The 57,671-nt window shown below is 72.3% G+C and carries 44 protein-coding genes, 2 tRNA genes and 1 pseudogene (1 of these 47 running past the window's edge); 41 read left to right on the top strand and 6 right to left on the bottom strand.

Going from position 1 to position 57,671, the window contains the following annotated elements; all coding sequences use genetic code 11:
* The 15 genes from IO30_RS0122445 to galE all read left to right on the top strand — a co-directional run.
* Window positions 1-314, top strand: the final stretch of a protein-coding gene (locus tag IO30_RS0122445) for a rod shape-determining protein (protein WP_008738981.1). Its footprint begins 706 nt before the window's first position; 314 of the gene's 1,020 nt are visible here — the last part of the coding sequence; its start codon lies off the left edge, out of view; its stop codon occupies window positions 312-314.
* A gap of 180 nt (window positions 315-494) precedes the next feature.
* On the top strand, window positions 495-1,442 hold the full coding sequence (mreC, locus tag IO30_RS0122440; RefSeq protein ID WP_031145466.1) for a rod shape-determining protein MreC: 948 nt from the start codon (window positions 495-497) through the stop codon (window positions 1,440-1,442).
* 13 nt (window positions 1,443-1,455) lie between these two features.
* On the top strand, window positions 1,456-2,160 hold the full coding sequence (gene mreD, locus IO30_RS0122435; protein ID WP_031145464.1) for a rod shape-determining protein MreD: 705 nt from the start codon (window positions 1,456-1,458) through the stop codon (window positions 2,158-2,160).
* Between the two features lie 13 nt (window positions 2,161-2,173).
* Window positions 2,174-4,345 (top strand): penicillin-binding protein 2, encoded by a 2,172-nt coding sequence (mrdA, locus tag IO30_RS0122430; protein WP_031145463.1) that lies wholly within the window; start codon window positions 2,174-2,176, stop codon window positions 4,343-4,345.
* A 5-nt stretch (window positions 4,346-4,350) separates the two neighbouring features.
* Window positions 4,351-5,550 carry a rod shape-determining protein RodA gene (gene rodA, locus IO30_RS0122425; protein ID WP_031145461.1) on the top strand — a complete coding sequence of 400 codons (1,200 nt, stop codon included), beginning with the start codon at window positions 4,351-4,353 and terminating at the stop codon, window positions 5,548-5,550.
* A gap of 48 nt (window positions 5,551-5,598) precedes the next feature.
* The gene (locus tag IO30_RS0122420) at window positions 5,599-7,146 is read left to right on the top strand and encodes a CYTH and CHAD domain-containing protein (RefSeq protein WP_031145459.1); all 1,548 of its coding nucleotides are present in this window, start codon (window positions 5,599-5,601) and stop codon (window positions 7,144-7,146) included.
* A gap of 73 nt (window positions 7,147-7,219) precedes the next feature.
* Entirely contained in the window at window positions 7,220-9,145 is a 1,926-nt protein-coding gene (locus tag IO30_RS0122415) for a TIGR03960 family B12-binding radical SAM protein (protein ID WP_202205127.1), read from the top strand.
* 121 nt (window positions 9,146-9,266) lie between these two features.
* A complete protein-coding gene (locus IO30_RS0122410) occupies window positions 9,267-10,634 on the top strand; it encodes a hypothetical protein (RefSeq protein WP_107066919.1) in 1,368 nt (455 codons plus the stop codon).
* A gap of 126 nt (window positions 10,635-10,760) precedes the next feature.
* The gene (locus tag IO30_RS0122405; protein ID WP_031145454.1) at window positions 10,761-11,540 is read left to right on the top strand and encodes a TIGR03936 family radical SAM-associated protein; all 780 of its coding nucleotides are present in this window, start codon (window positions 10,761-10,763) and stop codon (window positions 11,538-11,540) included.
* Window positions 11,541-11,776: 236 nt separating this feature from the next.
* Entirely contained in the window at window positions 11,777-15,844 is a 4,068-nt protein-coding gene (locus IO30_RS0122400; protein ID WP_031145452.1) for an Rne/Rng family ribonuclease, read from the top strand.
* A gap of 302 nt (window positions 15,845-16,146) precedes the next feature.
* Window positions 16,147-16,467 (top strand): 50S ribosomal protein L21, encoded by a 321-nt coding sequence (gene rplU, locus IO30_RS0122395; RefSeq protein WP_030384677.1) that lies wholly within the window; start codon window positions 16,147-16,149, stop codon window positions 16,465-16,467.
* A 13-nt stretch (window positions 16,468-16,480) separates the two neighbouring features.
* Window positions 16,481-16,735, top strand: coding sequence for a 50S ribosomal protein L27 (gene rpmA, locus IO30_RS0122390; protein WP_008738950.1), 255 nt, complete (start codon window positions 16,481-16,483; stop codon window positions 16,733-16,735).
* Window positions 16,736-16,912: 177 nt separating this feature from the next.
* Window positions 16,913-18,358, top strand: a complete 1,446-nt coding sequence (gene obgE, locus IO30_RS0122385) for a GTPase ObgE (protein ID WP_031145446.1) — start codon at window positions 16,913-16,915, stop codon at window positions 18,356-18,358.
* Window positions 18,359-18,409: 51 nt separating this feature from the next.
* Complete coding sequence (locus IO30_RS0122380) at window positions 18,410-20,023, top strand: glycosyltransferase family 2 protein (RefSeq protein WP_051859429.1); 1,614 nt, start codon at window positions 18,410-18,412, stop codon at window positions 20,021-20,023.
* Window positions 20,024-20,099: 76 nt separating this feature from the next.
* Window positions 20,100-21,113, top strand: coding sequence for a UDP-glucose 4-epimerase GalE (galE, locus tag IO30_RS0122375; RefSeq protein WP_031145442.1), 1,014 nt, complete (start codon window positions 20,100-20,102; stop codon window positions 21,111-21,113).
* An 87-nt stretch (window positions 21,114-21,200) separates the two neighbouring features.
* Here the strand turns inward: galE and IO30_RS0122370 are convergent, their stop codons facing one another.
* Window positions 21,201-22,373 carry a glycosyltransferase gene (locus IO30_RS0122370; RefSeq protein ID WP_031145440.1) on the bottom strand — a complete coding sequence of 391 codons (1,173 nt, stop codon included), beginning with the start codon at window positions 22,371-22,373 and terminating at the stop codon, window positions 21,201-21,203.
* Window positions 22,370-25,255, bottom strand: a complete 2,886-nt coding sequence (locus IO30_RS0122365; protein ID WP_031145438.1) for a bifunctional glycosyltransferase/CDP-glycerol:glycerophosphate glycerophosphotransferase — start codon at window positions 25,253-25,255, stop codon at window positions 22,370-22,372. The genes IO30_RS0122370 and IO30_RS0122365 overlap by 4 nt, the downstream gene beginning before the upstream one ends.
* A 188-nt stretch (window positions 25,256-25,443) precedes the next feature.
* Between IO30_RS0122365 and IO30_RS0122360 the strand changes: the two genes are divergently transcribed.
* The 7 genes from IO30_RS0122360 to IO30_RS0122330 all read left to right on the top strand — a co-directional run bounded on the left by IO30_RS0122360 (window position 25,444) and on the right by IO30_RS0122330 (window position 32,243).
* Window positions 25,444-26,430 (top strand): glycosyltransferase family 2 protein, encoded by a 987-nt coding sequence (locus IO30_RS0122360; protein ID WP_031145436.1) that lies wholly within the window; start codon window positions 25,444-25,446, stop codon window positions 26,428-26,430.
* A complete protein-coding gene (locus tag IO30_RS0122355) occupies window positions 26,430-26,861 on the top strand; it encodes a GtrA family protein (RefSeq protein ID WP_031145435.1) in 432 nt (143 codons plus the stop codon). The genes IO30_RS0122360 and IO30_RS0122355 overlap by 1 nt, the downstream gene beginning before the upstream one ends.
* 76 nt (window positions 26,862-26,937) lie before the next feature.
* Window positions 26,938-28,065: a glutamate 5-kinase gene (proB, locus tag IO30_RS0122350; protein ID WP_031145434.1), complete on the top strand. Its 1,128-nt coding sequence runs from the start codon at window positions 26,938-26,940 to the stop codon at window positions 28,063-28,065.
* An 84-nt stretch (window positions 28,066-28,149) separates the two neighbouring features.
* Window positions 28,150-28,623: a hypothetical protein gene (locus IO30_RS0122345; protein WP_234321754.1), complete on the top strand. Its 474-nt coding sequence runs from the start codon at window positions 28,150-28,152 to the stop codon at window positions 28,621-28,623.
* Window positions 28,624-29,071: 448 nt separating this feature from the next.
* Window positions 29,072-30,355 (top strand): glutamate-5-semialdehyde dehydrogenase, encoded by a 1,284-nt coding sequence (locus IO30_RS0122340; protein WP_031145429.1) that lies wholly within the window; start codon window positions 29,072-29,074, stop codon window positions 30,353-30,355.
* Between the two features lie 77 nt (window positions 30,356-30,432).
* On the top strand, window positions 30,433-31,005 hold the full coding sequence (locus tag IO30_RS0122335; protein WP_037894852.1) for an SCO2584 family spore wall biosynthesis protein: 573 nt from the start codon (window positions 30,433-30,435) through the stop codon (window positions 31,003-31,005).
* 68 nt (window positions 31,006-31,073) lie between these two features.
* Complete coding sequence (locus IO30_RS0122330; protein ID WP_031145426.1) at window positions 31,074-32,243, top strand: SCO2583 family membrane protein; 1,170 nt, start codon at window positions 31,074-31,076, stop codon at window positions 32,241-32,243.
* Here IO30_RS0122330 and IO30_RS0122325 read toward each other — a convergent pair.
* A complete protein-coding gene (locus tag IO30_RS0122325) occupies window positions 32,227-33,315 on the bottom strand; it encodes a M48 family metallopeptidase (protein WP_031145424.1) in 1,089 nt (362 codons plus the stop codon). The genes IO30_RS0122330 and IO30_RS0122325 overlap by 17 nt on opposite strands.
* Before the next feature lie 140 nt (window positions 33,316-33,455).
* Between IO30_RS0122325 and IO30_RS46060 the strand changes: the two genes are divergently transcribed.
* The 14 genes and pseudogenes from IO30_RS46060 to IO30_RS0122255 all read left to right on the top strand — a co-directional run bounded on the left by IO30_RS46060 (window position 33,456) and on the right by IO30_RS0122255 (window position 47,868).
* The gene (locus tag IO30_RS46060; protein ID WP_037894851.1) at window positions 33,456-33,623 is read left to right on the top strand and encodes a hypothetical protein; all 168 of its coding nucleotides are present in this window, start codon (window positions 33,456-33,458) and stop codon (window positions 33,621-33,623) included.
* Window positions 33,624-33,688: 65 nt separating this feature from the next.
* Window positions 33,689-34,306, top strand: coding sequence for a nicotinate-nucleotide adenylyltransferase (gene nadD / locus IO30_RS0122315; RefSeq protein ID WP_031145422.1), 618 nt, complete (start codon window positions 33,689-33,691; stop codon window positions 34,304-34,306).
* A gap of 24 nt (window positions 34,307-34,330) precedes the next feature.
* Complete coding sequence (locus IO30_RS0122310; RefSeq protein ID WP_031145420.1) at window positions 34,331-36,094, top strand: LCP family protein; 1,764 nt, start codon at window positions 34,331-34,333, stop codon at window positions 36,092-36,094.
* 151 nt (window positions 36,095-36,245) lie between these two features.
* The gene (gene rsfS / locus IO30_RS0122305) at window positions 36,246-36,692 is read left to right on the top strand and encodes a ribosome silencing factor (RefSeq protein WP_031145418.1); all 447 of its coding nucleotides are present in this window, start codon (window positions 36,246-36,248) and stop codon (window positions 36,690-36,692) included.
* On the top strand, window positions 36,689-37,345 hold the full coding sequence (locus IO30_RS0122300) for a histidine phosphatase family protein (RefSeq protein ID WP_031145416.1): 657 nt from the start codon (window positions 36,689-36,691) through the stop codon (window positions 37,343-37,345). Before rsfS ends, IO30_RS0122300 begins: the two co-directional genes overlap by 4 nt.
* A 124-nt stretch (window positions 37,346-37,469) precedes the next feature.
* A tRNA-Ala gene (locus tag IO30_RS0122295) sits at window positions 37,470-37,542 on the top strand.
* Between the two features lie 145 nt (window positions 37,543-37,687).
* On the top strand, window positions 37,688-37,921 hold the full coding sequence (locus tag IO30_RS0122290; RefSeq protein ID WP_031145414.1) for a hypothetical protein: 234 nt from the start codon (window positions 37,688-37,690) through the stop codon (window positions 37,919-37,921).
* A gap of 118 nt (window positions 37,922-38,039) precedes the next feature.
* Window positions 38,040-38,112, top strand: a tRNA-Ala gene (locus tag IO30_RS0122285).
* A 255-nt stretch (window positions 38,113-38,367) separates the two neighbouring features.
* Complete coding sequence (gene leuS, locus IO30_RS0122280; RefSeq protein ID WP_031145412.1) at window positions 38,368-41,235, top strand: leucine--tRNA ligase; 2,868 nt, start codon at window positions 38,368-38,370, stop codon at window positions 41,233-41,235.
* A 213-nt stretch (window positions 41,236-41,448) separates the two neighbouring features.
* Entirely contained in the window at window positions 41,449-42,225 is a 777-nt protein-coding gene (locus IO30_RS0122275; protein WP_031145410.1) for a hypothetical protein, read from the top strand.
* A gap of 186 nt (window positions 42,226-42,411) precedes the next feature.
* The gene (locus tag IO30_RS0122270; RefSeq protein ID WP_031145408.1) at window positions 42,412-43,257 is read left to right on the top strand and encodes a DegV family protein; all 846 of its coding nucleotides are present in this window, start codon (window positions 42,412-42,414) and stop codon (window positions 43,255-43,257) included.
* Between the two features lie 186 nt (window positions 43,258-43,443).
* On the top strand, window positions 43,444-44,412 hold the full coding sequence (locus IO30_RS0122265) for a ComEA family DNA-binding protein (protein WP_063768461.1): 969 nt from the start codon (window positions 43,444-43,446) through the stop codon (window positions 44,410-44,412).
* Window positions 44,409-46,853, top strand: a pseudogene (locus tag IO30_RS43710) (ComEC/Rec2 family competence protein); the annotation flags it as partial. The gene IO30_RS0122265 and the pseudogene IO30_RS43710, both read left to right, overlap by 4 nt.
* A 133-nt stretch (window positions 46,854-46,986) precedes the next feature.
* Entirely contained in the window at window positions 46,987-47,868 is an 882-nt protein-coding gene (locus IO30_RS0122255; RefSeq protein WP_031145402.1) for a YceI family protein, read from the top strand.
* A gap of 5 nt (window positions 47,869-47,873) precedes the next feature.
* On the opposite strand, the gene IO30_RS0122250 is transcribed toward IO30_RS0122255, so the two are convergent.
* A complete protein-coding gene (locus IO30_RS0122250) occupies window positions 47,874-48,134 on the bottom strand; it encodes a hypothetical protein (RefSeq protein ID WP_031145400.1) in 261 nt (86 codons plus the stop codon).
* A gap of 58 nt (window positions 48,135-48,192) precedes the next feature.
* Here IO30_RS0122250 and holA point away from each other — a divergent pair, with 58 nt between their 5' ends.
* Window positions 48,193-49,185 (top strand): DNA polymerase III subunit delta, encoded by a 993-nt coding sequence (holA, locus tag IO30_RS0122245; RefSeq protein WP_031145398.1) that lies wholly within the window; start codon window positions 48,193-48,195, stop codon window positions 49,183-49,185.
* A gap of 161 nt (window positions 49,186-49,346) precedes the next feature.
* On the opposite strand, the gene IO30_RS0122240 is transcribed toward holA, so the two are convergent.
* Window positions 49,347-50,774 carry an MFS transporter gene (locus tag IO30_RS0122240; RefSeq protein WP_078904794.1) on the bottom strand — a complete coding sequence of 476 codons (1,428 nt, stop codon included), beginning with the start codon at window positions 50,772-50,774 and terminating at the stop codon, window positions 49,347-49,349.
* A 92-nt stretch (window positions 50,775-50,866) separates the two neighbouring features.
* Here IO30_RS0122240 and IO30_RS0122235 point away from each other — a divergent pair, with 92 nt between their 5' ends.
* Window positions 50,867-51,502, top strand: coding sequence for a TetR/AcrR family transcriptional regulator (locus IO30_RS0122235; protein ID WP_031145394.1), 636 nt, complete (start codon window positions 50,867-50,869; stop codon window positions 51,500-51,502).
* Window positions 51,503-51,692: 190 nt separating this feature from the next.
* Here IO30_RS0122235 and rpsT read toward each other — a convergent pair whose 3' ends face one another.
* Window positions 51,693-51,959, bottom strand: coding sequence for a 30S ribosomal protein S20 (gene rpsT / locus IO30_RS0122230; protein WP_031145392.1), 267 nt, complete (start codon window positions 51,957-51,959; stop codon window positions 51,693-51,695).
* A 258-nt stretch (window positions 51,960-52,217) separates the two neighbouring features.
* On the opposite strand from rpsT, the gene lepA reads away from it, so the two are divergent.
* The 3 genes from lepA (at window position 52,218) to hemW (ending at window position 57,540) form a co-directional block, all read left to right on the top strand.
* Entirely contained in the window at window positions 52,218-54,083 is a 1,866-nt protein-coding gene (gene lepA / locus IO30_RS0122225) for a translation elongation factor 4 (RefSeq protein ID WP_031145390.1), read from the top strand.
* 221 nt (window positions 54,084-54,304) lie between these two features.
* Window positions 54,305-56,197: an AMP-dependent synthetase/ligase gene (locus tag IO30_RS0122220; protein ID WP_031145388.1), complete on the top strand. Its 1,893-nt coding sequence runs from the start codon at window positions 54,305-54,307 to the stop codon at window positions 56,195-56,197.
* A gap of 110 nt (window positions 56,198-56,307) precedes the next feature.
* Entirely contained in the window at window positions 56,308-57,540 is a 1,233-nt protein-coding gene (gene hemW, locus IO30_RS0122215; protein WP_031145386.1) for a radical SAM family heme chaperone HemW, read from the top strand.
* The last annotated feature ends 131 nt before the right edge of the window (window positions 57,541-57,671 follow it).

The raw sequence follows: 57,671 nt of genomic DNA, 5'->3' as shown, positions 1-57,671 counted from the left end.
CCAAGACGGTCGTCATCTCGGCCGCCGAGGTGCGCAAGGCCATCGAGGAGCCGGTCAACGCCATCGTCGACGCGGTCAAGACCACGCTCGACAAGTGCCCGCCGGAGCTGTCCGGCGACATCATGGACCGCGGCATCGTCCTGACCGGGGGCGGCGCCCTGCTGCGCGGCCTCGACGAGCGGCTGCGCCGGGAGACCGGCATGCCGATCCACATCGCCGAGGATCCCCTCGACTCCGTGGCGCTCGGCTCCGGCAAGTGCGTGGAGGAGTTCGAGGCACTCCAGCAGGTCCTGGACGCCCAGCCCCGTCGCTGACACACCCCCTCCTGCCAGGGGGCCATGCGGAACACACCAAGGATCCGCCGTACGGGTGCTACCGGGCCCGTGCGGCGGATCGTTGATATACAGGCAACAGATCGGTGGGACCACAGCTTCTCGTCCCACCGGAGCGGCTACGCCGCGCGAGTCACTACGAGGAAGGCACGGCCGCCGCACGTGAGGGACACACGAGAAAGCCGGCTGCTCCTGGTGCTTCTGATCGCCATCGCGTTCGCATTGATCACGGTGGACATCAGGGCGGGCGAGGAGTCGCCGGTCGACGGTGCCCGGCAGGCCGCCGCAGCGGTCTTCGGCCCCGTCGAGAAGGGCGTGTCGACCGCCGTCGACCCCGTCGCCAACGCCATAGGGGCGGTACGGGACTCCGGCGAGCGCCACAACCGGATCGCCACGCTGGAGCGGGAGAACGCGGCCCTGAAGGCCAAGCTGGGCAGCGACGACCAGACCCGCAGCCGGATCCGCGAGCTCGACGAGATGCTCAAGCGCGCCGGAGCCGGCCAGTACGGGATCAAGGGCGCCGAGGTCATCGCGATAGGAGCGGCCCAGGGCTTCTCCTGGACCGTCACCATCGACGCCGGCAGCAAGGACGGCATCGAGCGTGACATGACCGTCCTCAACGGGGACGGACTCGTCGGACGGGTCAGCACCGTCGGCCCCGACACGGCCACCGTCGTCCTCGCCAACGACCCCGACTTCACCGTCGGCACCCGCCTGGAGAAGACCGGCGAGCTCGGCTTCGCCACCGGACAGGGCGACCGCGCACTGTCCGTCCAGATGCTCAACGGCAAGGCCAAGGTCAGCCCCGGCGACCGGCTCGTCACCTTCGGGTCGCGCGGCAACAAGCCCTTCGTACCCGGCGTGCCGATCGGAGAGGTGGTCAAGGTCGACCCCTCGCGCGGCGACCTGACCCGCACCATCTGGGTGCGTCCGTTCGTCGGGTTCTCCCGCCTGGACATCGTGGGCGTCGTGGTGATGCCGCCGCGTGAGGACCCGCGCGACGCCGTCCTGCCCCCCAAGCCCGAGGCCCCCAAGCCCACCCCGACGGTCACCGTCACGGTCACCCCGTCCGGGTCCGCCAGCGTGCCCGCAAAGCCGGCCGACGACTAGGAGCAGACCGACCATGCGCTTCAACCGGATCCTGCTCTCGGCCACGCTCATCGTGGTCGCCCTCGTCGTCCAGGTCACCGTCCTGGGCCGGCTCCAGCTGCCCGGGGCGGTGCCCGACCTGGTGCTGCTCACCGTCGTCGCCCTCGCCCTCGTGTACGGGCACGTCAGCGGCGCCCTCATCGGCTTCTCCGCCGGGCTCCTCACCGACCTGGCCCCGCCCGCCGACCACGCCGCCGGACGCTACGCGCTGGTGCTCTGCCTCATCGGGTACCTCGTCGGCCTGGTCCGCCCCGACAACGGCCGCTTCCGGTCCGCCTGGGGCCCGATGCTGACCGTCGTCGGCGCCGCGATCGCCTCCACCCTGCTGTACGCGGGCGTCGGCGCCCTCGTCGGGGACACCGCCGCCCGGCACGTGGGCCTGACCGGGCTGCTGTTCACCGCCACCCTCTACGACCTGCTCCTCGCGCCCTTCACCGTGCCGTTCATCATGGCGCTGGCCCGGCGCGCCGAGAACGACCCGATGGCCGTCGAGGCCGGCGGCGGCCCCGCCCAGGGCACCGACGTCTCCTCCGGCTGGCTGGCCGGCGGCACCGGGCTGCGGATCGGCAGCCAGCGCGGCGGCCTGCGCATGAAGACCGCCCGCGGCCGGGCCAACCGGGCCGTCCGCATAAAGGGCGTCAAGGGTGTGAAGAGCGTCAAGAGCGTCAAGAAACTGTGACGAGGGAGCAGCGGTGAGCAATATTCCGGAATCCGGCCGCACCTCCCGGGTGCAGATCCGCCTCGTCATGATCCAGGTGCTCATCTTCTCGATGCTGCTCACCCTCGGCGGGCGCCTGTGGTACCTCCAGATCCGCAACGGCCAGGAGTACTACGACGAGGCGAAGAGCAACCACGTGCAGCAGGTCGTCCAGCCCGCGGTGCGCGGTTCGATCCTGGACGCCCGCGGGGTCGCGCTCGCCGACAACGAGACCCGCCTCGTCGTCTCCGCCAGCCGCACCGCGCTGATGAAGATGAAGGACAAGGGCAAGGGCGTCATGACCCGCCTCGCCGGCGTCCTGGACATGACCCCCAAGGAGGTCATGGACAAGGTCCGGCTCTGCGACTCCCAGACCCCCGCGCCCTGCTGGAACGGCTCCCCGTACCAGCCGATCCCGGTCACCCTCGAAGCCACCACGCAGCAGGCGCTGCAGCTGCGCGAACGTCCCGAGCAGTTCCCCGGCATCACCGCCGAGCCCACCGCCGTCCGCCGCTACCCGGCGGCCGGCGGGGCCCGCGCCGCGCAGGTCCTCGGCTACCTCTCGCCGGTCACCGACGAGGAGATCCAGAAGGCCAAGAACACCGACTCGCCGCACCTGCGTTCCGACCAGGTGGGCCGCTCCGGGATCGAACGCACCTATGACAGGGAGCTGCGCGGAAAGGCGGAGGTCACCTCGTACGAGGTCGACAACCTCGGACGGGTCATGGGCCAGACCAAGTCCGACCCGGGCGTGGCCGGGTCCACCCTCGTCACCAGCATCGACGCCCGGGTCCAGGCGGTCGCCGAGTACGAGCTCCAGCAGGCGATGAAGACGGTCCGCCACGAGACCGACAACATCACGGGCCGCAAGTACGAGGCCGACTCGGGTGCCGTCGTCGTCATGGAGGTCAAGACCGGCCGGGTCGTCGCCATGGCCTCCCAGCCCGACTACGACCCCAATGCCTGGGTCGGCGGCATCTCGGCCAAGGACTACGCCAGGCTCACCAGCAAGAAGTCCAACTACCCGCTGCTCAACCGGGCCATCCAGGGCCAGGCCCCGGCCGGCTCCATCTTCAAGGTGGTGTCGGCGAGCGCGGCCGTACGGGCCGGCTACGCCTTCGGCAACAAGTACAACTGCAGCAGCTCCTACAGCCTCGGCGGGCGGAGCTTCGCGAACTTCGAGTCCAAGGGGCACGGCCCCATCACCCTCGGCGACGCGCTGAAGTTCTCGTGCAACACCGTCTTCTACGCCCTCGGGCACAAGGAGTGGCAGCGCGACGGCGGCCTCGAACCCAAGAAGGACGCCCACGACTGGTTCTACCGGACCGCCCGCGAATTCGGACTGGGGTCCGAGACCGGGATCGACCTGCCGAACGAGGTGACCGGCCGCATCCCGGACCGCCGGTGGAAGAAGAACTTCTGGGCGGCCAACAAGGCCTCCTGGTGCAAGCAGGGCAAGAAGGGCGGCACCTACGTCGAGCAGATCGCCTACGAGAGCTGCCTGGAGGGCAACCAGCTCAAGGCGTTCGACAGCATCAACTTCGCCATCGGCCAGGGCGACGTGCTCGTCACCCCCATCCAGATGGCCACCGCCTACTCGGCCATCAGCAACGGGGGCACCCTCTACAACCCCACCGTCGGCAAGGCCGTGATCAGCCCCGACGGCAAGCACGTCGAGATGATCAAGCCCCAGGCGCACGGCAGGCTGCCGATCGACGCCCGGACCGTCAGCGACCTCGACAAGGGCCTGCGCTCCGTCGTCGAGCCCGGCGGCACCGCCGCCTGGCGGTTCGGCGGCTGGCCGCTCGACAAGATCCCGATGCGGGCCAAGACCGGTACCGCCCAGGTCTACGGCAAGCAGACCACCTCGTGGCTGGCCACCTACACCGACGACTTCGCGATCGTCATGACCATCTCCCAGGGGGGCACCGGCTCCGGAGCCTCCGGCCCCGCCGTCCGCAACCTCTACAACGCCATCTACGGTCTGGACATGGAAGGCAAGCAGGACGTGAAGAAGGCCCTGCTGCTCAAGCCGGAGACGAAACTGCCCCGGATCCTTCCCGACGGCTCCATCGAATCCCCCGACATCACGCCGTACGTGCCGCCGTCCCCGGAGGCACTCGTGCCGCCCGCACTCGCCGGACCGCCCCCCGCACGGCAGGACTGAAGGACATGCAGACCGCGAACAAGTTCTCCGTATCCCGCTACGCACCCGAGCGCGGCGCGATGGCCAAGCTCACCGCCCGCGACTCGGTGGTGCGCCGGCTCGACTGGCCGATCCTCCTCTCGGCCCTCGCCCTGTCCTTCATCGGCGCCCTGCTGGTCTGGTCGGCGACCCGCAACCGGACCACCCTGAACCAGGGCGACCCCTACTACTTCCTCTTCCGGCACGCGATGAACACCGGCATCGGCCTCGTGCTGATGATCGGCACCATCTGGCTCGGCCACCGCACCCTGCGCGGTGCGGTCCCGGTCCTGTACGGACTCTCGCTGGTGCTCATCCTCGCCGTGCTCACCCCGCTCGGCGCCACCATCAACGGCGCCCACGCGTGGATCGTGATCGGCGGCGGGTTCTCGCTCCAGCCCTCCGAGTTCGTGAAGATCACGATCATCCTGGTCATGGCGATGCTGCTGGCCACCCGGGTGGACGCGGGCGACCTCGCCCATCCCGACCACCGCACCGTGGTCAAGGCCCTGTGCCTGGCCGCCGCCCCCATGGGCATCGTCATGCTGATGCCCGACCTCGGCTCCGTCATGGTCATGGTCGTCATCGTGCTCGGCGTGCTGCTGGCCTCCGGCGCGTCCAACCGCTGGGTGCTGGGCCTGCTCGGCTCGGGCGCGGCCGGAGCCGTCCTGATATGGCAGCTCGGCGTACTCGACGAGTACCAGATCAACCGCTTCGCGGCCTTCGCCAACCCTTCCCTCGACCCCGCGGGCGTCGGCTACAACACCAACCAGGCGCGCATCGCGATCGGCTCCGGCGGCCTCACCGGCTCCGGGCTCTTCAAGGGCTCGCAGACCACCGGCCAGTTCGTGCCGGAGCAGCAGACCGACTTCGTCTTCACGGTGGCGGGGGAGGAGCTCGGCTTCGTCGGAGCCGGGCTGATCCTGCTGCTGCTGGGCGTCGTGCTGTGGCGGGCCTGCATGATCGCCCGCGAGACCACCGAGCTCTACGGGACGATCGTCTGCGCCGGGATCATCGCCTGGTTCGCGTTCCAGTCCTTCGAGAACATCGGCATGACCCTCGGCATCATGCCGGTGGCCGGTCTCCCGCTGCCCTTCGTGTCGTACGGAGGGTCCTCGATGTTCGCGGTGTGGGTGGCCATCGGACTACTCCAGTCGATCAAGGTGCAACGGCCGTTGTCGGCCTGATTCCCGTTCGTCCTGCCGTCGCGTTCCGTTCCGGACTAAATTCGGTTCATGGCGGACACGAAACGCGAGACAGAGCGGAAATTCGAGTTCACACGAGCTGACGAGAAGCGGGCCGGCCGAGCCGCCCGCCACGAGGTGCCGGACCTGACGGGCACGGCCGCGATCGCGGCCGTGTCCGACCAGGGCGCCGTCGGCCTCGACGCCGTCTACTACGACACCCCCGGCCTGCGGCTCGCCGCCGACGGGCTCACCCTGCGGCGCAGAACCGGCGGCAAGGACGAGGGCTGGCACCTGAAACTGCCCGTCTCCCCGGGGGTCCGCGACGAGGTCACGGCGCCCCTCGGTGACACCCTCCCGCGGGCACTCGCCGCCCTGATCCGCTCCCGGGTCCGCAACACCGCTCTGGAACCCCAGGTCAGGCTGGTCTCCGCGCGCCGCGTCAGCAACCTGCTCGACGCCGAGGGAGCCCTGCTCGCCGAGCTCAGCATCGACGCCGTACGGGCCGAGCGGGGCGAGCGCGCCGTCTCCTGGACCGAGGTGGAGGTCGAACTCGCCGACGGAGCGGACGCCGCCCTCCTCGACGCCGTCGAGAAGACCTTCCGCAAGGGCGGGCTGCGCGTCAGCGACGCCCCCTCGAAGCTCGCCCGGGCCCTCGCCGAGACCGGCGCCGTGCCGCAGGCCGGGACGCCGCAGGCGAGCCCCGGTCCGGCCGAGGGCACGGCGGGCGCGTACGTCCTGTCGTACCTGCGCGAACAGCGCGACGCCCTGATCGCACAGGACCCGGCCGTACGGCGGGACCTGCCGGACTCCGTCCACCAGATGCGGGTCGCCACCCGCAGGCTGCGCAGCGCCTTCAAGACGTACCGCAAGGTGCTGGACCGCGCGGTCACCGACCCGATCGGTGAGGAACTGCGCTGGCTGGCCGCCGAACTCGGCGTCGACCGCGACCAGGAGGTACTGCTGGAACGCATCCGGACCCGGCTCGGCGAACTGCCCCGCAACCAGGTCATCGGCCCGGTCCGCGGCCGCCTGCGGGTGTGGAACAACAGCCGCCGCTCCGATTCGAGGCGCCGGGCACTGGGCGCCCTGGACAGCGGGCGCTACCTGGCCCTCCTGGACACCCTCGACGCCGTCCTGGACACCCCGCCGCTGCTGGAGAAGGCCGCGGAACCCGCCGGGAAGGTCCTGCCCAAGGCCGTGCTGTACGACTACGAACGCCTCGCGGGCCGCGTCGAGAACGCGCTCGCCCTGCCCGCGGGCGGAGAACGGGACGTGGCCCTGCACGAGGCCCGCAAGGCCGCCAAACGCGCCCGCTACGCGGCGGAGGCGGCCGTGCCCGCTTTCGGGAAACCGGCGAAACGCCTGGCCAAGGCCATGAAGTCGGTGCAGAGCCTGCTCGGCGAGCACCAGGACAGCGTGGTGGCCCGCGGGGCCCTGCGCGGCCTCGGCGTCCAGGCGGCGGGGGCGGGGGAGTCCGCCTTCACCTGGGGCGTCCTGCACGCCCACGAGGAGGTCCGGGCCGAGCAGAGCGAGAGGGAACTGCCGGACGTCTGGGCCGAGGCCTCGGATCCCGCCCTGCGGGCCGCCCTCAAGTGATCATGCGGGTAGGGGGCGCCCGGGCCTAGAGGTACGCTTGAGAGCTGCCCCCTGCCCGCTTCACGAAAGTCGCGTGATGACCGAGTCGGTCTTCCCTCAGCTTGAGGCCCTGCTTCCGCATGTGCAGAAGCCCATCCAGTACGTCGGTGGTGAACTCAACTCCACGGTCAAGAAGTGGGACGAGTGCGACGTCCGCTGGGCGCTGATGTACCCGGACGCGTACGAAGTCGGGCTGCCCAACCAGGGCGTCATGATCCTGTACGAGGTGCTGAACGAGCGCGAGGGCGTTCTCGCGGAGCGCACGTACAGCGTGTGGCCGGACCTCGAAGAACTGATGCGCGAGCACAAGGTGCCGCAGTTCACCGTGGACAGCCACCGCCCCGTGTCCGCCTTCGACGTGTTCGGGCTGTCCTTCTCCACGGAGCTGGGCTACACCAACATGCTGACGGCGCTGGACCTCGCAGGCATCCCGCTGGAGGCCAGGAACCGTACGGTCGACCACCCCATCGTCCTCGCGGGCGGCCACGCGGCCTTCAACCCCGAGCCGATCGCGGAGTTCATCGACTGCGCGGTCATCGGCGACGGCGAGCAGGCCGTCCTCGACATGACCGAGATCATCCGCGCCTGGAAGGCCGAGGGCAGGCCGGGCGGACGCGAGGAAGTCCTGCTGCGCCTGGCGAAGACCGGCGGGGTCTACGTACCGGGCTTCTACGACGTCGAGTACCTGGAGGACGGCCGCATCGGCCGCGTCGTCCCCAACCGCTCCGGCGTGCCGTGGCGCGTGTCCAAGCACACCGTCATGGACCTCGACGAGTGGCCGTACCCCAAGCAGCCCCTGGTCCCGCTCGCCGAGACGGTCCACGAGCGGATGTCCGTGGAGATCTTCCGCGGCTGCACCCGCGGCTGCCGTTTCTGCCAGGCCGGCATGATCACGCGCCCCGTGCGGGAGCGAAGCATCACCGGCATCGGCGAAATGGTGGAGAAGGGCCTCAAGGCGACCGGCTTCGAAGAGGTCGGACTCCTGTCGCTGTCCTCGGCGGACCACACCGAGATCGCCGACATCGCCAAGGGCCTCGCGGACCGCTACTCGGACGACAAGGTGGGCCTGTCCCTGCCGTCGACCCGCGTGGACGCCTTCAACGTGGACCTGGCCAACGAGCTGACCCGCAACGGCCGCCGCTCGGGCCTGACCTTCGCCCCCGAGGGCGGCTCCGAGCGCATGCGCAAGGTCATCAACAAGATGGTCTCGGAAGAGGACCTGATCCGCACCGTCGCCACCGCCTACGGCAACGGCTGGCGCCAGGTGAAGCTGTACTTCATGTGCGGCCTGCCGACCGAGACCGACGAGGACGTCCTCCAGATCGGCGACATGGCGGTCAACGTCATCGCCAAGGGCCGCGAGGTCTCCGGCCAGAACGACATCCGCTGCACGGTCTCGATCGGCGGGTTCGTCCCCAAGCCGCACACCCCCTTCCAGTGGGCGCCGCAGCTGTCGGCCGAGGAGACGGACGCGCGGCTGACCAAGCTCCGCGACAAGATCCGCGGCGACAAGAAGTACGGCCGCTCCATCGGCTTCCGCTACCACGACGGCAAGCCGGGCATCGTCGAGGGCCTCCTCTCGCGCGGCGACCGCCGCATCGGCGACGTCATCCGCGCGGTGTACGAGTCCGGCGGCCGCTTCGACGGCTGGCGCGAGCACTTCAGCTACGACCGCTGGATGGAGGCGGCCGGGAAGACGCTGCCCGCCCACGGCGTGGACGTGGCCTGGTACACCACCCGCGAGCGCACCTACGAGGAGGTCCTGCCCTGGGACCACCTCGACTCCGGTCTCGACAAGGACTGGCTCTGGGAGGACTGGCAGGACGCCCTCGACGAGACCGAGGTCGAGGACTGCCGCTGGACCCCGTGCTTCGACTGCGGCGTCTGCCCCCAGCTCGACCTCGACATCCAGATCGGCCCGACGGGCAAGAAGCTCCTCCCGCTGACCGTCGTGAAGTGACCCCGGGCCGCCGGACCAGGCCCTGAAGGACGCCCCCCACCGGGAACGGTGGGGGGCGTCCTGCTTCCGCCCGGCCGCGCCGGCGTGCAACGTCCGGAGCCCGTCGTGCGTCGTCAAGGGCATGGATCTGGAAAAGCACGGCACGCCCGCACCCCCGCCCGGTGGAGAGGGCTGCGTGTTCGCGATGGTCCGGATCCCCGTGCGGATCCTGGCCGTGGTGATCGTGCTGCCCGTGCGGGTGGTGTGGGACCTGTTGGTCCTTGCCGCCCGCGCCGTGCACCGGCGTGCCCTGCGTCCGGCCGGGGACGCGGCGGCCTGGGTCTGGGACCGGCTGTACCGGTACCTCCTGACCCCGGTCGGACATGCCATCGCCTGGCTGGCCCGGGGGACCGGGCTGGTCCTGAAGTGGGCGGCGCTGGCCGTCTTCTACTGGCCCTGGGCCGCGCTGTGGCGGTACGTGCTCGCGCCCGCGGGCGCCGCCCTGTGGCGCTGGGTCCTCGTCCCCCTCGGGCAGGGACTCGCCCTGCTGGGCCGGGGAGCGGCCGTGGCGCTGGTCTGGCTGGCGAAGGCGCTGTTCGTGTGGCCGTGGGCCGCCCTGTGGCGGTACGTGATCGTCCCCGGCGCCGCCGCGCTGTACCGGTACCTGCTGCGGCCCGTGGGCAAGGGGCTCGAATGGGTGGTCCTGGCGGTGGCCCGGTACCTGCTGAGGCCCGCGGGCGCCGGCGTGGTCTGGACGGTCACCGCCGTCTTCCGCCACCTGCTGGTGCCGCCGGTCCGGGGCATCGCCTGGCTGGCCCGCGGGCTCTACGGCCAGGTCCTCACCCCCGTCGGACACGCCCTGCTCTGGTTCCTGCCGCGCGCCTTCGCCGCCGTGTTCGTCTGGCCGTGGGCCGCGCTGTACCGCTACGTCCTCACCCCCGCCGGACACGGCACCGCCTGGCTGGCCCGGTGGGCCGTGACCGTCCTCGGCTGGCTGGCGAAGGCCCTGTTCGTGTGGCCGTGGGCCGCCCTGTGGACGTACGTCGTGGTCCCGGCCGCGACCGGTGCCTACCGGTACCTGCTGACCCCGCTCGGGCAGGGCGCCGCCTGGCTGGCCCGCGGCCTGTACCGGTACGTCCTCACCCCCCTCGGGCACTTCGTCGCCGCCACCTGGCGGCTCGCCGGACGGGCCAGCCGGGCCCTCGGGCGCGGTCTCGTATGGCTCTGGCGCGGGTGCGTCTCCCGCCCCGCGGCCTGGGTCTACCGCCAGGTGGCCACGCCCGTCGGCCATCTGGTCCGCGAGGTGTGGCGCACCTCCCGCGCCGCCGCCCGCGAGGTGTGGCACACCGCCCGGGCGGCCGTACGGGACGCGCGGGCCGGGGTGCGGCATGCGCTCTTCGGTACTCCTCCCCGGGAACCGGCGAGGTCACAGGCGCGTACTCTGGGTAGTACGACAGCCGTACGCCATCCGCCCGCCCCCGAGGTCTCCCTGCGCAAAGAGCAGGTGTGAGCCGGAGGCAGGGCGTGGCAGGACGGCCCCCAGACGCTCAGGGCGACGCGCGAGCCGCGGAGCCCCGCACAAGGAGAAGAACCACTGGGCAAGCGACAGCCCGAAGGCCCGCCTCCCGCACCGGTGGTGCAGCGCATCCGACTGCGCTACACCAAGCGCGGCCGCCTCCGGTTCACCAGCCACCGAGACTTCCAGCGCGCCTTCGAGCGGGCCCTGCGCCGCGCCGAGGTGCCGATGGCGTACTCCGCCGGCTTCACCCCGCACCCCCGCGTCTCGTACGCCAACGCCGCTCCGACCGGAACGGGCAGCGAGGCCGAGTACCTGGAGATCGCCCTCGCCGACTCCCGTGACCCCGAGAAGCTCCGCGAGCTGCTCGACGAGTCCATGCCGACCGGACTCGACATCATCGACGCCGTCGAAGCCCGCACCTCGGGCCTCGCCGACCGGCTGACCGCCTCCGTGTGGGAGCTGCGCCTGGAGGGCGTCGAGCCCGCGGACGCCGAACGGGCCGTGACCGCGTTCCTCGCCGCCGAGACGGTGGAAGTGCAGCGCCGCACCAAGAACGGCATGCGGACCTTCGACACGCGTGGGGCTGTGGTGAGCCTCGAGGCGCTCCCTGCCCCGGCTGATAGGCCGCTGGACAATGCTTGTGCGATACTGCGGCTGGTTGTTCGGCATCTGACACCTGCCGTGCGACCCGACGACGTCCTGTCCGGTCTCCGAGCTGTGGCCGACCTGGCGCCGCCGGTCCCCGCAGCGGTGACCAGGCTGGCGCAGGGGCTCTTCGACGAGGAGTCCGGCACGGTGACCGACCCGCTCGCGCCCGACCGCGAGGCAGACACGGCCGCCCCACCCACGGCCGCCGTAGCTGCCGACGCGAAGGCGCCGGAAGGTCCCGCCGCGTAGGGATCGTCGTCGTCGCGCAGCCCTGGTACTCGGGAGCCACCTGGGTCGGGCAGCGCATTGACCTGAAGACTTCCGCCAGGCCGTACGGACAACACGTACGGAACCGGCGGCCATGGACTACAGCTCCCGTGTGGCGAACGCGCCCCGGAGGCCGGTTCCGCGCTCATTACGCGGCAGCCGTGCCGGACCGGACGTCAGCCGCGGCGCCCGGGAGCGTGACGGGAGAACCGCCCGCAATGCTCAACAACGAAAACGACACCACCACCCCCGCCGGTAACGCCGACAACGGCAGCCCGAGCGACAACCTGCCGCCGCGCCGGCGCCGCCGCGCCGCGTCCCGGCCCGCCGGTCCCCCCGGCGCCACCGCCGCCGAGACCGCCGCGGTGACCGAGGCCGCTCCGGCCGACACCCAGGCGACCGAGGCGGAGGCCGCCCCGGCCGCCGCCCCCGCCCGTACCCGCCGCCGCGCCACCCGCGCCGTCGCCGCCCCGGCTGCTCCGGCCGCCGAAGCCGTCGAGGCCGTGGCGACCGAGGCTCCGGCCGCTGCTCCCGCCGCCGTGGAGGAAGAGGCCCCGGCCGCTCCGGCCCCGCGTGCCCGTCGTCGTGCGACCCGCGCCGTGACCGCCTCCGAGGCCCCGGCCGCCGAAGCCGCACCGGCTCCCGCCGCCGTGGAGGAAGAGGCCCCGGCCGCTCCGGCCCCGCGTGCCCGTCGTCGTGCGACCCGCGCCGTGACCGCCCCCGAGGCTCCGGCCGCCGAGGCCGCGCCGGCTCCCGCCGTGGCCGAGGCCGCGCCCGTCGTGGAGGAGGAGGCCCCGGCCGCTCCTGCCCCGCGTGCCCGCCGCCGTGCCACCCGCGCCGTGACCGCTCCGGCTGCTCCGGCTGCCGAAGCCGTCGAGGCCGTGGTGACCGAGGCTCCGGCCGCTGCCCCGGCTGCTGCTCCGGCCGCCGTCGTGGCCGAGGAGAGCGCTGCTCCGGCCCCGCGTGCCCGTCGCCGTGCGACCCGCGCCGTGACCGCCCCCGAGGCTCCGGCCGCCGAGGCCGCACCGGCTCCCGCCGCCGTGGAGGAGGCCCCCCGGGCCGCCACCCGCTCCGTGACCGTCGCCGACGCCGTGGACTCCCCGAAGCGCGGCGGCCGCCGCCGCGCCACCCGTGCCGGTTCCCCGGCCTCTGCCGCGCAGCCCGCCGCCGAGGCCGAGGCGCCCGCCGCCCCGGGCCGCGCCCGCCGCGCCGCGCGTCCCGCCGTGGCCGTGTTCCAGGCCCCGGTCTTCGCCGAGCCGATGTTCCAGACCCCCGAGACCGCCGCCATGGCCGCCATGGCCGCCCGCGCCGCCACTCCGGCCGAGGAGCCGGAGGAGGAGGAGACGGAGATCGAGGCCGAGGTCGAGGTCGTCCAGACCCCCGCCCCGCAGCCGGCCGGCCGTCGCCGCCGCCGTGGCCGTGGCGCCGCCGAGCCCGCGCCGGCCGCCGAGACCGGTCCGGTCTCCCTGCCCGAGGTGCTCGCCGAGGAGGAGCCGGAGGCCGAGGCCGCCGAGCTCGAGGACGAGTCCGCCGAATTCGAAGAGGGCGACGAGTCGGGCGAGCGCCCGTCCCGCCGCCGCCGTCGCGGTGGCCGTCGTCGCCGCCGTGGCGAGTCCGCCGACCTCGACGAGTCCGCCGAGGACGAGGCCGAGGCCCCGGCCGGCGAGCAGGAGGCCGACGAGGCCGAGGACGAGGACGACGAGGACTCCGGTGCCCTCGGCTCCAGCTCCAGCCGTCGCCGCCGTCGTCGCCGCCGTCGCAGCGGTGACTCCGCTGCCGACGCCGCCGAGACCGGCGAGGAGGACGGCGTACGGACCGTCGTCAAGGTCCGCGAGCCGCGTCCGGCCCGCGAGCGCGCCGAGTCCACCTCCTCCGACGAGGTGCAGTCCATCAAGGGCTCGACCCGTCTGGAGGCGAAGAAGCAGCGCCGCCGCGAGGGCCGCGAGCAGGGCCGCCGCCGCGTCCCGATCATCACCGAGGCCGAGTTCCTGGCCCGCCGCGAGGCCGTCGAGCGCGTCATGGTCGTCCGCCAGGCCGGCGAGCGCACCCAGATCGGCGTCCTCGAGGACAACGTGCTCGTCGAGCACTACGTCAACAAGGAAGAAGCCACCTCGTACGTCGGCAACGTCTACCTGGGCAAGGTCCAGAACGTGCTGCCGTCCATGGAGGCCGCCTTCATCGACATCGGCAAGGGCCGCAACGCGGTCCTGTACGCCGGTGAGGTCAACTTCGAGGCGCTCGGCATGGCCAACGGGCCGCGCCGCATCGAGTCCGCCCTCAAGTCCGGCCAGTCGGTCCTCGTGCAGGTCACCAAGGACCCGATCGGCCACAAGGGCGCCCGCCTGACCAGCCAGGTCTCGCTGCCCGGCCGCTACCTGGTCTACGTGCCCGAGGGCTCGATGACAGGCATCAGCCGCAAGCTGCCCGACACCGAGCGCGCTCGTCTGAAGACCATCCTCAAGAAGATCGTCCCCGAGGACGCGGGCGTCATCGTGCGCACCGCCGCCGAGGGTGCGAGCGAGGACGAGCTGCGCCGCGACGTCGAGCGCCTGCAGGCCCAGTGGGAGGACATCCAGAAGAAGTCGAAGCAGATCTCGACCTCTTCGCCGAGCCTGCTGTACGGCGAGCCGGACATGACCGTCCGCGTCGTGCGCGACATCTTCAACGAGGACTTCTCGAAGGTCATCGTCAGCGGTGACAGCGCCTGGGAGACCATCCACGGCTACGTGAACCACGTGGCCCCGGACCTGGCCGACCGGCTGTCGCGCTGGACCTCCGAGGTCGACGTCTTCGCGACGTACCGGATCGACGAGCAGCTCGCCAAGGCGCTCGACCGCAAGGTGTGGCTGCCCTCGGGCGGCTCGCTTGTGATCGACAAGACCGAAGCGATGATCGTCATCGACGTCAACACCGGCAAGTTCACCGGTCAGGGCGGCAACCTCGAAGAGACCGTCACCAGGAACAACCTGGAGGCGGCCGAGGAGATCGTGCGCCAGCTGCGGCTGCGCGACCTCGGCGGCATCGTCGTGATCGACTTCATCGACATGGTCCTGGAGTCCAACCGCGACCTGGTCCTGCGGCGGATGCTGGAGTGCCTGGGCCGTGACCGGACCAAGCACCAGGTCGCCGAGGTGACCTCGCTGGGCCTGGTCCAGATGACCCGCAAGCGGGTGGGCCAGGGTCTGCTGGAGTCCTTCTCCGAGACCTGTGTCCACTGCAACGGCCGCGGTGTCATCGTGCACATGGAGACCCCGACCGTGGTCGGCGGCGGCGGCAACGGCAAGCGTTCCAAGCGCCGTGGCGGCAAGTCGGACTCCGACCAGCACGAGCACGACGTCGAGACCGTGGACGTGGAGTTCGAGGCCGAGACCGAGACCGAGGCCGAGGTGGCCGCCGAGGCCGCATCGCCGCGGGCCCTGCCCGAGCCGGAGTTCGTCGCGGACGAGGAGCTCTACAGCAGCCCGGCCGAGGCCGAGGCCGCGGCGGGTCTGAGCGGCCGCCGCAACCGCCGTCGCGCCACCCGCAAGGCGACCGCCCCGGCGGGTGCCCCGCGCGGTGCGGCCCAGGCCCCGGCGCAGGCTCCGGCCCCCGTGGTCGAGGCCGAGCCGGTGACCGAGCCCGCCGACACGGTCCTTGAGCCCGAGGCCGAGGTCGTCACCGAGCCCGTGGCGGCCGCGGAGACGGTCGAGGCGGCACCGGTCGACGAGGCCGCGCCGAAGGGCCGTACCCGTCGCCGGGCGACCCGCAAGGCCACCGCCCCGGCGGGTGCCCCGGCCCCCGCGGCCGAGGTTGCCCCGGAGCCGGTCGTCGTGCCGGAGCCGGAGCCGGTCGTGGAGCCCGAGCCGGCGGTCGCCGAGCCCGAGGCGCCCGCCCCGGCGGCCGTCGTCGAGGAGGCCCCCGTGGCGGAGGCCGCACCGGCCCGTCCGCGTCGGCGTGCCACCCGTAAGGCCACCGCCCCGGCCGGATCCCCGGCGGGTGCGGCAGAGGCCGCCGTGGTGGTCGTAGAGACCGCTCCGGCGGAGCCGCAGGCCTCCGTCGAGGAGGCCGCACCGGCCGAGGAGCCCGCCCCGGCGAAGAAGGCCGCCCGCAAGGCTCCGGCCAAGAAGGCGGCCACGGCGAAGAAGGCCACCACCGCCAAGAAGGCGACGGCGGCCAAGAAGGCCACCACCAGCACGGCCAAGAAGACGGCCACCACCAAGAAGACCGCGGCGAAGCGGACGACGAAGAAGACCGCGGCGGCGGAGCAGCAGACCCCGCCCTCGGTCTCGGCGCCGACCGAAGCCTGATCCGCGGCCTGAAGCGGCACAGCACCGCCGTGGGCCCCGCCGGAAGGCGGGGCCCACGGCCGTACGGGACCCGGTTTGACCCCCTGGAACCGGCCCCGTAACCTAGACCGTCGGCATGTGTGGGCAAATATGTTCAGCGCATGCCGCGCTCCTGAGCACCTTCCTCCCGCGTCCGTGCGCGCAAGCGCCGTGCAGGAGAGGCCGCTCGTCCAATCCGGATCAGTGCGGTCCTGTCGCAAGACGGGGTCCCGACTGAGCGGCTGGCTTCAGGAGCATCCGCCCCGAGTGAGAGAGAGATCCGCGTGTACGCCATCGTGCGCAGCGGTGGTCGCCAGCACAAGGTTGCTGTCGGCGACATCGTTGAGGTTGACAAGATTTCCACTGCCAAGGTTGGCGACACGGTCGAGCTCTCGACCCTGCTCGTCGTCGACGGCGAAGCCGTGACCAGCGACCCGTGGGTCCTGGCCGGCATCAAGGTCACGGCCGAGATTGTGGATCACCACAAGGGCGCCAAGATCGACATCCTGCGGTACAAGAACAAGACCGGCTACCGCCGTCGCCAGGGTCACCGTCAGCAGTACACGGCGATCAAGGTCACCGGTATCCCCGCGGCTGCGAAGTAAGAGGGACTGAGACATGGCACACAAGAAGGGCGCATCGTCCACTCGGAACGGGCGCGACTCCAATGCCCAGCGGCTCGGCGTGAAGCGCTTCGGCGGTCAGGTCGTTTCCGCTGGTGAGATCCTCGTCCGCCAGCGCGGCACCCACTTCCACCCGGGCGCGGGCGTCGGCCGTGGCGGCGACGACACGCTGTTCGCGCTGCAGGCCGGTGCCGTGCAGTTCGGCACGCACCGTGGCCGCAAGGTCGTCAACATCGTTCCGGCCGCCTGATCCAGCTTCTGCTGATCGAGCGTTCGTAACTTCCCGAGGGCGGATCTCAGCTCTTTCCGGCGCGAGCCGGGAAGAGAGGTCCGCCCTCGGCGCGTTGTCACATAGACACGTTTAATGGGCAGCAAGGCCTGCCACCGGATTTTCCGGACTATTCCCGCTGTATCTGGAGGAACACCCATGACCACCTTCGTGGACCGCGTCGAGCTGCACGTCGCCGCGGGTAACGGGGGCCACGGCTGCGCCTCCGTTCACCGGGAGAAGTTCAAGCCGCTCGGCGGCCCCGACGGCGGCAACGGCGGCCGTGGCGGTGACGTCATCCTCGTGGTGGAGCAGTCGATCACCACCCTGCTGGACTACCACCACAGCCCGCACCGCAAGGCCACCAACGGCAAGCCCGGCGAGGGCGGCAACCGCTCCGGCAAGGACGGCCAGGACATGATCCTGCCCGTGCCGGACGGCACCGTCGTCCTCGACAAGGAGGGCAACGTCCTCGCCGACCTCGTCGGCCAGGGCACCACCTACGTCGCCGCCGAGGGCGGCCGCGGCGGCCTCGGCAACGCCGCGCTCTCCTCCGCGCGCCGCAAGGCCCCCGGCTTCGCGCTCCTCGGTGTCCCCGGCACCGGTGGCGACGTCATCCTGGAGCTCAAGACCGTCGCCGACGTGGCCCTGGTCGGCTTCCCGAGCGCCGGCAAGTCCTCGCTGATCTCGGTGCTCTCCTCCGCCAAGCCGAAGATCGCGGACTACCCCTTCACCACCCTGGTCCCGAACCTGGGCGTCGTCACGGCCGGTTCGACCGTCTACACGATCGCCGACGTCCCGGGCCTCATCCCGGGCGCCAGCCAGGGCCGCGGCCTCGGCCTGGAGTTCCTGCGCCACGTCGAGCGCTGCTCGGTGCTGGTGCACGTCCTGGACACCGCCACGCTGGAGTCCGACCGCGACCCGATCGCCGACCTCGACGTCATCGAGGAAGAGCTCCGGCTCTACGGCGGCGGCCTGGAGAAGCGCCCGCGCCTCGTCGTCCTCAACAAGGTCGACATCCCGGACGGCCAGGAGCTCGCCGACATGGTCCGCCCTGACCTGGAGGCCCGCGGCTACAAGGTGTTCGAGGTCTCCGCGGTCGCCCGTACGGGTCTCAAGGAGCTCTCCTACTTCCTCGCCGAGGTCATCGCCAAGGCCCGCGCCCGCCAGCCCAAGCAGGAGGCGACCCGCATCGTCATCCGCCCGAAGGCCGTGGACGACTCCGGCTTCACCGTCACCTACGACGAGGCCGAAGAGCTCTACAGGGTGCGCGGCGAGAAGCCGGAGCGCTGGGTCCGCCAGACCGACTTCAACATCGACGAGGCCGTGGGCTACCTCGCCGACCGCCTGAACCGCCTCGGCGTGGAGGACGCGCTCAGGAAGGCCGGTGCCCGTGCGGGTGACGGCGTGGCCATCGGCTCCGACGAGAACGCGGTCGTCTTCGACTGGGAGCCGACCGTGATGGCCGGCGCCGAGATGCTGGGCCGCCGTGGCGAGGACCACCGCCTGGACGAGCCGCGCCCGGCCACCCAGCGCCGCAAGGAGAAGGAAGCCAAGCGCGGGGACTCCGCTCAGAAGGAGTACGACGAGTTCCGTCCCTTCTAGTACCGGACGACCTTGAAGTCGCCTTTACGCGGGTCGCTTAGGATCCTCCGGGTGAGCAGCAAATCCTCCACCGTGTCCGTCGTGGTGATCGCGTACAACGACGCCGGGCTCGTGGGCGGGGCCGTTTCCTCGGCCCTCGCCCAGGGCCCGGTGGTCGCCGAGGTCATCGCCGTGAACGACGCCTCGTCGGACGGCACCGCACGCGTGCTGGACGAGCTGGCCGCCGCGCACCCCCGTCTGAAGGTCGTGCACCGCACGGAGAACAGCGGGGGGTGCGGCACCCCGCGCAACGACGGGATCGCGGCCGCGACCGCCCCGTACGTCCTCTTCCTGGACAGCGACGACGTGCTCCCGCCGGGGGCCGCCGAGGCCCTGGTGCGGGCCGCCGGGGAGCACGGCGCGGCCGTCACCGTCGGCGCGTGCGTACGCCGCGAGCTGCCGCAGGGCCACGACGTGCCCTGGGTGCCCGGGCTGTACACCCCAGGCGACGTGATCGAGCGGCCCGCGGACCGGCCGGAGCTGGTCCGTGACACCCTCTGCGTCAACAAGCTGTACGAGCGCGCCTTCCTGGACGCGCATTCCATCCGCTTCCCCGACGGCCGGTTCGTCTACGAGGACTTCGCCTTCACCGCGCGCGTGCTGGCCGCCGCCCCGCGCGTCGCCGTCATCGGCGACCTCGTCTACGTGTGGCACGTGCGCCGCAGCGCCGCCCAGGTGTCGATCTCCCTGAACCGCAAGGACGTCGGGAACTGGGCCTCGCGGATCGAGGCCCACCGCACGGCCTCGCGCACCCTCGCCGCCGCCTCCCCGGAGCTCGGCCACGCCTGTCAGGTCAAGTTCCTGGACTACGACCTGCGCATGTACCTGCGCGAGATCGGCACGGACCCCGGCTACCAGGCCGCGTGGTGGACCCTCACCCGGGAGTACCTCGCCACCTTCGCCGAGGCCGACATCGAGGCCGCGCCCGCCCACGTCCGCTGGATCGTGCGGCTGCTGCGTGCCACCGAGGCCCCGCCCGCCGACCTCACCCGCCTCACCCGCCTCGCCGCCGAGCCGCCGCGGCTGCTGCCGCCGTACGCCGCCGACTCCGCCGGGGTGCCGGTGTGGAGCGAGGCCCTGCCCGTCGAACTGGACGGCCTGACCGGGCTGGAGACGGCCCGGCTCCCGATCACCGCCGACGCCGAACCGGCCGGCTCCGGCCTGGTGCGGATCCGCCTGCACGACCTCTACGGGCGCCTCGCGAAGGCCGGGCCGCGCACCGTCCAGCTGCGGTTCCTGCCCCGGGCGGGCGGCGAACCCGTGCTGGCCCAGCCGGTGGAGCTGCGCCCCGCCGCCGATGCCGACTGGAGCGCCGAACTGCCGTTCCGCCTCGCCGACCTGGCCGTGACCGGGCGGCGTCAGGGGCTGCGCCGGATGCAGGCCTGGGACGTCCGGGTGGAGGTCGCCTGCGCCGACGGGAGCAGCGTGGTCACCTCGCTGAGCCCCCGCGGCGGGCTGCTCCGCCGACGCGCCCTGCCGAGCAGCCGGTACGGTGTCCTGCTGTCGCAGCCCTACCGCACGGCGACCGGCTCGCTGGCCCTGCGCCTGGCGCCCGGCGCCGAGGGCGCGCTGTACCTCGTACGAAACCGCCTCCACCGGGCCCGGGCAGGCCGCAGGGCGGGCTGAGCACTCCATACGGAAGAACGCAGAAGAACTCGGACAGGCCCCCGGATTCCCTCCGGGGGGACCCAGGGAGATTCACATGACCTTTCTGATCACCGGTGGCGCCGGATACATCGGTGCGCACGTCGTCCGCGCGATGCAGCTCGCGGGGGAGAAGGTCGTCGTCCTCGACGACCTGTCCACGGGCAACGCCGACCGCATTCCGGAGGGCGTACCGCTGGTGGTCGGGTCCGTCCTGGACCGGCTGGTCCTGGACGAGGTCATCCTCCGCCACAAGATCACCGGTGTGGTGCACCTCGCGGGCAAGAAGCAGGTCGGCGAGTCCGTCGAGCGGCCGCTGTACTACTACCAGGAGAACGTGCAGGGCCTGACGGTCCTGCTCCAGGCCGTGGCCGCCGCGGGCGTGCGCAACGTGCTGTTCTCCTCCTCGGCCTCCGTCTACGGCATGCCGGACGTGGACCTGGTCACCGAGGACACCCCGTGCGCGCCGCTGAGCCCGTACGGTGAGACCAAGCTGGCCGGCGAGTGGCTGATCCGGTCTGCGGGCAAGGCGCACGGGATCGCCACGGCCTGCCTGCGGTACTTCAACGTGGCGGGCGCCGCGACCCCCGAACTCGCCGACACCGGGGTCTTCAACCTGGTGCCGATGGTCTTCGAGCGGTACGACGCGGGCCAGGGCGCCAAGATCTTCGGCGACGACTACCCGACCCCGGACGGCACCTGCATCCGCGACTACATCCACGTCGAGGACCTCGCAGAGGCCCACGTGGCGGCGGCGCGCAAGCTGGCGGAATGGGCGGCGGCCGGGGAGTACAAGGACCTCACCGTCAACATCGGCCGCGGCGAGGGGGTTTCCGTCCGCGAGATGGTCGACCTGCTCAACACGAACACCGGTCACTCCTACGCCCCCGTGATCACCCCGCGGCGTCCCGGCGACCCGGCGAAGGTCGTGGCCTCGGCGGACAGGATCGCGAGCGAGCTGGGCTGGAAGGCCCGCCACGACGTCCGCGAGATGGTCACCTCCGCATGGGCCGGCTGGGAGGCCAACCGCCGCACGGCCGACGTCGCCGCCCACGACGAGCTCCACCGCTAGGGGCCGCCTGCCGTCCCACGCAGACGAAGCCGCCCGCCCCGGACAGTTCCGGGGCGGGCGGCTTCGTCTGCGTGGGACGGGCGGTGCTCAGCGCTCCAGGAAGGCGAAGAGGGCTTCCCAGCGGTCGGTGATCTCGGTGCTGGAGAACCGCTTCACCGACTCGAAGGCCGCGTCCCCGAGCCGGTCGCGCAGCTCGGCGTCGGCCATCAGCACCCGCAGGTGGCCGGCCAGCTCCATCGTGTTGCCCAGGCGGGCCAGCAGTCCGTCCTCGCCGTGCCGGACGATCTCCCGTACGCCGGGCGCGCAGTCGAAGGCGGCTGCGGGCACGCCCGCGGCCATCGCCTCCAGCAGCGTGATGGGGAAGCCCTCGGCCCGGGAGGCCTGAGCGAAGACCGAGGCCCCGCGCAGGGCGCCCAGGACGTCGTCGGTGCTGCCCATCCACTCCACGGAGTCGTCCAGGCCCAGCGAGGTGCAGTGCGCCCGCAGAGCCGTTTCCTCCACCCCGGCTCCGTAGATCCGCAGGACCCAGTCCGGGTGCTGCGGGGCCGCGTCCGCCCACGCGTCGAGCAGCAGGTCCACGCCCTTCTCGAAGGCGAGGCGGCCCACGCTGGCCACGACCTTCGCGGTCCGCGGAGCAGGGGTCGGCGGCATGAAGGGCAGCGGGTTCGGCATGCTCCCGACGTTTTCCATGCCCGCCCGGATCCACAGGTCCGCGTCCTCGGCGGTCAGCACCAGCAGCCGGTCCACCTCCGGATAGAACCGGCGGACCCGCTCGCCGCGGGTGGACTTCTGGCTGGCCTCGAAGGACTCGTGGCTCATGCCGATGACGGTGAGCCCCTTGGTGTCGGCGAGCGCGACCCACTCCATCGCCCAGACCTGGGTGACGATCACGACACTGCCGGGGCGGGCCGCGCGGAAGAGCTCGCTCAGCTGTTCCGCCTTGGCCCGCATCTTCGCCCGGCGGGCCGCCTGCCGGCGCCGCTCCGGCGCGTTCAGCCGGCCCTTGATCCCGCGCAGGCGGCGCGCACCCGGGGGATGCGCGTCGTACAGCGTGGTCAGGGCGTACGGGAGGTCCGCCGGCAGCTTCTGGCGGATCTCCTCGGCCACCGGGGCGATGCCGACGATGTGCACCCGGTGCCCGCGGTCGGTGAACAGCCGGGCCATCTGGTGCGACCAGGTGGTCACGCCGCCGAGCTCGTCGACGCTGTTGCAGACGAGGAAGACGTCACGGCCGCCGGGGGCGGCGGTCTGCTGGCTCACTTGCCGCTCCTGGTGAAGAACTTCTCGACGATCTGACGGGCCGCGTCCCCGCGGTCGTACTCGCCGAACTCGGTGAGGAACCGCTGGCGCGCCTCGGCGTACTTGGCGTCCGCCTCCTCGAAGGCGGCCAGGGCCTGCAGGAGTTCGTCCGCGGTGGCCACGACCGGGCCGGGGGCCTTCTCCTTCAGGTCGAAGTACGTGCCGCGGATGTCGTTGGCGTACTTCTCGTAGTCGTACGCGAAGAACACCATCGGCCGGTCCAGGACCGCGTAGTCGAACATCACCGAGGAGTAGTCCGTGACGAGCCCGTCGGCGAGGGCCAGCAGCGGGGTGATGTCGTGGTGCCGGGACACGTCGATGACACGGCCGGCCACCGACGGCGGCAGCGAGATGCTGTTGAGGTAGTGGGTCCGCACCAGCAGCGTGAAGCGGTCACCGAGCCGGTCGGCGAACTCCTCCACGTCGAAGGGGAACTCGAAGCCCTCCACCGCGCCGTCCGCACCCGCCCGGAAGGTCGGCGCGTACAGCAGCACCTTCTTGTCCGGGTCGATGCCGAGCTCCGCCGCCAGGGGCCCGCGGACCCGCTCGCCGCTCTGCGCCTCGGCCCGCTGCGCCTCGACCAGGGCGTCGTTGCGCGGGTAGCCCGTGCGCAGCAGGACCTCGTCGCGGAGCCGGAAGCCCTTGGCGAGGGTGCGGGTGTCGTGCTCGGAGCGGATCAGGAAGTGGTCGAAGCGGTCGACGGCCGCCTGGAAGCGGTTCTGGCCCGCGCGGCCCTGCGCCTTGGTGCGGGGTTCGTGGAAGCCCATCCGCTTGAGCGCGGAGCCGTGCCAGGTCTGGATGTACGTGGTCCCCGGGCGCTTGGCGAGGGCCAGCGGGAAGCCCTGGTTGTCGACCCAGTACTCGGCCTGGGCCAGTGCCCGCAGGTAGGGCCAGCTCCAGCGCCGCACCAGGGTGGCGTCCTTGGGGAAGCCCGTGGGCTTGCCCGCGTACGACCAGATCGCCTCGAAGGGCACGCCCTGGCGCACCATCTCCTCGTAGATCGCCTTCGGGCTGTCGCTGTACTGCTTGCCCATGTGGCTCTCGAAGACGACCGTGCCCTTCTTGATGGGCAGCTTCGAGAAGACCTCGTGGTAGAGCTTCACCTTCTGCTCGCCGGAGCCCATGCTCCGGCGGACCCGCAGGGCCTTGCGCAGGCCGCGCTTGACCACGTTCGCCGTCTTGCCGTGTATGGCGTTGTTGATCAGGTTCTGGGTGCGGACGGCGGCGGCGCCCTCGGCGGTCAGGACGTAGGAGAGGTTGCCCTTCTTGGTGACCTCCGGCTCGAAGCGGTCGGAGACCAGCCGGGTCAGCCTCGGCCGTACGCGCAGACGGGCCGCCGACTCCAGGTCGACGCCGCCGACGGAGACGCGCGTGGTGATCTTCTCGTTCCCGGCGGTCAGCTTCAGCCGGACGTCCCAGACGGCGTCGATGATGCCGAGGGGGCGGACGGTGCTGCCGACGTCGGCCGTGCCGGTCCACTCGATCGTGTCACCGGCGTGGCGCACGGTTGACACCGGGAAGCTGAAGGAGCGCACGCCGATCTGGCGGCGGGCCCGGAATTCGAGCGAGGCCTTCAGCTCCGCGTCGGCCCCGATCCGGCCCAGCGGGTTCACCACGGCGCCGGAGAGCGTGACGGTGCCTCGCCCGTCGTCCTCGTAGGAGGTCAGGCGGTTGCCCAGCTGCAGGGAGGTGAGCGGGGCGGTGTGGAAGCCCTGCTCGGTGACGTCCAGTATCCGGCGGGCCTCGGTGCGGGCGGCTTCGTCCGCGTCGTCGATGTGCCGGCCGCACCAGTAGATCCGGCCGTCGCGCTCGGCGAGCGGGGAGGAGAGCCGGCCCTTGTTGGTCATGGCGTCGGCGGCGGGGAGCAGGTTGTCCCAGTCCTCCTTGCCGAGCAGGTAGGCGCAGATCGCCTGGAGGTGGGTGACGTTCCCGTAGGCCGCCGGGTCGATGCCCGCGAGGTAGCCGTTGGCGAGGCGGGCGAACTCCTGGCGGTACGCGTCACCGAGAAGCGGCAGGTCACGCAGGTGCAGCACCAGGTCGTGCTTGAGGAACTTGGCGTCCTTCGCGGACTTGATGTCCGTGTGGCCCTTGGCGGCCAGCAGCTCGTCGACGCGCCGGTGGATCTCCATCCGGTGGACGAAGTTCGCGATCTCGTGGCGCCGGTTGCTGATGGACTTCGCCGCGGCCTTCTCGGCCACCCTCCAGAAGTAGACGTGGTTCGGGATCAGCGTGATGCGGCGGGCGGCCACGTAGGCCTGCGCCGAGAACAGCAGGTCCTCGTAGTGGATGCCGACCGGGAACTCCAGGCCCTGCTCCAGCAAGAACGCGCGCCGGTAGCACTTGTTCGTGGAGAGGGTGTCGTAGACCAGCAGGTCGGGGAACTCGGTGATCGACTCCAGGGTGCGCGTGCGGGAGTAGATCCACGGGTACCACTCGGTGGTCTTGTCCCACCGGTTGCCGAGGTGCACGCGGACGCACATGCCCGAGACCAGGTCGGACCCGGTCCGCTCGGCTGCGGCCAGCATGTTCCGGCAGGCGTTGCGCTCGAGCACGTCGTCGCTGTCCAGGAACATCACGTACGTGCCGGTGGCCTGCTGGATGCCGTGGTTGCGCGGCGCACCGCAGCCGCCACTGTTCTCCGGCAGCTGGAACGCGCGCACTCTCCCGGGGTGCGCGGCTTCCAGTTCCTGGGCGACCGCGTACGAGCGGTCCTTGCTGCAGTCGTCGACGATCACGACCTCGACCCCGTGCAGGGTCTGGTCCAAAACCGACTGGACTGCTGTCGACAGACGCTCTGCGTCGTTGTAGACGATGACGACCACGGAGACGTCGGGCACGTGCACCTCGATCCCTTCGTTTCGTTGCGTTTCGTTCAGCTCGTTCCGCTTATCTCGTCCAAGCTACCGTGTGCCGCCCGCGGCTCAGGCAGGCCGACCGACGCCCGATCTTCTTCTTGCATACTTCTAAGGAAGAGGTGAGGGACGGGTCCGGTGGCTGACAATCACCCGATCGGACCCAGCAGGAAGTGTTCATGACGAAGCTGTCTGTAGTTGTCCCTTGCTACAACGAAGAGGCCGTCGTCGACAGCTTCGACGTGGCGATCCGCAAGGTCCTGGATGCCCTCCCCGTCGACTACGAGGTCTGTTACGTCGACGACGGAAGCTGTGATTCAACGCTCGGAAAGCTTCGCAAGATCGCTGCCGAGCACGGCGGGCGCACCCGGTACGTCTCGTTCAGCCGGAACTTCGGCAAGGAGGCCGGGATGCTCGCCGGCCTTCGCGAATCCACCGGCGACGCCGTGGTGATCATGGACGCGGACCTCCAGCACCCCCCGGAGCTCATCGCCACCATGCTCGACTACTACGAGCAGGGCCACGACCAGATCATCGCCCGCCGCACGCGCGAGGGGGACAAGAAGGTCCGCTCCGTCCTCAGCCGCCTCTACTACCGGGGGGTCAACCGCTGGGTCGACGTGGAACTCACCGACGGGGTCGGCGACTTCCGCATGCTCTCGCGGCCCGCCGTGGACGCCCTGCTCTCGCTGCCCGAGTACAACCGGTTCTCCAAGGGCCTGTTCTCCTGGATCGGCTTCGACACCGTCCACTTCGACTACCGCAACGCGCAGCGCGAGGCCGGCGAGACGAAGTGGAAGTTCGGGGCGCTGCTGAACTACGCCATGGACGGCCTGATCTCCTTCAACAACCGGCCGCTGCGCCTCGGGATCTGGCTCGGCACGTCGCTGGTCGCCCTGACCGGCCTGTACGCCCTGTGGATCACGGTCATGGCCATGACCTACGGGGTCGACTCACCCGGCTACGTCACCCTCGTCGCGATGATCGTCGGCATCGGCGGGGTCCAGATGGTCATGCTGGGCCTCATCGGCGAGTACATCGGCCGCATCTACTACGAGAGCAAGCGCCGCCCGCACTTCCTCGTGAAGGAGGCCCACGGAGCCGACCCGCTCCCGCGGGACCTCCCGGACCGCGCCCGGGAACGCAGCTCGGACCGGACCGCCTGATGAGCCGCAGGGAGCAGCTCGGCCAGGTCCTCCGCTTCGCCCTGGTGGGCGGGGTGAACACCGCCACGTTCTTCGGCATCTACCTGCTCCTGCACCCGTGGATGCCGTACTTCGCCGCGTACACCCTGGCCTTCGTGCTGTCGATGACCGGGTCGTTCTTCATGAACACCTACTTCACCTACCGGACCCGGCCGACCTGGAAGAAGTTCCTCCTCTTCCCCCTGACGAACGTCACGAACTACGTGATCCAGTCGGTGGGCCTGTACGCCCTGGTGACCTGGGCCGGGATGGACACCCGGATCGCCCCGCTGGTGGCGGCGGTCGTGGCCATCCCGTTCACCTTCCTGCTCTCGCGCAAGATCCTCGTCCCGGGCGCGGCCCGGGCCGAGGAGGCCCGGCAGGCGGAGACCGGGTCCTCGTCCAGGGTCTGAAACCCCCGAGCAGCCCCTCGCGCCCACCCCGTAGATTGAGACGGCAGGCATTTCGGCAAGGGGCAAGGGGACAGACGTGTCAGCGGCTAGGCAAGGTGTCGTGAACGCCCGCAGGATCGTGGTCAAGGTCGGCTCCTCCTCCCTGACCACAGCGGCCGGCGGGCTCGACGCCGACCGGGTGGACGCGCTGGTCGACGTCCTCGCCAAGGCCCGCAGCGGCGGGGAGAAGGAGATCGTCCTCGTCTCCAGCGGAGCCATCGCCGCCGGACTCTCCCCGCTCGGCCTGCGCCGCCGCCCCAAGGACCTGGCCCGCCAGCAGGCGGCCGCCAGCGTCGGCCAGGGACTGCTCGTCGCCCGCTACACGGCCTCCTTCGCCCGCTACGGCGTCCGCGTCGGCCAGGTCCTGCTCACCACCGACGACACCAGCCGGCGCGCCCACTACCGCAACGCCTACCGGACCCTGGACCAGCTGCTGGCCATGGGCGCCCTGCCCGTCGTCAACGAGAACGACACGGTCGCCACCGACGAGATCCGCTTCGGCGACAACGACCGGCTCGCAGCCCTGGTCGCCCACCTCGTCCGCGCGGACCTGCTCGTACTCCTCTCGGACGTCGACGGCCTCTACGACGGGGACCCCGCGCAGCCCGGCACCACCCGCATCGACGAGGTCCGCGGCCCCGAGGACATCGACCACGTCTCCATCGGCAGCGCGGGCAAGGCGGGCGTGGGCACCGGCGGCATGGTCACCAAGGTCGAGGCGGCGCGGATCGCGGCGGCGGCCGGCATCCCCGTGGTCCTCACCTCGGCGAGCCAGGCCGCGGACGCCCTCGCCGGGCGGGCCACCGGCACCCACTTCCACTCCACGGGCCGCCGCTCCGCCGACCGGCTGCTCTGGCTCCAGCACGCCTCCACCCCGCAGGGCCACCTCGTCCTGGACGACGGCGCCGTGCGCGCGGTCACCGAGCGGGGCAGCTCACTGCTCCCGGCGGGCATCGCCGCGGTCGGCGGGGAGTTCACCGCGGGGGACCCGGTGGAGCTGCGCGACACCTCCGGCCGGGCGGTCGCCCGGGGGCTGGTCAACTTCGACGCCAAGGAGCTCCCGCAGCTCCTCGGCCGGTCCACTCGCGAGCTCGCGCGGGAACTCGGACCCGCGTACGAGCGGGAGGTCGTCCACCGTGACGATCTGGTCCTGCTGCAGGGCTGAGGTTCGGCAAAACCGCCGCGCGGTCGGCCGGGGACTGGTCAACTGTGAGGGGCGGACACGCGTGTCGGAGACAGGAGGCGGCTGGTGAGACGAGCGCTGACCAGTGTCGGTCCGGGGGACGGCAGCGGGAACGGCCACGGACACGGGCACGGCAACGGCGGCAACGGCAACGGCCGGCAGAACGGGCACGGCCCCGGGGACGGCGGCGGCCAGGAGGCCGCCCGCCTGTGGCACGTCACCCTGAGCGTGTCGGGCAAACCGGCGCCGCTGTCCGAGGTCCGGCGCGGACTCGAACAACTGGCCCACGACCACCCCTTCCTGCTGACCAGCCGGTACGCCGACGACCACGCGGAGATCCGGTACTGGGAAGAGGCCCGCGACCTCCACGACGCGGCGGCCGTCGCCCTGCGCCTGTGGGGCGAGCACCGCTCCTCGGCGCAGCTCCCGCCGTGGGAGATCGTCGGCCTGGAGGTCATCGACCGCGCCACCTACCACCAGCGCGTGGCCGAGGGCTACGGCCCACCCCCGGCCCACCCGGTGGGCGTACACCCGTACTAGCCGCGGCCCGGGCCTTCCGGGCCTGAGGCTGCGGCCCGTGGCCCCGCGGGCCGGGGCGCGGGACGGGAATCCTGCCCGCGGAGCCGCCGCGTCTCCTGCCGGCGTCCGGCCCCGTTGGCTCGGCAGGGCCGGTGCCGCCTCTCGGGCGGGGAGCCGCCGCGCCTGGCGCCGCCCGGCCCTGGCGGCCGGTGTTCCTGCCCCGGCCGGGCCGCCGCGTCCACGGCCAGCCGACCTCAGCAGCCGGATACCGGGCGTCCGTCCCCGTTGGGGTCGGCCCGGCCGGTGCCGCCCCTGGCGGAGCATCGCCGCGTCTGCTGCCGTCCGGCCCCGGCCGGGCCGCCGTGTCCGTCACTTCGGGGGCGCGCGGCCGCTGAGTCGCCCCGGCGGGGGCGTCTCGCGGGGTGAAACCGCCCACGGGCACGGCCGGGCCGGGGACTACCCTGGCCGCATGACCTCGCTCGCCGACGCCACCGCCGCCTCGCCCGTCCTCGCCACCGCGCGAGCCGCCCGTACCGCCGCCGCGGACATCGCCCCGCTCCCGCGGTCCGCCAAGGACGCGGCCCTGCTGGCGATCGCCGACGCGCTGGAGGCCCGTACGGCCGAGATCATCGCGGCCAACGCCGTCGACACCGACAAGGCCCGCGCCGCCGGCACCAGCGAGACGGTCATCGACCGCCTCACCCTCACCCCCGAGCGGATCGCGGCCATCGCCTCCGACGTGCGCGACGTCGCCGCCCTCCCCGACCCCGTCGGCGAGGTCGTCCGCGGCAGCACCCTCCCCAACGGCATCGACCTCCGGCAGGTCCGCGTCCCGCTCGGCGTCGTCGGCATCATCTACGAGGCCCGGCCCAACGTCACCGTCGACGCCGCCGCCCTCTGCCTGAAGTCCGGCAACGCCGTCCTCCTGCGCGGCAGCTCCTCCGCCTACGCCTCCAACACCGCCCTCGTCGCCATCCTGCGCGACGCCGTCGAGAGCACCGGCCTGCCCGCCGACGCGATCCAGCTCGTCCCCGGCGAGTCCCGCGACTCCGTCCGCGAGCTGATGCGCGCCCGCGGCCTCGTCGACGTGCTCATCCCGCGCGGCGGGGCCTCGCTCATCAGGACCGTGGTCGAGGAGTCCACCGTCCCGGTCATCGAGACGGGCACCGGCAACTGCCACGTCTACGTCGACGCCCAGGCCGACCTGGACATGGCCGTGGACATCCTCATCAACTCCAAGGCCCAGCGGCCCTCCGTCTGCAACGCCGCCGAGACCCTCCTCGTCCACCGCGACATCGCCGCCGCCTTCCTGCCCCGCGCCCTCGACGCCCTCGCCGACGCCGGGGTCACCGTCCACGGCGACGCCGCCGTCCTCTCCGCGGCCGAGGGCTCCAAGGTCACCGCGCTGCCCGCCACCGACGAGGACTGGGCCGCCGAGTACCTCTCGTACGACATCGCCGCGGGAGTCGTGGACTCCCTGGAGGACGCCGTCAGCCACATCCGCCGCTGGACCTCCGGCCACACCGAGGCGATCGTCACCACCTCGCAGGCCGCCGCGCGCCGCTTCACCCAGCTGGTCGACTCGACCACCGTCGCCGTCAATGCGTCCACCCGGTTCACGGACGGTGGCCAGTTCGGCTTCGGCGCCGAGATCGGCATCTCCACCCAGAAGCTGCACGCCCGGGGCCCCATGGGCCTTCCCGAGCTCACCTCCACCAAGTACATCGTCACCGGCGACGGTCACATCCGGTAACCGCCGCCCGCACACCGTGTGGCCGGAATCCGGCGTACACCCTGCCCAAAGGCGCCCCCCGGGTCTACGCTGGTCCTGTGCCGGACGACGTGGGGGGCAAGCCGTTCCCGGACGACGGGGACCCCGAGAACGATCGCGACGACCGCGGAGGCGCGGATCACGACTTCGCCTCCGTGGTGTTCGACGAGGCCTTCGTCCGGAACGCCCAGATCCATGAACTGAGCGCCGCCGAGCGCCAGCGTGCCGCGGACCGCGCGCACGCCGAGGCCGAGGCCGCCCGTGCCGCCTTCGCCGGCGGCTGGCCGGGCGACGAGGACCACGAGGGCCACGGTTACGGCCACACCGACGGGTACGGCCCCGACGGCCACGGCTGGGAGTACGAGCGCGGCTACGGCCAGGGCTACCCCGACGGCCCGTACGGGGCCTACGGAGGCCGCCTGCGCCCCTACCGCGGCCGCTCGCCCTGGCTGCGCCCCGTCGCCTGGGTGCTCGCCTTCGTGATGGGCCTCGGCATGGTCGCCCTCGCCTTCAGCGCCGTCTACCGCAGCGCCTCCAGCGAAGCGGACCCCGCGCCGGCCCCCGCCAGTACCCCATTGGGGGAAGTGACCGGGGTCGGAGCGTTTACGTACCCCGTCGGCCGCCAACCCTGAAGGTACGACCCCACTCGCTTACGCCGGAGCTGGGGGCTTCTCTGAAGCGGGGACAGCGGGGAGAAGCGATGGCCGTTCCAGGAGATCCGCCCAACGGCACCCCCGAGGACCTCGGCGGGGGCGACGACGAGTTCCGTGCCGACGAGTACCGGTCGGTCGTGTTCGACGAGGACTTCGTCCGGGCTGCCCGGCTCCAGGAGTTCTCCGCCGAAGAACGCCTCGGCGAACACGCCCCGGCCGTACGCAGCCGCTCCATCTGGTCGAGCGGCAGCCCGGGCCACCGCACCGGGACCCCCGGCCGCGGCGCCCGCCAGGGCATGCTCCTCGTGCTGCTCATCGCCACGGCCTTCGCCGCGGCCGTCTACATGGGCCTGCGCAACCCCTACGTCCCCAAGGCCGACGGCCACGCCGAACCGCTCGTCAGCACCGTCGTCCCGCTCGCGCCCACCACCACCGTCCCCGGCGGCCGTCCGGCCGAGCTGTACGCGGACAGCCCCGCCGCCGAGTACCGCGTCGGGGCGGCCGGGATCAACCTGCCCGCGGTACGCCGCACCCAGCACTTCACCGAAGGTCAGGTCGTCACCGCGCTGTCCATCGCCAAGGACTACCTCGTGCAGTCCTCGCTGGACCCCGAGGTCCTGGCCGGCACCGCCTCCCGGCCGGTGCGCGTCATGCTCGACCCCGACCAGCTGACGCAGTTCGACCGCAGCATCGCCACGCCCTCCGGTGACGGCAGGCACGCCGCCACGGGCTGGCTGGTCCGCTTCGACCCGCGCACCGCCGTCGTCTCCGACGCCGGGGTGCGGGTGAACGGGACCCTCGCCTACGAGGAGGTGACCCCGGATGTCCTGGAGGTGGTCACCGATCACACCTTCGTGTACGCCGTACGCCCGGCCACCGGAGCCCCGGTGGCGGCCGACGGGGCCTCGCTGTTCACCGTCCGGCGCGAGCTGCGGCTGCGCTTCGACCGCGAGGACCTCGGCGTCCGGCGCGCCGAACTGGCCTCGGCCTACGTGATGGCCGGGCCGCAGGACTGCTCCGCCGACCCGGCCGGGGGCTTCCGCCCGCTCCTGGCGGGGGCCGCGCCCACCACGGTGGGCCCGGCCCCCGGCGACCCGTACGCCGGAGGCGACTCCCGGCGCACGGCGGGGCTGTGCGGGGTCATGGCGCAGCCGGGCACCCCGCCGCCCGCCCCGGACCCCGGGCAGGAGGCCCCGGTGGTCACGCCTGTTCCGTAGCCCCGCCCTTGCCCTCGGCGGCCGGACCGGAGCCCGTACCCGTACCGGAAGCGGCACCGGTGAACTTGTCGCGGAGCTTGCCGCCCAGGTCCCCGGCGCCGCCCGCGATGTCGCCCACCAGCTTCATCAGCGGGTCCTTGCTGGTGCGCACCGAGTCGGCGTAGTGCGCCGCCGACTGACGGAAGGAGTCGGACACCGAGGTGTCCTTGTCCTCGTCCCGCCGCGGGTAGTGGCCGTCCATGATCCGCTGGTAGTCGCGGTTCTCCGACCACTTCTTCAGCTCGGCCGCCCGCACCGTGGTGAAGGGGTGCGTCCGCGGCAGCATGTTCATGATCTTCAGGACGGAATCGCGCAGATCGCCGCCCGCCTCGTACTCCTCGGCCTGGGCCAGGAAGGCGTCCACGTTCATCTCGTGGATGTGGTTGCCGCCCGCGAGCTTCATCAGCCCCCGCATCGAGGCCTGGAGGTCCTGCCCCACCAGCAGCCCCGCCCGGTCGGCGGACAGCTCAGACTTGCGGAACCACTCCCGCAGCGCCGTGACGAGCGCCATGATCGCCACATTGCCCAGCGGGATCCACGCCACCTTCAGCGCCAGGTTCGTCAGGAAGAGCAGGATCGTGCGGTACACCGCGTGCCCCGACAGGGCGTGGCCGACCTCGTGGCCCACCACAGCCCGCATCTCCTCCTCGTCGAGGAGCTCGACCAGGCTCGTCGTCACCACGATGATCGGCTCGTCCAGCCCGATGCACATCGCGTTCGGCCGCGGGTCCTGCTGCACGTACATCTGCGGGACCTTCTCCAGGTCCAGGATGTAACAGGCGTCGCGGAGCATCGCGTACAGGTGGGGGAACTGCGTCTCGCCCACGCGCACCGAGTCCGACAGGAACAGCAGCCGCAGGCTGCGCTCCGGAAGCAGCCCGCTCAGGGCCTTGAACACGGTGTCGAAGCCGCTCAGCTTGCGCAGCGCCACCAGCGCCGAGCGGTCCGCCGGATGCTCGTACGCCCGCGAGGAAATACCGGGGAACCTCCTGCGGTCCCGCGCCGGTGCCTTCTCGAATCCCGTCTCCGTCATAGCGCCCTCCCCCTCGATGAACTGCCTGGCCATGCGTCTATCCTCTCCAACGCCTGAGTCGGCGTGAGCGTGCCCCGGGCCCCCGCATACGATGTGAGCGAAGTCTCCGCCCGCTCTCCGACTCGATAGGTACCTGCCTGATGAGCCTCTCCACCACCGCCCACAACCTGGTCGTCCTCGCCTCGGAGGGGGCCGAGCAGCACGGCGGCAACCACGACAGCCTGAACCCGTACCTGACCGGCGGCGCTGCGCTCTTCATCCTCCTCCTCATGCTCTGGGTGACCACGCGCATGAACCGGGACCGCTAGGCCCCGTCGATCCCGCACCGGGTGCGGAGCCGGACCGCTCCACCGGGCCAGTAGGCTCTGCGCTCATGGGAGAGCAGGAAGTGCCTACCGGCCCGGTCAAGCGCCGGCTCGGAGTGATGGGCGGGACGTTCGATCCGATCCACCACGGACACCTGGTGGCCGCCAGTGAGGTGGCCGCCCTGTTCCACCTCGACGAGGTGGTGTTCGTGCCGACCGGCGAGCCGTGGCAGAAGTCGCAGCGCGCCGTGTCCCCGGCCGAGGACCGTTATCTGATGACGGTCATCGCCACGGCCTCGAACCCCCAGTTCTCGGTGAGCCGCATCGACATCGACCGCGGCGGCCCGACGTACACGATCGACACCCTGCGGGACCTGAGCGCGCTGAACGAAGACGCCGACCTGTTCTTCATCACCGGTGCCGACGCCCTCGCACAGATCCTCACCTGGCGCAACGCCGAGGAACTGTTCGCGCTCGCCCACTTCATCGGAGTCACCCGGCCGGGCCACGTGCTCACCGACGACGGACTGCCCGAGGGCGGCGTCTCGCTGGTCGAGGTGCCCGCGCTGGCGATTTCGTCCACGGACTGCCGTGCACGGGTCGGCAAGGGGGATCCTGTCTGGTACCTCGTGCCGGACGGCGTGGTGCGCTACATCGACAAGCGTGAGCTGTACCGGGGCGCCTGAGCTTCGACGAGAGAGGGGCCCGCGGTGAACGACCGGCAGGAGCCGTACGACCCGTACGACCCGTACGCCTCACAGGAGCAGCAGCTCATCGGCTACGACGCGTACGGGCGGCCGTTGTACGGCCAGGTGCCCGCGCAGCCCGCCCCGCCCGCCCAGCAGCAGTACGAGCAGCAGCCCGGGGCCTCCTACGAGCAGCAGTACGGCTACGACTACGGCTACCAGCAGGCCTACGGCCAGCAGCCGCAGCAGCAGCCGTACTACCCGCAGCAGCCCGCCGCCCAGGAGTACGGGCAGCAGCAGTACGCCGACCCCGCGGCGGCCGCCCCGTCCTACGGTTACGGCACGCAGCAGGCCCAGCAGTGGATCCCGCAGCAGAACGCCCCGGAGCCGCAGGCACCCCCCGCCGCGCCCGCGGCCCCGCCGGAGCCCGAGCAGCAGCGGGCCCCGCAGGTCCCCGAACCGCGCCGGCCCGCCGCCGGACCCGGGCCGGGATCGGCGTCCGAGGCCGAGCCCGAGGCGGGCCGGGACTACCGCACCGAGATGTTCGCCTTCATCGACCAGCCGGACGAGGAGTCCGAGGACGTCATCGACTGGCTCAAGTTCACCGAGAGCCGCACCGAACGCCGCGAGGAGGCCCGCCGCCGCGGCCGCAACCGCGTGGTGGCGCTGATCGTGCTCCTCGCCGTGTTCGTCGTCGGCGGCCTCGGCTACCTCTGGTACGCGGGCAAGCTGCCGTTCCTGGAGGGCCCGGGCCGGAAGAATCCGGCCGCGGCCGACGCGGCCGGGGCGCAGAAGCGCGACATGATCGTCGTGCACCTGCACAACACCAAGAAGGGCGGCACCTCCACCGCCCTGCTCGTCGACAACGTCACCGCCAAGCAGGGCGCCACCGTCCTGGTGCCGAACACGCTGAGCGTGCCCCAGCAGGACGGCACGACCGCCGGGCTCGGCAAGGCGGTCGAGGACGGCGGCCTGGGCGTGCGCGAGTCCCTCGACTCGGTGCTCGGCACCCGTCTCGGCGGCACCTGGCGGCTGGACACGCCCTTCCTGGAGAACCTGGTCGAGCTGGTCGGCGGCATCGAGGTCGACACCGACACCGCCGTCCCGGCCGACGACGCGGCCAAGACCCCGGCCGTGGCCCAGGGCCAGAAGCAGAGCCTCAGCGGCTCCATGGCCGTCGCGTACGCCACCCACCGCGGCCAGGGCGAAGCGGAGGCCAAGCAGCTGGAGCGGATGGGCCGGGTGCTGTACGCCGTGCTGCGCAAGGTCCCCGGTGACGCGCAGTCGGCGACGACGACCGTCGAGAGCATGGGCCAGATCCTCGACCCGGCCCTGGACGCGAAGACGCTCGGCGCGCTCCTCTCCCGGCTCGGCGCGCACGCCAAGGTCGGCGCCTACCGGACGGACGTCCTCGGGGTGAAGCAGGACGGCACCCTCACCGACGAGGCCAACAAGACGGTCGTCAAGGAGGTCCTCGGCGGCTCCGCCCAGACGGCCCAGCCCGGCGCCGCGCCGCGGGTCGGCCTCAAGGACGCCACCGGCGACGAGAAGACGCAGGTCGCTGCGAAGGCCGCGCTGCTGAACGGCGGCTACACCTTCGTGGACGGGGGCAAGGCCGACAAGACGGCGGCCACGTCGCAGATCACGTACCAGGACGACGCGCAGCGGGACCGGGCGATCGAGGTCGCCAAGACCCTGGGGCTGGCGGAGACGGCCGTGAAGAAGGCGGAGAACGCGGTGAACGCGGACGTCGTGGTGGTCCTGGGCAAGGACTACAAGGCCTCCTGAAACCGGTCCTGAACCGGCCCTGAACCGGTCCTGACCGGCCCGTCGGGGCCCTGACATGCGGTTTCGCCCGCGCGGATCGTTCCGCGCGGGCGGTGTCGGCGGTACATGAGACCCTTGTAAGGATCTGCCCGCCAACCCGAAAGCATGGCCAGTGACCGCCACGGACCGCTCCATCGAGCTCATCACCGCCGCCGCCCAGGCCGCGGCCGACCGGCTCGCGCACGACATCATCGCGTACGACGTCAGCGACGTGCTGTCGATCACCGACGCCTTCCTGCTCGCCTCGGCGCCCAACGACCGCCAGGTCAAGTCGATCGTGGACGAGATCGAGGAGCAGCTCCTCAAGAAGCTCGGCGCCAAGCCGGTGCGCCGCGAGGGCGACCGCGACGCCCGCTGGATCCTGCTCGACTACGTCGACATCGTCGTCCACGTCCAGCACAGCGAGGAGCGCGTCTTCTACGCGCTGGAGCGCCTGTGGAAGGACTGCCCCGAGATCGAGCTGCCCGAGGACGCCAAGCTCACCATCGGCAAGGCCGAGGAGCACGCCAAGCTGCGCGAGGCGGCGGGCGACGAAGACCTGGACGGTGATCTGTTCTGAGCGCGACCGACACGGGCAAGACCCCCAGGAAGATCGTCCTCTGGCGGCACGGCCAGACCGCATGGAACCTGGAGCGCCGTTTCCAGGGCTCCACGGACATCGAGCTGACCGAGGCGGGTGTGGCGCAGGCGCGCCGCGCCGCGCGGCTGCTCGCCTCGCTGAAGCCGGATGCGATCGTGGCGTCCGACCTTCGGCGGGCCGCCGACACGGCCGCCGAGCTGGCCGCCGTGACGGGCCTGCCCGTGGAGCACGACGAGGCGCTGCGCGAGACGTACGCCGGTGAGTGGCAGGGCCTGACGCACGACGAGATCCTCGCGAAGTACGGCGAGCAGTACGGGGCGTGGAAGCGCGGCGAACCGGTCCGCCGCGGTGGCGGTGAACTGGAGACCGAGGTCGCCGACCGGGCGGCGCCGGTGGTGCTGTCGCACGCCGAGCGGCTGCCGGCGGGGGGCACCCTCGTCGTGGTCAGCCACGGCGGCACCATCCGTACGACCATCGGCCGCCTGCTGGGCCTGGACGCGTACTACTGGGAGGGCCTTGGCGGGCTCTCCAACTGCTGCTGGTCCGTCCTCGGTGAGGGCGCGCGCGGCTGGCGTCTGATGGAGCACAACGCCGGCACGCTGCCGGAACCGGTGCTCGGCGACGACGACTGAGCAGCTCCTTGGCTGCCGTCCGCCGGGGCTGCCACCCGGATTTCACTTTCCGGCTGGTCACAGGCTAGAGTTCTTCTTGTTCGCAGCGCAGAACACCGGAAACGGGGGGAGCGCAGCGGAGAGCGGGGCTATAGCTCAGTTGGTAGAGCGCCTGCATGGCATGCAGGAGGTCAGGAGTTCAATTCTCCTTAGCTCCACAATCAGGATCCCGTCCCCAACAGGGGGCGGGATCCTTGTTTTTGTACCCTTTGCTCGCTTGCTGACCGAGCGCGCACCGGCGTGGCAGAATCGGACCGCCGGAGGGGGAGTCGACGGCCCGACGCGGGAGGGAGTCGCTGACGGATGGGTGCACACCGGCGGCGGTGCGACTGGTGCAACAACGGCACGCCGATCGTGCGGGACATGGACCCGGTCAACCCCGAATACCAGTACTGGTGCGAGGAATGCGCGCGGGCGCTGATCATAAAGGGCGACCCGATCGAGACGTACCGCGAGCTGGAGGGGGAGCCGATCTACGGCCGGCTGCTCGACGAGCACTGCACGCTCAAGCGGTTCTACCAGTTCGCGAGAGCGTGACGAGATTACCCAAAACGGACATGGCTCGGGGACGACGGAAACCGATTTTTGGACCAGGGCCATGACCGTGTAATGTTTGGGACGTCGCCAAGGGGAACCGAAGCGGCAGGCAAGGCAAGGGGCTATAGCTCAGTTGGTAGAGCGCCTGCATGGCATGCAGGAGGTCAGGAGTTCAATTCTCCTTAGCTCCACAGTCAAGAAGCGGGCCACCCGGATCGGGTGGCCCGCTTCTCGTCGTGCCCACCGTTCGGAACGCCCGAGCGCCCGTAGGGGCCGCTGCGGTACCCTGACGCCATGCGTGCCGTACGCCTTCTGCTTACCGAGCCGCGCTGATCAGCGCCGACCCTCCAGAGGTCGGCATCGGCGCGGCGTCCCCTCCTGTGCGAGGGGTTTTTTCGTTTGGGCAGGCAGAGACGGCAGAGACGATCGATGGAGCTTCAGAAATCATGAGCGAGACGAACACCCCGGCCCCCGAGGCGGCCGAGGCGCACCGTTACACGGCTGCCATGGCCGCCGACATCGAGGCTCGCTGGCAGGACGTATGGGACGCGCAGGGGACCTACGAGGCCCCGAACCCGACCGGTGACCTGGCCGGCGACCCGGCGGTCGTCGCACGGCCCAAGAAGTTCATCATGGACATGTTCCCGTACCCCTCGGGTGCGGGTCTGCACGTCGGCCACCCGCTCGGGTACATCGCCACCGACGTGTTCGCCCGCCACCAGCGGATGACCGGTCACAACGTCCTGCACACCCTGGGCTTCGACGCCTTCGGCCTGCCGGCCGAGCAGTACGCCGTGCAGACCGGCACGCACCCGCGCGTGTCGACCGAGGCCAACATCGAGAACATGAAGGTCCAGCTGCGCCGCCTGGGCCTGGGCCACGACAAGCGCCGGTCGTTCGCGACGATCGACCCCGAGTACTACAAGTGGACGCAGTGGATCTTCCTGCAGATCTACAACTCCTGGTACGACTCCGAGGCCGGCCGCGCCCGGCCGATCGCCGAACTGGTCGCCGCCTTCGAGGACGGCTCCCGTGAGGTCCCCGGCGGCCGCACCTGGGGCGAGCTGACCGCGGGCGAGCGGGCCGACGTGCTGAACGGCTTCCGGCTGGCCTACGCCTCCGACGCGCCCGTGAACTGGTGCCCCGGGCTGGGCACCGTACTGGCCAACGAGGAGGTCACCGCGGACGGCCGCTCCGAGCGCGGCAACTTCCCGGTCTTCAAGTCCAAGCTGAGCCAGTGGAACATGCGGATCACCGCGTACGCCGACCGGCTGCTGGACGACCTGGACGCGCTGGACTGGCCCGAGGCCATCAAGCTGCAGCAGCGGAACTGGATCGGCCGCAGCGAGGGCGCGCGCGTCGACTTCTCCGTCGGCGACGCCGGTGCCATCACCGTCTTCACCACCCGCCCCGACACCCTGTTCGGCGCCACCTACATGGTCCTGGCGCCCGAGCACGAACTGGTCGCCTCCGTGGTTCCCGCCGAGTGGCCCGAGGGCACGCACACGGTGTGGACGGGCGGCTACGCCACCCCGGCCGAGGCTGTCGACGCGTACCGCAAGCAGGCCGCATCGAAGTCGGACGTCGAGCGGCAGGCCGAGGCCAAGGACAAGACCGGCGTCTTCACCGGCGCGTACGCGACCAACCCGGTCAGCGGCGAGCAGGTCCCCGTCTTCATCGCCGACTACGTGCTGATGGGCTACGGCACCGGCGCGATCATGGCCGTGCCCGCGCACGACAGCCGTGACTTCGAGTTCGCGCGCGCCTTCGAGCTGCCGATCCGCTGCGTGGTCCGCCCGACCGACGGACGCGGCACCGACACCGCCGAGTGGGCCGACGCGTTCGTCTCGTACGACGCGGAGCTGGTGAACTCCTCCGGCGAGGGCATCTCGCTGGACGGGCTGGGCGTCGTCGAGGCCAAGGCCGCCATCACCGAGTGGCTGGCCGGCCGCGGCATCGGCGAGGGCACCGTCAACTTCCGCCTGCGCGACTGGCTGTTCAGCCGCCAGCGCTACTGGGGCGAGCCCTTCCCGATCGTCTACGGCGAGGACGGCGTCGCGCACCCGCTGCCCGAGTCGATGCTGCCGCTGGAGCTGCCGGAGGTCGAGGACTACTCCCCGCGCACCTTCGAGCCGGACGACGCCACGTCGAAGCCCGAGACCCCGCTGTCGCGCAACGAGGACTGGGTCAACGTCGAGCTGGACCTGGGCGACGGCGTCAAGCGCTACCGCCGCGAGACCAACACCATGCCCAACTGGGCCGGATCCTGCTGGTACGAGCTGCGCTACCTGGACCCGCACAACTCCGAGGCGCTGGTCGACCCGGCCGTCGAGCAGTACTGGATGGGCCCGCGCGAGGGCGCGCCGCACGGCGGCGTCGACCTGTACGTCGGCGGCGCCGAGCACGCGGTGCTGCACCTGCTGTACGCCCGTTTCTGGTCCAAGGTGCTGTTCGACCTGGGCCACGTCTCCTCCGCCGAGCCGTTCCACAAGCTGTTCAACCAGGGCATGATCCAGGCGTACGCCTACACCGACGCGCGCGGTGTGTACGTCCCGGCGGCCGAGGTCGAGGAGCGCGACGGCGGGTACTTCCACCAGGGCGAGCCGGTCAAGCGCGAGCACGGCAAGATGGGCAAGTCCCTGAAGAACGCCGTCACGCCGGACGAGATCTGCGAGGAGTACGGCGCGGACACCCTGCGCCTGTACGAGATGGCGATGGGCCCGCTGGACGTCTCGCGTCCGTGGGACACCCGCGCCGTCGTCGGCCAGTACCGGCTGCTGCAGCGACTGTGGCGCAACGTCGTGGACGAGGAGACGGGCGCGGTCACGGTCGTCGACGCCGAGCCCGCCGAGGACACCCTGCGCGCCCTGCACAAGGCGATCGACGGGGCCGGCGCGGACATGGCGGGGCTGCGTTTCAACACCGCCATCGCGAAGATCACCGAGCTGAACAACGCCCTGACGAAGGCGGGCCGCCCGCTGGAGCGCTCGGTCGCCGAGCGGCTGGTGCTGCTGGTCGCCCCGCTGGCCCCGCACATCGCGGAGGAGCTGTGGCACCGCCTGGGCCACAGCGAGTCCGTGGTCCACCAGGACTTCCCGGTCGCGGACCCGGCGTACGTCGTGGACGAGACCGTGACCTGCGTGGTCCAGGTCAAGGGCAAGGTCAAGGCGCGCCTGGAGGTGTCGCCGGCGATCTCCGAGGCCGACCTGGAGCAGCTGGCCGTCACCGACCCGGGCGTGGTCGCGGCGCTGGGCGGTGCGGAGATCCGCAAGGTGATCGTGCGCGCGCCGAAGCTGGTGAACATCGTCATCTGAGGGCGTCCGAGGGCGTCCGAGGGCGTCTGAGGTGACCTGAGGTGATCTGAGGTCGTCTGCAGCGGCTGACGTGGTCCGAGGCTGTCCCCATGCGTGTCGGGGACATCCCGTACGGGCAGGTTGGGGGTCCGATTGGAACCCCTGGCCTGCCCTCTGCGTTTACGGTGGAGGGGACGCAAGAACAGCTGTCTGGGGACTGGGGAAGGGACACTCATGGAGGCCGCGTTGATCATCTTCGCGCTGATGGTGCTTTTCGCCTTCCTGGGCCTGGGGGCGTACGCCACCGTCAAGGTGGTGGGAGCGGCCAAGCGCGGCGTGGACCGCACGATCACGCACGCCCGCCGGACGGTCGAGGACACCACCCTCCGGGCCAAGAGCCTGGGTCAGGTCGGGGTCCCGGGCGCGCTGGCACAGCTGCGGCTCGACCTGCGGACCTCGATGAGGACCACGCAGCAGGCCCTGTACGAGGGCGCCCGCGTGGACAGCTCGCTGAAGGAGTCGATCGGGCTGTTCGAGCGGCTGAGCGCGCACGGGCACGAACTGGACGACGAGCTGAAGCGACTGGAGCAGGAGCCCGACCGGCAGCGGATCACCGCGAGCCTGCCCGACCTGAGGGAGCGCACGGCGCGGATCACGCAGGCCGCGGATTCGCTGCGGTGGGCCGCGCGGGATCGGGCCCGGCGCTTCGCGGCCGACGACCTGGCGGTGCTGTCGGCCCAGATCGAGGTCGAGTCCGACGCGCTGCGGGACTGGTCGCGGGAGCCGGTGGACGACCTGGCGGCCGCGGCCGCGGCGTGGGACGCGGCGCAGGCCGCGGGCCAGGGCGGCGCTCCCGCTCCGGCTCCCGGCGCTGCATCGGCTCCCGCTGCGGCCCCGGCTCCGGAGCCGGGCGGACGGGCCGCGGGGCCGCAGCAGGCGGCCCTGAACCCGGCGGCCCCGGCTGCCCCGTACCCCTGGCAGAAGACGCGACGGCCGGAGAGCACGACCTGAGGCGCGAGGGCTGAGCTCGCGGGCTGAGCTCGGCGCTCACGCGCTGAGGGCGGGGTCCGAGGTCTGGGATGTGTGCGGGCCGAGGCGGGAGGTTGAGCCTCGGACTTGCGCGCCGAGGCCCCGGCCTGCAGGCTCCGCAGGGGGCCAGGCTGCCGTCCCGCCCCTGTGGGCGGTAACCTCCGGCTCATGTCCCGCCATGTCGCGATCGTCACCGATTCCACGGCCTACCTGCCACAACCGGCCCTGGCGCGGCACGGAATCACCTCCGTCCCGCTCACCGTGGTGGTCGGCGGGGAGGCACTCGTCGAGGGCACCGAGATCTCGGCGCGCAGCCTGGCCCTCGCCCTCCAGAAGCGCCGCTCGGTCACCACCTCGCGCCCCAGCCCGGAGGAGTTCGTCCGGGCCTACCGGGCGGCGGCGGAAGCCGGTGCGAGCGGCATCGTCAGCCTGCACCTGTCCGCCGAGTTCTCCGGCACCTACGACGCCGCCGTGGTCGCCGCCAGGACGGCTCCCGTGCCCGTCCGCGTCGTGGACACCGGCATGGTCGCGATGGCCCTCGGCTTCTGCGCGCTCGCCGCCGCCGAGGCGGCGGAGGCGGGCGGGTCCGTGGACGAGGCCGTGGCCGCCGCCGAGAAGCGGGCCGTGGACATGTCCGCGTACTTCTACGTCGACACCCTCGACTACCTCCGCAGGGGCGGCCGGATCGGCGCGGCCCAGGCCCTCCTCGGTTCGGCCCTGGCGGTGAAGCCGCTGCTGACGCTGGAAGGAGGCCGGATCGAGATGCTGGAGAAGGTCCGTACGGCGTCCCGGGCCATCGCCCGCCTGGAGGAGCTGGCGGTCGAGCGCGCCGGATCGGGCAGCGTCGACGTGGCGGTGCACCACCTGGCGGCGCCCGAGCGGGCCGAAAAGCTCGCGCAGAGCCTGCTGGAGCGCATTCCCGGACTGGTCGAACTGCACGTCAGCGAGGTCGGCGCGGTGATCGGCGCACACACCGGGCCGGGACTGTTGGCGGCGGTCGTCTCGCCGCGCTGACTGCTGGGGCACGGGGCACGGGGCACGGGGCGCGGGGCACTGGGCTGAGGGTGCCGGGCGCCGGGCGCCGGGCTGAGGGTGCCGGAACTCACCGGAACGGGTGGGCGGGTTATCCACAACAAGCTGGTTCCCCACAGGAATTGAGGGATCCGAACGGCTGTCGGGATGTGCCCCTACGGTCGTGGCATGACTCTTCGTACGCGTTCCTCGTATCCGTCCGGCGCCACCAGCGGCCCCGGCCGGCCCCGCCTCTCCGACAGTCGCCTGCGCCGCCGCCGCGCCGGGCGCAGGCCCCTGCCCGAGCCCGCCGCGGTGCGCCGCCGGGCCGAGGCCCTGCTGGGGGGCAGCAGCCCGCCGCGGGCGCATCCGGTGGATCCCGCGGAGCCCGCCGCGGTGTCGGGGGCGGGAGTGGGAACCGGCCCGGGGGACGGGGCCGAGCCGCTGCCCGGGGGCGGGTGGCGGACCGCCGTGCGGGAGCGCCTGCCGGTCTGGCTCCAGGCCCGCTGCGCCGTCGAGCCGCGCACGGTGGCCGCCGTGGCGGTGGTGCTGCTCGCCGCGGTCGGGCTGGCCGCACAGCAGTACTGGTCCGCCCGGCCGGAGCCGGTCACGGCGCCCGCCGTGGTGGCTCCCGGGAAGGCTCCGCCCGTGGTCCCGGACCCGGCCCCGGTACCGGCCGGTGCGGCCGCTGCGGCACCTGCGCAGGGCGCGGCAGCGGGCGCGGGGACACGGATCGTGGTGGACGTCAGCGGCAAGGTCCGGGACCCCGGGGTGCGCAGACTGCCCACCGGTTCGCGGGTGGAGGACGCGCTGGCCGCTGCCGGGGGAGTCCGGCCGGGCGCGGACACCACCGGGCTGAACCGGGCCCGGGTCCTGGTGGACGGCGAGCAGGTGCTGGTGGGGTTCCCTGCCGAGGCGCAGCCCGGGCCGCCCGGTGGGGCGGGCCCGGGCTCCGGTCCGGCCCCGGGACCGCTCAGCCTCGGCTCGGCCACGGTCGAGCAGCTCGACGGTCTGCCGGGGGTGGGGCCGGTGCTGGCGCAGCACATCGTGGACTTCCGCACCGCCCGCGGCGGTTTCCGGTCGGTCGAGGAGCTCCGCCAGGTCGAGGGCATCGGTGAACGGCGCTTCGCCGACCTGCGCACCCGGGTGCGTCCGTGACCGGGGCCGAGGGGCCGGGTCCGGTGGACCTGCGGCTCGTGGGCCCGGCGCTGGCAGCCTGGGCGGCGGCCGCCCTCGCGCTGGGCGCGCCGGGCAGCCGGACCGGCGCCGCGGTGGCCCTCGGGGCGGCCGGGGCGGGGCTTCTCGTGGCGGCCGGGTGCCGGTGGCCCGGCCCGGGGCAGCGTCGTCGAGGTCCCCTCCGGTTCGCCCTTCGGCCTGCCCACGCCACTTCGGCGACACGTCCTGGGCAGCGGGCCGGAGCCGCGGTGGCTGCCGTGCTGCTGTGCGCGGCCGCCGGGGCCGGGGTGGCGGGGTTCGAGCGGGCGCAGGCGAGGGCCGGGCCGGTCGCGGGGCTGGCCCGGGAGCACGCCCGCGTCCTCGTGGAGTTCACCGTCGGCTCCGATCCGCGGGTCACCCCGCAGGGCGCCGGGCCGCCGGTGGTGGCGCTGGACGCGGTGGTGGACCGGGTGGCCGGGCCCGACGGGGAGGAGGTCCGGGTCGCCACCCCGGTGCGGGTGCTCGCCGGGCACCCGGGGTGGGCGCGGCTCCAGCCCTCGACGCGGGTGACGGCGGTCGCCCGGCTGGCTCCGGCCCGGGGAGGGGAGCGGGCCGTGGCCCTGCTCCGCCCGGCCGGTGACGGGCCGCCGCGGGTCACCGGCGGGCCGTCACCGGCCCAGCGGGTCGCCGGGCGGCTGCGGGCAGGGCTGCGGGAAGCCACCGAGGGGCTCCCGGCGGACGCCCGGGCCCTGCTGCCGGGTCTGGTGGTCGGCGACACCTCCCGGGTCCCGTCCGACCTGCACGAGGCCTTCCGGGCCACCGACCTGCTGCACCTGCTGGCGGTGTCCGGGTCGAACCTGACCGTGGTGCTCTTCCTGCTCATCGGCCCCCCGGCCCGCGCGCAGCAGGCCGAACGGCGCGGGCTGGCACCGCGGCTCGGGCTCTCCCTGCGGGCGACCGCCCTGTGCGGGGCCGCGCTGACGCTCGCGTTCGTGGTGGTGTGCCGGCCGGAGCCGAGCGTGCTGCGGGCCGCGGCCTGCGGGGCCGTCACCCTCCTGGCCATCGCCACCGGGCGGCGCAGGTCCCTGGTTCCCGCCCTGGCCGCCGCCGTGCTGCTGCTGGTGCTCCACGACCCGTGGCTGGCCCGAAGCTACGGCTTCCTGCTGTCCGTCCTGGCCACCGGAGCCCTGCTGACACTGGCTCCCCTGTGGAGCGAGGCCCTGCGCAGGCGCGGGATGCGGCCCCGGCTCGCCGAGGCGCTCGCGGCCGCCGCTGCCGCACAGGCCGTGTGCGCCCCGGTCGTCGCCGCCCTCTCGGCCCGGGTCAGCCTGGTCGCGGTGCCGTGCAACCTGCTGGCCGAACTGGCGGCCGGGCCGGCCACCGTCCTCGGGTTCGCGGCCCTCGCGGCGGCCCCGGTGTGGATGCCCGCCGCCGAACTCCTCGCCCGATGCGCGGGGGTGCCCGCCGGATGGATCGCCGCAGTGGCCCGGGCCGGGGCGCGGCTGCCGGGGGCCGAGCTGCCCTGGCCCGGAGGAGTCACGGGCGGCCTGCTGCTGGCCGCCGCCGCCCTGGCCGTCGTAGGGCTCGGCTCCCGGTTCCTGCGCCGCCGGTGGGTCTGCTGCGGGCTGGCCGGGCTGCTGCTCCTCGCCGTGCTGCGGCCGCCGCAGCTCGTCCGTACGGTCACCGGCTGGCCGCCGCCCGACTGGAGCTACGTCCAGTGCGCGGTGGGCCAGGGTGACGCCGCCGTACTCGCCGTCGGACCGGGAACGGCCGTGGTGGTGGACGCCGGACCGGAGCCCGGCCCGGTGGACGACTGCCTGCGCGCGCTGGGCGTGCGCCGGGTGCCGCTGGTCCTGCTCACGCACTTCCATGCCGACCACGTGGCCGGCCTGTCCGGGGTGCTGCGCGGCCGGACGGTCGGTGTGATTCAGACCACCGGGTACGAGGAGCCCGCCGGGCAGGCCGCCTTCGTCCGGCGGACCGCGGCGGCCGCCGGCGTACCCGTCGTGGCGGCAGCCCAGGGGGAGCGGCGCCGGGCCGGGCCGCTGGACTGGCAGGTGCTGTGGCCCTCCGCGTCGGGCCCGCCGCCCGAGGGGCCGAACGATGCCAGCGTGGCCTTGCTGGTGCGGACCGCGGGCCTGACGCTGCTCCTGCTCGGTGACCTCGAACCGCCCGCGCAGCAAGCCCTCTTGAGGGAGCGTCCGCAGTGGGACCCGGTGGATGTCGTCAAGGTCGCCCACCACGGCTCCGCACACCAGGAACCCGAACTGTACGAGCGGATCAGGCCGCGCCTGGCGATCGTCCCGGCCGGTGCCGGAAACCGGTACGGGCACCCCGCACCCGCTACGCTCGCACGGCTGCGGGCGGCGGGAGCGACCGTGCTGCGCACCGACACCGACGGGTCGATCGCCGTCACGGGCACAGGTCCGCGGCTGCGAGCGGTTCCGGCCAACCGGCGGCGAAAACGGCGCGGGCATACCGGGCGCGACCATTCTGTTTGCCCACAACCCGACAGCATGATCGAATGCGTCTTCGCCACAGCGGTCCAAGTCCACACAGCACGGGGGTGCACCAGCCATGTTCGGTCGCAGACGGGGGTCGGAGCCGGGCGGCGGTTCCAGTCCGCAGACAACCGCGACGCTGATGCTGCCGCCGACGGCGCGCCTGCTCAGCTGCCGGGTCCTCGACACGGTCCACCAGCCGCTCCGGCAGGCCGCGGTCGAGGTGACGGATCCGATCGGCCGACGCATCGTCAGCGGGGAGACCGACCCGTACGGCGGATTCGCGGCAGCCGTTCCGGAGGGCGAGTACCGCCTCTCCGTCACGGCCGAGGGGTACGCCCCGTTCCACGGGGCGACGCTGGTGGGGGACCCGGCGCAGCCCGGCACGGCGGAGATCATCCTCGACGCCGTGGAGCCCCCGCTGCTGCCGCAGCCCGGGCACTGGGAGCTGGACCCGACGCATTCGTCGATCGGGTTCTCGGTCCGGCACATCGGCTTCGCCCGGATCCACGGCCGGTTCAACACCTTCGCCGGGGCCGTCCGGATAGCCGAGCGCATGGAGGACTCCTCCATGCACGTCATCATGGATGCGGCGAGCATCGACACCGGTTCGCGGATGCGGGACGACCACCTGCGGTCCGCGGACTTCCTGAACGCTGCCAGGCACCCCACGGTGGAGTTCTACAGCGAACGGTTCATCCACCGCAGCGGCAGCCGCTGGGCCGTCGCGGGCGCCCTGACCCTCCACGGGGTCAGCCGCTCCGTGACCCTGGACACGCAGTACCTGGGCATCGGCACGGGCATGGAGGGCGAGCCGCGGGCCGCCTGCCGGGCCACCGCCGAACTGCAGCGCGAGGACTTCACCCTGAACTGGCAGTCGATGCTGGCGCAGGGGATCGCGGCGATCGGTTCGCACGTGGACGTGGCCCTGGACGTCCAGATCGTGCACAAGGCCTGAGCGCCCTACGGGGCTTCCAGCCAGCCTTCGTACTCGGACGCGAGGCCGTCCAGCGCGGCGGCGTCGAGCTTCTCCTGCGGGTCCTCGACCACCACCAGCCACTGGGCGTCCTCGGCGTCGTCCTCACCGGCGAGGGCGTCGCGCACCAACTGCGGTTCCTCCGGGAGGCCGAAGCGGTCCACGGCCTCCTGCGCCACCTCCTCGGCGGCGTCGCGGTCGGGCAGGACGAGTACATGTCGCACGTTCACCCGGCCATTCTCGGGCATCGGGTGAGAGGGGCCGCGGGGCGGGGGAGTGTCAGTGCGGCGTGGGATGCTGGGAGCGATGGCCACCAGGAAGAACTCCACCGACGACCTGCTCGCCCCGTTCACCCTCGCGGTGGGGCAGGAGGACCTGCTGCTCGACCGTGCCGTACGGGAAGTGGTGGCGGCCGCCCGCGCCGCCGATGCCGACACGGACGTGCGCGACCTCGCCTCCGAACAGCTCCAGCCCGGCACGCTGGCCGAGCTGACGAGCCCCTCGCTCTTCTCCGAGCGCAAGGTCCTGGTCGTGCGCAATGCGCAGGACCTCTCCGCGGACACGGTCAAGGAGGTCAAGGCGTACCTCGCCGCACCGTTCGAGGAGATCACGCTCGTCCTCCTCCACGCGGGCGGGGTCAAGGGCAAGGGCCTGCTGGACGCGGCGCGGAAGGCGGGTGCGCGCGAGGTCGCCTGCCCGAAGATGACCAAGGCGGCGGACCGGCTGGCCTTCGTACGGGGCGAGTTCCGCACGCTGGGCCGGTCGGCGACCCCCGAGGCCTGCCAGACCCTCGTGGACGCGATCGGCAGCGACCTGCGCGAGCTGGCGAGCGCGGCGGCTCAGCTGTGCGCGGACGTCGAGGGCACCATCGACGAGGCCGTCGTGGGCCGGTACTACACCGGCCGGGCCGAGGCCTCCAGCTTCACGGTCGCCGACCGGGCGGTGGAGGGCCGCGCGGCCGAGGCCCTGGAGGCCCTGCGCTGGTCCCTGTCCACCGGGGTGGCGCCGGTGCTGATCACCAGTGCGCTGGCCCAGGCCGTCCGGGCGATCGGCAAGCTGGCCTCCGCGCCGCGCGGAGCCCGCCCGGGCGACCTGGCGCGGGACCTGGGCATGCCGCCGTGGAAGATCGACCGCGTCCGCCAGCAGATGCGGGGCTGGTCGGCCGACGGCGTCGCCGACGCCCTGCGTGCCGTGGCCGCGGCGGACGCCGGGGTCAAGGGCGGCGGCGACGACCCCGAGTACGCCCTGGAGAAGGCGGTCGTGGCGGTGGCCCGCGCGGCCCGCCCCCAGCGCCAGTAGCCCGTCTCTTCCGGAGTGGGGCGGCGGCGGTCTTTCCGGGCCCGCGACGCCTGGCGCCGCACCGGGCCGCAGCCGAGTGCGTCCGGTGCCCGGGTGCCCGTCCGCTTGCCGTGCACGGCACCGGACACCACGGACTCGGCCGGTGCTGTGACCGGGCGCGTTCAGTGGGCCATCGCGCGGGCCGCCGCGGGGGAGGGGCGGCCGGTGGGGAGCAGGAGTGCGGCGGCCAGGGCGAGGGCCAGGGCCGGGAGGGGCAGGCTGGTGAAGCCCCCCGAGGCGAGGGCGGCGACGCCGAGGGCCGCGCCGAGTTCGTGCGACGTGCCGACCAGGCCCGAGGCCAGTCCTGCGCGGTCCGCGGGGACCTCCGAGAGGGCGGCCGTCGTGGCGCAGACGAAGGCCGCGCCCAGTCCGAGGGCGAGCAGGGCGAAGCCGGGGACCAGCCCCGTCCAGAGGCCGCCGTGGGGCGCCGATGCGGCTCCGGCCGCCGCCAGGGCGAAGGAGGCCGCACCGACCGGGCGCCAGCCGAAGCGGACGACCGCGCGGCCGCCCAGGTGGGCCCCCGCGGTGACGGCCACCGCGACCGGCAGGAAGGCCAGGCCGGTGACCAGCGGGCTCCGCCCGAGGGTGTGCTGGATGTGCAGGGAGCTCAGGTAGAACCCGGCCACCAGCAGCCCGGCCGCCCCCAGCATCACCGCGCTGCCGCCCAGCAGGGCGCGCCGGCCCGGCAGTGCGGCGGGGAGCAGCGGGTGCCGGGTGCGGCGCTGCACCAGGGTCAGCAAGGCCCCCGCCCCGAGGGCCGCGGCGAGCCAGGGCCAGGAGCGTGCGGTCAGGCCGTGGACGAGGGCGGCCGAAGCCGCCGTCAGCAGGAGCGCCCCGGGCACGTCCAGCGGGGCCCGGTGCGCCGGGCGGCTGTCGGCGCCGCGGAGCGCGGGGCCCAGCAGCAGGGGGACGGCGATCAGGGCGAACGCCCCGGCGGGCAGGTTGACGTAGAAGATCCAGCGCCAGCCGGGTCCGGCGGCCAGGACTCCGCCGAGCAGGACGCCGACGGCCGCGCCCGCGCCGCCGACCGCCGCCCAGACGCCCAGGGCCCGGTGCCGGGCCGGTCCTTGGAACAGGGACAGCACCAGGGCCATCGCGGCCGGTGAGAGCAGGGCCGCACCGATCCCCTGCACCGACCGTGCGGCGATGAGCGTGCCCCCGCCCGCGGCGAGTCCGGAGGCCACCGAGGCCGCGGTGAACAGCGCCAGCCCCGTCAGGAACATCCGCCGGGCCCCGAACCGGTCGGCCAGTCGCCCGCCGGTCAGGAGCAGGGCCCCGAAGAAGAGCGTGTAGGCGGTGACCACCCGGGTGAGCCCGGACGCGGAGAGGCCGAGGTCGGCGCCGATGGCGGGCAGGGCCACGTTCACCACCGTGACGTCCGCGATGAGCAGGAACTGGGCCAGGCACAGGAGGAAGAGCAGCCGCCACCGGTGGGGATGCCCCGCCGGTGCGGGGACGGGCGCGGGCGCGGGGGCATGGCCGTGGCCGTGGCCGTGGCCGTGGCCGTGGTCGTGGTCGTGGTGCCGGGCGTGCTCGGCGGGAGAGGGCATGACGGGACCGCTCCTAAAGTTAACAGTGGTGTCAGGGATCGAGTATGCAGGCCCTCCGCTGGAATGTGAACAGGGGTGTTAAGTTTGGGTCCATGGTCTCCGAAGCCCCCCGACCCGGCCCCCGGTCCCGCCCCCGTCGCGCCGACGCGGAGCGCAACACCGCCGCGATCGTCGACGCGGGTCTGGACTGTTTCCTCGCCGACCCGCAGGCGAGCATGGCCGCCATCGCCCGCGCCGCAGGCGTCAGCCGGGTCACGCTCTACTCGCACTTCCCCACCCGCGAGGCGCTGCTCGACGCCGCCCTCGACCGGGCCGTGTCCGAGGCGGCCGCCGCCCTCGACGGGGTCCACGGGCCACCCGCTGGCGGCGCCGACGGCGCCGCCAGCACCTCCGGTCCCGGCGGCACCGCCGAGGAGCTGGGCCGGCTCGTCCGTACGTCCTGGCGGCTCCTCGACCGGCACTCGGCCGTCTTCGCCGCCGTCTCCGCCGCGCTCCCGCCCGAGCGGCTGCGCGAGCGCCACGAACGGATCCTGGCGCCCGTCCGGCGGCTGGTCCTGCGCGGCCAGGAGGCAGGTGAGCTGCGGTCGGACCAGTCGGCGGACTGGCTGGTCACGGTCGTCTACAGCCTCGTCCACGCCGCTGCGGCCGAGGTCCAGGCCGGGCGGATGGACCCCGCGGACGCCCCCGAGGTCCTCACCTCGACCGTCCTCGCCGCGCTGACAGGCTGACCCGCCCGGCAGCCGGACATGCACGAAGGCCCCGGCGACCACCCTGGGGAAGGGTGGAGGCCGGGGCCTTCGGTCACTGCTTTGGTTGCGCCGCACCCGCGTGGCGAACGCTTCGTGTGCGGAGCGGGGTGCCGGTCGGGAGCGGGAGAGAGGGCCCGCTGGATCCCTACCCGGCGATCACATCAGGAGCTCAGCCCTGGAGGGAGGCAACCTTGGAGGCCAGCGCCGACTTCTTGTTGGCGGCGGCGTTCTTGTGGATGACACCCTTCGAGACAGCCTTGTCGAGCGCACGCGCGGCGTCGCGGGAAGCCGTGGTGGCCTTCTCGACGTCACCGGCGAGGACGGCCTCGCGGGCCTTGCGGATCGCGGTCTTGAGCGAGGACTTGACGGCCTTGTTGCGCAGGCGCGCCTTCTCGTTCGTCTTGTTCCGCTTGATCTGGGACTTGATGTTCGCCACGAAAGAGCCTTTTCAGGTTCAGAGTTTTGTGCTTCGGATCGTGTCTCGACAGCTGAGAGGGCATACGAGACACAGCTGCCCAGGCTACCAGGCACGCTCGGGGCGGCCCAAACCGAGCGCACTGCCCCGTCCATGGGACCATGGGAGTCTGCGCACAGGTCCGAGATCACGCCGCCGACGGCGGCGGGAGCCGGACCTCCGCTCCGAACCGACGCTCCGCAAACGCTTCCGACTGCGACCCGAGAATCAGGACACTGCGTGCCCGCGATCCCCAGCCACGTGCCCGAGCCGAGCCGTACCGACCCGGCGCTGATCCGCAACTTCTGCATCATCGCGCACATCGACCACGGCAAGTCGACCCTTGCCGACCGGATGCTCCAGCTCACCGGTGTGGTCGACCAGCGGCAGATGCGCGCCCAGTACCTCGACCGCATGGACATCGAGCGTGAGCGCGGCATCACGATCAAGTCCCAGGCGGTCCGCCTGCCGTGGGCGCCGACCACGGGCGAGGACCAGGGCAAGACCCACGTCCTCAACATGATCGACACCCCCGGGCACGTCGACTTCACCTACGAGGTCTCGCGCTCCCTCGCCGCCTGCGAGGGCACGGTCCTCCTGGTCGACGCGGCCCAGGGCATCGAGGCGCAGACCCTCGCCAACCTGTACCTGGCGATGGAGAAGGACCTCGCGATCGTCCCGGTCCTGAACAAGATCGACCTGCCGGCCGCCCAGCCGGAGAAGTTCGCCGAGGAGCTCGCGAACCTGGTCGGCTGCCAGCCCGAGGACGTCCTGCGCGTCTCGGCGAAGACCGGTCTCGGCGTGGACGCACTGCTCGACAAGATCGTCGCCACCGTCCCGGCGCCCGTCGGCCCCAAGGACGCCCCGGCCCGCGCGATGATCTTCGACTCGGTCTACGACTCGTACCGCGGCGTCGTGACGTACGTCCGTGTCGTCGACGGCCAGCTCAACAAGCGCGAGCGCATCCGGATGATGTCCACCGGCGCCACCCACGAGCTGCTGGAGATCGGCGTCTCCTCCCCGGAGATGACCCCGGCCGACGGCATCGGCGTCGGCGAGGTGGGCTACATCATCACCGGCGTGAAGGACGTCCGTCAGTCCAAGGTCGGTGACACCATCACCAGCCTGAACAACGGCGCGACCGAGGCCCTCGGCGGTTACAAGGACCCGCGGCCGATGGTCTTCTCGGGCCTGTACCCGCTCGACGGCTCGGACTACCCGGACCTGCGCGAGGCCCTCGACAAGCTGCAGCTCAACGACGCCGCGCTGGTCTACGAGCCGGAGACCTCGGCGGCGCTCGGCTTCGGCTTCCGCGTCGGCTTCCTCGGCCTGCTCCACCTGGACGTGGTCCGCGAGCGCCTGGAGCGCGAGTTCGGCCTCGACCTGATCGCCACCGCGCCCAACGTGGTCTACCGGGTGGTCATGGAGGACGGCAAGGAAGTCTCCGTCACCAACCCGAGCGAATTCCCCGAGGGCAAGATCTCGGACGTGTTCGAGCCGGTCGTCCGGGCCACGCTGCTCGCGCCCTCCGAGTTCATCGGCGCGATCATGGAGCTCTGCCAGACGCGCCGCGGCACCCTCCTCGGGATGGACTACCTCTCCGAGGACCGGGTCGAGATCCGCTACACGCTCCCGCTCGCCGAGATCGTCTTCGACTTCTTCGACCAGCTGAAGTCCAAGACGCGCGGCTACGCCTCCCTGGACTACGAACCCACGGGGGAGCAGTCCGGCAGCCTGGTCAAGGTCGACATCCTGCTGCACGGCGACAAGGTCGACGCCTTCTCCGCCGTCTGCCACAAGGACGCCGCCTACGCCTACGGCGTGCGCCTGGTCGCCAAGCTGCGCGAGCTGATCCCGCGGCAGGCGTTCGAGATCCCGATCCAGGCCGCGGTCGGCTCCCGCGTCATCGCCCGAGAGACCATCCGCGCCATCCGCAAGGACGTCCTCGCCAAGTGCTACGGCGGTGACATCTCCCGTAAGCGGAAGCTGCTGGAGAAGCAGAAGGAAGGCAAGAAGCGGATGAAGATGGTCGGCTCCGTGGAGGTCCCGCAGGAGGCCTTCATCGCCGTCCTCTCCAGCGACGAGTCCAGCGGCAAGAAGAAGTAGCGCCCCTCGTCGTCACCCGACGGAGCCAGGCCCCCGCGCACAGGCGCGGGGGCCTGTTTCGTTATGAACCGGCCGCTTGCGGGCTCTTACGCGCACGCCGGAGGGCCTCTAGTCTGATCACTGCTCGACGGTTACTCGCCAGTTACAAACTCGCCAGTCCCAAGCGCCCCCCAAGCGCCCCACGCCCACGCACTGCCGCGTGGATCGGTCCGGAGGATGTCGTGAGCGACACACAGACCTATCTCGAGAACCGCCCGCCCACCGTGGCGGTGCTCTTCCTTGAGCGCGTCGCTGCGACGCCGAACAACGAGGCCTACCGGTATCCGGTACCGGCTTCCGGCGGCCAGGGCGGCGCCGACGACTGGAAGTCGCTCAGCTGGGGCCAGGCGGCCGAGCGGGTCTTCGCCATCGCCGCCGGCCTGATCGGCCTCGGCCTCCAAGCGGAGGAGCGCGTCGCGCTCGCTTCCAACACCCGGGTCGAGTGGATCCTCGCCGACCTCGGGGTGATGTGCGCCGGCGGCGCGGTCACCACCATCTACCCGAGCACCAACGCGGACGAGTCGGCGTTCATCCTCTCGGACTCCGAGAGCCGGGTGCTCATCGCCGAGGACGGCAAGCAGCTGGCGAAGGCGCGCGAGCGCCGCGCCGACCTGCCGAACCTCGCCCACGTCGTGGTCCTGGAGGCGGCCGACGCGGTCGCCGCCGAGGGCGACCCCGAGGACTGGGTGCTCTCGCTCGCCGATCTGGAGGCGCGCGGCAAGGAGTACCTGGCCAAGCACCCCGGGGCCGTCGACGAGCGGATCCAGTCCATCACCGCGGACCAGCTCGCCACCCTCATCTACACCTCCGGCACCACCGGCCGCCCCAAGGGCGTCCGGCTGCCGCACGACAACTGGTCGTACATGGCCAAGGCCATGGTCGCCACCGGCCTCCTCGGCAAGGACGACGTCCAGTACCTGTGGCTGCCGCTGGCCCACGTCTTCGGCAAGGTGCTGACCTCCGGGCAGATCGAGGCCGGGCACGTGACCGCCGTCGACGGCCGCGTCGACAAGATCATCGAGAACCTGCCGGTCGTGCAGCCCACCTACATGGCCGCCGTCCCGCGCATCTTCGAGAAGGTCTACAACGGCGTGGCCGCCAAGGCCCGCTCCGCCGGCGGCGCCAAGTACAAGATCTTCCAGTGGTCGGTCGGCGTCGCCCGGGAGTACGCCAAGGTCACGCAGGACAACTTCCGGCGCACCGGCCAGGCCACCGCCCCCTTCGGCCTCACCACCAAGCACAAGATCGCCGACGCCCTCGTCTACTCCAAGATCCGCGAGGCCTTCGGCGGCAAGCTCCGCGCCGCCGTCTCCGGCTCCGCCGCCCTGGCTCCCGAGATCGGCTACTTCTTCGCGGGTGCGGGCGTCCACATCCTCGAGGGCTACGGCCTGACGGAGTCCAGCGCGGCCTCCTTCGTCAACCCGGGCGAGGCCTACCGCACCGGCACCGTCGGCAAGCCGCTCCCCGGCGCCGAGGTCCGCATCGCCGACGACGGCGAGGTCATGCTGCGCAGCCCCGGCATCATGCAGGGCTACCACGGGCTCCCGGAGAAGACCGCCGAGGTGCTGGAGTCGGACGGCTGGCTGCACACGGGCGACATCGGCGAGCTCTCGGCCGACGGCTACCTGCGCATCACCGACCGCAAGAAGGACCTGATCAAGACCTCGGGCGGCAAGTACGTCGCCCCGGCCGAGATCGAGGGCCAGTTCAAGGCGATCTGCCCGTACGTGTCCAGCATCGTGGTGCACGGCGCCGACCGGAACTTCTGCTCGGCGCTGATCGCGCTCGACGGCCCGGCGATCCTGGGCTGGGCGGCCGAGAACGGGCTGGAGGGCAAGACGTACGCGCAGGTCGTGGCGGCGCCCGAGACGATCCGGCTCGTCGAGACGTACGTCCAGACCCTGAACGAGGGCCTCCAGCGGTGGCAGACGGTCAAGCAGTTCCGGCTGCTGCCCCGGGACCTCGACGTCGAACACGGTGACCTCACGCCGAGCCTGAAGCTGAAGCGGCCGGTGGTCGAGCGGGAGTTCAAGCACCTCATCGACGAGATGTACGAGGGCGCCCGCGAGGCCTGACCGCCCCGGTACCCCGGCCCCCGGCCCCCCGCGGGCCGGGGCTGGGCGGCGGTCCGGCCGCGGTTCCGGTGCGGTCCGGGCGAGGTCCGGGGGTGCGGGACAATGGGGGCATGCCTTCCGCACTGCCCGACGGTGACCCCATGCCCGAAGACGGCTCGCTGCCGTCGCACGCCCTGGCGGGTGCGGGGGACCGGCCGCTCGGGTTCTACCTGCACGTCCCGTACTGCGCCACGCGCTGCGGGTACTGCGATTTCAACACCTACACGGCGACCGAGCTGCGCGGGACCGGCGGCGTGCTCGCCTCCCGGGAGAACTACGCCGACACCCTGATCGACGAGGTCCGCCTCGCCCGGAAGGTGCTCGGCGACGACCCGAGGGCCGTACGCACCGTCTTCGTCGGCGGCGGTACGCCGACCCTGCTGCCGGCCGCGGACCTCGTACGGATGCTCGCGGCGATCCGCGACGAATTCGGCCTGGCCGAGGACGCCGAGATCACCACCGAGGCCAATCCCGAGTCGGTGGACCCGGCGTACCTGGCCGAACTGCGGGCCGGCGGCTTCAACCGGGTCTCCTTCGGCATGCAGAGCGCGAAGCAGCACGTCCTGAAGGTGCTCGACCGCACCCACACCCCGGGCCGCCCGGAGGCCTGCGTCGCGGAGGCACGGGCCGCCGGCTTCGACCACGTCAACCTGGACCTGATCTACGGCACCCCGGGGGAGACGGACCAGGACTGGCGCGACACCCTGGCCGCCGCCCTCGGCGCCGGCCCCGACCACGTCTCGGCGTACGCGCTGATCGTCGAGGAGGGCACCCAGCTGGCCCGCCGGATCCGCCGCGGCGAGGTCCCGATGACCGACGACGACGTGCACGCCGACCGCTACCTGATCGCGGACGAGGTCATGGCCGGGGCCGGGTACTCCTGGTACGAGGTGTCGAACTGGGCCACCTCCGAAGCCGGGCGCTGCCTGCACAACGAGCTGTACTGGCGCGGGGCCGACTGGTGGGGCGCGGGTCCCGGCGCGCACTCCCACGTCGGCGGGGTGCGCTGGTGGAACGTGAAGCACCCCGGTGCGTACGCCGCCGCGCTGGCGCAGGGCCGCTCGCCGGGCGCGGGGCGCGAGCTCCTGTCCGAGGAGGACCGCAGGGTGGAGCGGATCCTGCTGGAGCTGCGGCTGGTGGACGGCTGCCCGCTGTCGCTGCTCGCCCCCGCCGGCCTCGCGGCCGCGGGACGGGCGCTGGCGGACGGCCTCCTGGAGCCCGCCCCGTACGAGGCGGGCCGCGCCGTCCTGACCCTGCGCGGCCGCCTCCTGGCCGACGCGGTGGTCCGCGACCTGGTCGACTAGACCGCCCCGCCCTGCCCGTCCCCCAGGGCCCGCTAGGTGTGTTGTCCCGGGACGTTGGTGACACGCGTGCTGGGTTCTTGAAATGGGTGAGGGCCTCCGGGTTCGGTGTGGATTGCGACATCTCCACCGAA

It is taken from the genome of Streptomyces xanthophaeus (assembly GCF_000725805.1).
GTDB lineage: Bacteria > Actinomycetota > Actinomycetes > Streptomycetales > Streptomycetaceae > Streptomyces > Streptomyces xanthophaeus.
This window is presented reverse-complemented; position numbering and strand designations above follow the sequence as displayed.

Coding starts and splice junctions, on each gene's coding strand:
- obgE (WP_031145446.1), top strand. CDS start 16,913: ATGACCACCTTCGTGGACCGCGTCGAGCTGCACGTCGCCGCGGGTAAC.
- IO30_RS0122290 (WP_031145414.1), top strand. CDS start 37,688: ATGGGTGCACACCGGCGGCGGTGCGACTGGTGCAACAACGGCACGCCG.
- IO30_RS0122270 (WP_031145408.1), top strand. CDS start 42,412: ATGTCCCGCCATGTCGCGATCGTCACCGATTCCACGGCCTACCTGCCA.
- mreD (WP_031145464.1), top strand. CDS start 1,456: ATGCGCTTCAACCGGATCCTGCTCTCGGCCACGCTCATCGTGGTCGCC.
- hemW (WP_031145386.1), top strand. CDS start 56,308: ATGCCTTCCGCACTGCCCGACGGTGACCCCATGCCCGAAGACGGCTCG.
- IO30_RS0122355 (WP_031145435.1), top strand. CDS start 26,430: ATGAGCCGCAGGGAGCAGCTCGGCCAGGTCCTCCGCTTCGCCCTGGTG.
- holA (WP_031145398.1), top strand. CDS start 48,193: ATGGCCACCAGGAAGAACTCCACCGACGACCTGCTCGCCCCGTTCACC.
- IO30_RS0122410 (WP_107066919.1), top strand. CDS start 9,267: ATGGATCTGGAAAAGCACGGCACGCCCGCACCCCCGCCCGGTGGAGAG.
- rpmA (WP_008738950.1), top strand. CDS start 16,481: ATGGCACACAAGAAGGGCGCATCGTCCACTCGGAACGGGCGCGACTCC.
- IO30_RS0122235 (WP_031145394.1), top strand. CDS start 50,867: ATGGTCTCCGAAGCCCCCCGACCCGGCCCCCGGTCCCGCCCCCGTCGC.
- IO30_RS0122330 (WP_031145426.1), top strand. CDS start 31,074: ATGGCCGTTCCAGGAGATCCGCCCAACGGCACCCCCGAGGACCTCGGC.
- IO30_RS0122250 (WP_031145400.1), bottom strand. CDS start 48,134: ATGCCCGAGAATGGCCGGGTGAACGTGCGACATGTACTCGTCCTGCCC.
- leuS (WP_031145412.1), top strand. CDS start 38,368: ATGAGCGAGACGAACACCCCGGCCCCCGAGGCGGCCGAGGCGCACCGT.
- IO30_RS0122360 (WP_031145436.1), top strand. CDS start 25,444: ATGACGAAGCTGTCTGTAGTTGTCCCTTGCTACAACGAAGAGGCCGTC.
- nadD (WP_031145422.1), top strand. CDS start 33,689: ATGGGAGAGCAGGAAGTGCCTACCGGCCCGGTCAAGCGCCGGCTCGGA.
- IO30_RS0122400 (WP_031145452.1), top strand. CDS start 11,777: ATGCTCAACAACGAAAACGACACCACCACCCCCGCCGGTAACGCCGAC.
- IO30_RS0122420 (WP_031145459.1), top strand. CDS start 5,599: ATGGCGGACACGAAACGCGAGACAGAGCGGAAATTCGAGTTCACACGA.
- IO30_RS0122340 (WP_031145429.1), top strand. CDS start 29,072: ATGACCTCGCTCGCCGACGCCACCGCCGCCTCGCCCGTCCTCGCCACC.
- galE (WP_031145442.1), top strand. CDS start 20,100: ATGACCTTTCTGATCACCGGTGGCGCCGGATACATCGGTGCGCACGTC.
- IO30_RS0122255 (WP_031145402.1), top strand. CDS start 46,987: ATGTTCGGTCGCAGACGGGGGTCGGAGCCGGGCGGCGGTTCCAGTCCG.
- IO30_RS0122240 (WP_078904794.1), bottom strand. CDS start 50,774: ATGCCCTCTCCCGCCGAGCACGCCCGGCACCACGACCACGACCACGGC.
- IO30_RS0122265 (WP_063768461.1), top strand. CDS start 43,444: ATGACTCTTCGTACGCGTTCCTCGTATCCGTCCGGCGCCACCAGCGGC.
- rodA (WP_031145461.1), top strand. CDS start 4,351: ATGCAGACCGCGAACAAGTTCTCCGTATCCCGCTACGCACCCGAGCGC.
- IO30_RS0122275 (WP_031145410.1), top strand. CDS start 41,449: ATGGAGGCCGCGTTGATCATCTTCGCGCTGATGGTGCTTTTCGCCTTC.
- IO30_RS0122325 (WP_031145424.1), bottom strand. CDS start 33,315: ATGACGGAGACGGGATTCGAGAAGGCACCGGCGCGGGACCGCAGGAGG.
- IO30_RS46060 (WP_037894851.1), top strand. CDS start 33,456: ATGAGCCTCTCCACCACCGCCCACAACCTGGTCGTCCTCGCCTCGGAG.